The sequence below is a fragment of the Cupriavidus gilardii genome, assembly GCF_013347325.1.
In the GTDB taxonomy this organism is placed as follows: Bacteria; Pseudomonadota; Gammaproteobacteria; order Burkholderiales; family Burkholderiaceae; genus Cupriavidus; species Cupriavidus gilardii.
Genome location: NZ_CP054626.1, coordinates 3419264 through 3474970, shown reverse-complemented (window position 1 = coordinate 3474970; position 55707 = coordinate 3419264). Strand labels below are relative to the sequence as shown.

At 67.6% G+C, this 55707-nt stretch carries 55 protein-coding genes (2 of these 55 only partly in view); 33 read left to right on the top strand and 22 right to left on the bottom strand.

Features of this window, described 5'->3' with window-relative positions; all coding sequences use genetic code 11:
- Window positions 1-217, top strand: the 3' end of a protein-coding gene (locus FOB47_RS25960; protein ID WP_244959392.1) for a serine hydrolase domain-containing protein. Its footprint begins 1052 nt before the window's first position; only the last 217 of its 1269 coding nucleotides appear in the window; its start codon lies off the left edge, out of view; its stop codon occupies window positions 215-217.
- A 34-nt stretch (window positions 218-251) separates the two neighbouring features.
- On the opposite strand, the gene FOB47_RS25955 is transcribed toward FOB47_RS25960, so the two are convergent.
- Window positions 252-1142: an NAD(P)-dependent oxidoreductase gene (locus FOB47_RS25955; protein WP_174782375.1), complete on the bottom strand. Its 891-nt coding sequence runs from the start codon at window positions 1140-1142 to the stop codon at window positions 252-254.
- A 116-nt stretch (window positions 1143-1258) separates the two neighbouring features.
- Between FOB47_RS25955 and FOB47_RS25950 the strand changes: the two genes are divergently transcribed.
- Both FOB47_RS25950 and aac(3)-IVb read left to right on the top strand, forming a co-directional pair.
- Window positions 1259-1579 carry a winged helix-turn-helix transcriptional regulator gene (locus FOB47_RS25950; protein WP_174782374.1) on the top strand — a complete coding sequence of 107 codons (321 nt, stop codon included), beginning with the start codon at window positions 1259-1261 and terminating at the stop codon, window positions 1577-1579.
- A complete protein-coding gene (gene aac(3)-IVb / locus FOB47_RS25945; RefSeq protein ID WP_174782373.1) occupies window positions 1563-2360 on the top strand; it encodes an aminoglycoside N-acetyltransferase AAC(3)-IVb in 798 nt (265 codons plus the stop codon). The genes FOB47_RS25950 and aac(3)-IVb overlap by 17 nt, the downstream gene beginning before the upstream one ends.
- Before the next feature lie 13 nt (window positions 2361-2373).
- Here the strand turns inward: aac(3)-IVb and FOB47_RS25940 are convergent, their stop codons facing one another.
- The 4 genes from FOB47_RS25940 to FOB47_RS25925 form a co-directional block, all read right to left on the bottom strand.
- Window positions 2374-2793, bottom strand: a complete 420-nt coding sequence (locus FOB47_RS25940; protein WP_174782372.1) for an FKBP-type peptidyl-prolyl cis-trans isomerase — start codon at window positions 2791-2793, stop codon at window positions 2374-2376.
- 216 nt (window positions 2794-3009) lie between these two features.
- Window positions 3010-4518, bottom strand: coding sequence for a class I adenylate-forming enzyme family protein (locus FOB47_RS25935; RefSeq protein ID WP_174782371.1), 1509 nt, complete (start codon window positions 4516-4518; stop codon window positions 3010-3012).
- Window positions 4519-4623: 105 nt separating this feature from the next.
- Window positions 4624-6303 (bottom strand): acyl-CoA dehydrogenase family protein, encoded by a 1680-nt coding sequence (locus FOB47_RS25930; RefSeq protein WP_174782370.1) that lies wholly within the window; start codon window positions 6301-6303, stop codon window positions 4624-4626.
- Complete coding sequence (locus FOB47_RS25925) at window positions 6300-6941, bottom strand: TetR/AcrR family transcriptional regulator (protein WP_151023157.1); 642 nt, start codon at window positions 6939-6941, stop codon at window positions 6300-6302. Before FOB47_RS25925 ends, FOB47_RS25930 begins: the two co-directional genes overlap by 4 nt.
- Window positions 6942-7030: 89 nt before the next feature.
- Between FOB47_RS25925 and FOB47_RS25920 the strand changes: the two genes are divergently transcribed.
- The 6 genes from FOB47_RS25920 (at window position 7031) to FOB47_RS25895 (ending at window position 12704) form a co-directional block, all read left to right on the top strand.
- Entirely contained in the window at window positions 7031-8011 is a 981-nt protein-coding gene (locus FOB47_RS25920) for a Rieske 2Fe-2S domain-containing protein (RefSeq protein ID WP_174782369.1), read from the top strand.
- Window positions 7995-8798 (top strand): thioesterase family protein, encoded by an 804-nt coding sequence (locus FOB47_RS25915; RefSeq protein WP_174782368.1) that lies wholly within the window; start codon window positions 7995-7997, stop codon window positions 8796-8798. The genes FOB47_RS25920 and FOB47_RS25915 overlap by 17 nt, the downstream gene beginning before the upstream one ends.
- Window positions 8799-8858: 60 nt before the next feature.
- Window positions 8859-9278: a GNAT family acetyltransferase gene (locus FOB47_RS25910; RefSeq protein ID WP_053823265.1), complete on the top strand. Its 420-nt coding sequence runs from the start codon at window positions 8859-8861 to the stop codon at window positions 9276-9278.
- A gap of 140 nt (window positions 9279-9418) precedes the next feature.
- On the top strand, window positions 9419-10315 hold the full coding sequence (locus FOB47_RS25905; RefSeq protein WP_174782367.1) for a 2-hydroxy-3-oxopropionate reductase: 897 nt from the start codon (window positions 9419-9421) through the stop codon (window positions 10313-10315).
- Window positions 10316-10726: 411 nt separating this feature from the next.
- A complete protein-coding gene (locus tag FOB47_RS25900) occupies window positions 10727-11188 on the top strand; it encodes a tripartite tricarboxylate transporter TctB family protein (protein WP_053823264.1) in 462 nt (153 codons plus the stop codon).
- 13 nt (window positions 11189-11201) lie between these two features.
- Window positions 11202-12704, top strand: coding sequence for a tripartite tricarboxylate transporter permease (locus FOB47_RS25895; RefSeq protein ID WP_023264436.1), 1503 nt, complete (start codon window positions 11202-11204; stop codon window positions 12702-12704).
- Between the two features lie 99 nt (window positions 12705-12803).
- Here the strand turns inward: FOB47_RS25895 and FOB47_RS25890 are convergent, their stop codons facing one another.
- Both FOB47_RS25890 and FOB47_RS25885 read right to left on the bottom strand, forming a co-directional pair.
- Entirely contained in the window at window positions 12804-13742 is a 939-nt protein-coding gene (locus FOB47_RS25890) for an alpha/beta fold hydrolase (RefSeq protein ID WP_244959391.1), read from the bottom strand.
- Window positions 13743-14063: 321 nt separating this feature from the next.
- On the bottom strand, window positions 14064-15035 hold the full coding sequence (locus tag FOB47_RS25885) for a magnesium and cobalt transport protein CorA (RefSeq protein ID WP_053822911.1): 972 nt from the start codon (window positions 15033-15035) through the stop codon (window positions 14064-14066).
- A 198-nt stretch (window positions 15036-15233) separates the two neighbouring features.
- Between FOB47_RS25885 and minC the strand changes: the two genes are divergently transcribed.
- The 4 genes from minC to FOB47_RS25865 all read left to right on the top strand — a co-directional run bounded on the left by minC (window position 15234) and on the right by FOB47_RS25865 (window position 18570).
- Entirely contained in the window at window positions 15234-16007 is a 774-nt protein-coding gene (gene minC, locus FOB47_RS25880) for a septum site-determining protein MinC (protein ID WP_174782366.1), read from the top strand.
- 61 nt (window positions 16008-16068) lie between these two features.
- Window positions 16069-16881, top strand: a complete 813-nt coding sequence (minD, locus tag FOB47_RS25875; RefSeq protein WP_174782365.1) for a septum site-determining protein MinD — start codon at window positions 16069-16071, stop codon at window positions 16879-16881.
- A gap of 15 nt (window positions 16882-16896) precedes the next feature.
- On the top strand, window positions 16897-17151 hold the full coding sequence (gene minE, locus FOB47_RS25870) for a cell division topological specificity factor MinE (protein ID WP_006578294.1): 255 nt from the start codon (window positions 16897-16899) through the stop codon (window positions 17149-17151).
- Between the two features lie 333 nt (window positions 17152-17484).
- Window positions 17485-18570, top strand: a complete 1086-nt coding sequence (locus tag FOB47_RS25865; RefSeq protein WP_053822909.1) for a porin — start codon at window positions 17485-17487, stop codon at window positions 18568-18570.
- Between the two features lie 13 nt (window positions 18571-18583).
- On the opposite strand, the gene FOB47_RS25860 is transcribed toward FOB47_RS25865, so the two are convergent.
- Window positions 18584-19324, bottom strand: a complete 741-nt coding sequence (locus tag FOB47_RS25860) for a histidine kinase (protein ID WP_174782364.1) — start codon at window positions 19322-19324, stop codon at window positions 18584-18586.
- A complete protein-coding gene (locus tag FOB47_RS25855) occupies window positions 19321-20016 on the bottom strand; it encodes a response regulator transcription factor (protein ID WP_053822907.1) in 696 nt (231 codons plus the stop codon). Before FOB47_RS25855 ends, FOB47_RS25860 begins: the two co-directional genes overlap by 4 nt.
- Before the next feature lie 362 nt (window positions 20017-20378).
- Here FOB47_RS25855 and FOB47_RS25850 point away from each other — a divergent pair, with 362 nt between their 5' ends.
- Both FOB47_RS25850 and FOB47_RS25845 read left to right on the top strand, forming a co-directional pair.
- Window positions 20379-21071 carry a response regulator transcription factor gene (locus tag FOB47_RS25850; protein WP_053822906.1) on the top strand — a complete coding sequence of 231 codons (693 nt, stop codon included), beginning with the start codon at window positions 20379-20381 and terminating at the stop codon, window positions 21069-21071.
- Between the two features lie 10 nt (window positions 21072-21081).
- Complete coding sequence (locus FOB47_RS25845) at window positions 21082-21876, top strand: aquaporin (protein WP_174782363.1); 795 nt, start codon at window positions 21082-21084, stop codon at window positions 21874-21876.
- Window positions 21877-21941: 65 nt separating this feature from the next.
- On the opposite strand, the gene FOB47_RS25840 is transcribed toward FOB47_RS25845, so the two are convergent.
- Together FOB47_RS25840 and FOB47_RS25835 are read right to left on the bottom strand one after the other, a co-directional pair.
- Entirely contained in the window at window positions 21942-22943 is a 1002-nt protein-coding gene (locus FOB47_RS25840) for a Bug family tripartite tricarboxylate transporter substrate binding protein (RefSeq protein WP_174782362.1), read from the bottom strand.
- 118 nt (window positions 22944-23061) lie between these two features.
- Complete coding sequence (locus FOB47_RS25835) at window positions 23062-23355, bottom strand: hypothetical protein (protein ID WP_390884856.1); 294 nt, start codon at window positions 23353-23355, stop codon at window positions 23062-23064.
- 50 nt (window positions 23356-23405) lie between these two features.
- Here FOB47_RS25835 and FOB47_RS25830 point away from each other — a divergent pair, with 50 nt between their 5' ends.
- From FOB47_RS25830 to FOB47_RS25805, 6 genes are all read left to right on the top strand, one after another.
- Window positions 23406-24800: a hypothetical protein gene (locus FOB47_RS25830; protein WP_174782361.1), complete on the top strand. Its 1395-nt coding sequence runs from the start codon at window positions 23406-23408 to the stop codon at window positions 24798-24800.
- 144 nt (window positions 24801-24944) lie between these two features.
- Window positions 24945-25382, top strand: a complete 438-nt coding sequence (locus tag FOB47_RS25825) for a CBS domain-containing protein (protein WP_006576941.1) — start codon at window positions 24945-24947, stop codon at window positions 25380-25382.
- A gap of 284 nt (window positions 25383-25666) precedes the next feature.
- Complete coding sequence (locus FOB47_RS25820) at window positions 25667-27166, top strand: MDR family MFS transporter (protein ID WP_053822901.1); 1500 nt, start codon at window positions 25667-25669, stop codon at window positions 27164-27166.
- 56 nt (window positions 27167-27222) lie between these two features.
- Window positions 27223-27915 (top strand): glutathione peroxidase, encoded by a 693-nt coding sequence (locus FOB47_RS25815; protein WP_244959390.1) that lies wholly within the window; start codon window positions 27223-27225, stop codon window positions 27913-27915.
- Window positions 27916-27961: 46 nt separating this feature from the next.
- A complete protein-coding gene (locus FOB47_RS25810; protein ID WP_174782360.1) occupies window positions 27962-28813 on the top strand; it encodes a fumarylacetoacetate hydrolase family protein in 852 nt (283 codons plus the stop codon).
- A 215-nt stretch (window positions 28814-29028) separates the two neighbouring features.
- Window positions 29029-30258 carry a M20 aminoacylase family protein gene (locus tag FOB47_RS25805; protein WP_053822898.1) on the top strand — a complete coding sequence of 410 codons (1230 nt, stop codon included), beginning with the start codon at window positions 29029-29031 and terminating at the stop codon, window positions 30256-30258.
- Between the two features lie 36 nt (window positions 30259-30294).
- On the opposite strand, the gene FOB47_RS25800 is transcribed toward FOB47_RS25805, so the two are convergent.
- Complete coding sequence (locus FOB47_RS25800; RefSeq protein ID WP_151023136.1) at window positions 30295-31092, bottom strand: AraC family transcriptional regulator; 798 nt, start codon at window positions 31090-31092, stop codon at window positions 30295-30297.
- Between the two features lie 225 nt (window positions 31093-31317).
- Here FOB47_RS25800 and FOB47_RS25795 point away from each other — a divergent pair, with 225 nt between their 5' ends.
- Window positions 31318-32595: an MFS transporter gene (locus FOB47_RS25795; protein ID WP_174782359.1), complete on the top strand. Its 1278-nt coding sequence runs from the start codon at window positions 31318-31320 to the stop codon at window positions 32593-32595.
- On the opposite strand, the gene FOB47_RS25790 is transcribed toward FOB47_RS25795, so the two are convergent.
- The 7 genes from FOB47_RS25790 to FOB47_RS25760 form a co-directional block, all read right to left on the bottom strand.
- Window positions 32532-33413 (bottom strand): DUF72 domain-containing protein, encoded by an 882-nt coding sequence (locus tag FOB47_RS25790; protein WP_244959389.1) that lies wholly within the window; start codon window positions 33411-33413, stop codon window positions 32532-32534. The genes FOB47_RS25795 and FOB47_RS25790 overlap by 64 nt on opposite strands.
- Before the next feature lie 17 nt (window positions 33414-33430).
- Entirely contained in the window at window positions 33431-33772 is a 342-nt protein-coding gene (locus tag FOB47_RS25785; protein ID WP_053822896.1) for a nucleotide pyrophosphohydrolase, read from the bottom strand.
- A 36-nt stretch (window positions 33773-33808) separates the two neighbouring features.
- Window positions 33809-34234, bottom strand: coding sequence for a virulence RhuM family protein (locus tag FOB47_RS25780; RefSeq protein WP_053822895.1), 426 nt, complete (start codon window positions 34232-34234; stop codon window positions 33809-33811).
- A 465-nt stretch (window positions 34235-34699) separates the two neighbouring features.
- A complete protein-coding gene (locus FOB47_RS25775) occupies window positions 34700-35434 on the bottom strand; it encodes an NYN domain-containing protein (RefSeq protein WP_174782358.1) in 735 nt (244 codons plus the stop codon).
- A gap of 212 nt (window positions 35435-35646) precedes the next feature.
- The gene (locus tag FOB47_RS25770) at window positions 35647-37122 is read right to left on the bottom strand and encodes an efflux transporter outer membrane subunit (RefSeq protein ID WP_053822894.1); all 1476 of its coding nucleotides are present in this window, start codon (window positions 37120-37122) and stop codon (window positions 35647-35649) included.
- Between the two features lies 1 nt (window position 37123).
- The gene (locus FOB47_RS25765) at window positions 37124-40276 is read right to left on the bottom strand and encodes an efflux RND transporter permease subunit (protein WP_023263838.1); all 3153 of its coding nucleotides are present in this window, start codon (window positions 40274-40276) and stop codon (window positions 37124-37126) included.
- A 57-nt stretch (window positions 40277-40333) separates the two neighbouring features.
- Complete coding sequence (locus tag FOB47_RS25760; protein ID WP_053822893.1) at window positions 40334-41569, bottom strand: efflux RND transporter periplasmic adaptor subunit; 1236 nt, start codon at window positions 41567-41569, stop codon at window positions 40334-40336.
- A 590-nt stretch (window positions 41570-42159) separates the two neighbouring features.
- Here FOB47_RS25760 and FOB47_RS25755 point away from each other — a divergent pair.
- The gene (locus FOB47_RS25755) at window positions 42160-42879 is read left to right on the top strand and encodes a TetR family transcriptional regulator (protein WP_174782357.1); all 720 of its coding nucleotides are present in this window, start codon (window positions 42160-42162) and stop codon (window positions 42877-42879) included.
- 64 nt (window positions 42880-42943) lie between these two features.
- On the opposite strand, the gene FOB47_RS25750 is transcribed toward FOB47_RS25755, so the two are convergent.
- A complete protein-coding gene (locus FOB47_RS25750; protein WP_174782356.1) occupies window positions 42944-44113 on the bottom strand; it encodes an ABC transporter substrate-binding protein in 1170 nt (389 codons plus the stop codon).
- Window positions 44114-44354: 241 nt separating this feature from the next.
- Here FOB47_RS25750 and FOB47_RS25745 point away from each other — a divergent pair, with 241 nt between their 5' ends.
- The 9 genes from FOB47_RS25745 to FOB47_RS25705 all read left to right on the top strand — a co-directional run bounded on the left by FOB47_RS25745 (window position 44355) and on the right by FOB47_RS25705 (window position 54089).
- Window positions 44355-45029 (top strand): response regulator, encoded by a 675-nt coding sequence (locus FOB47_RS25745; RefSeq protein WP_174782355.1) that lies wholly within the window; start codon window positions 44355-44357, stop codon window positions 45027-45029.
- The gene (locus FOB47_RS25740; RefSeq protein WP_174782354.1) at window positions 45026-46504 is read left to right on the top strand and encodes a sensor histidine kinase; all 1479 of its coding nucleotides are present in this window, start codon (window positions 45026-45028) and stop codon (window positions 46502-46504) included. Before FOB47_RS25745 ends, FOB47_RS25740 begins: the two co-directional genes overlap by 4 nt.
- 227 nt (window positions 46505-46731) lie before the next feature.
- Window positions 46732-47697 (top strand): tripartite tricarboxylate transporter substrate binding protein, encoded by a 966-nt coding sequence (locus tag FOB47_RS25735; protein ID WP_174782353.1) that lies wholly within the window; start codon window positions 46732-46734, stop codon window positions 47695-47697.
- Window positions 47698-47856: 159 nt separating this feature from the next.
- Window positions 47857-48330 (top strand): tripartite tricarboxylate transporter TctB family protein, encoded by a 474-nt coding sequence (locus FOB47_RS25730; protein WP_174782352.1) that lies wholly within the window; start codon window positions 47857-47859, stop codon window positions 48328-48330.
- 30 nt (window positions 48331-48360) lie between these two features.
- Window positions 48361-49872: a tripartite tricarboxylate transporter permease gene (locus FOB47_RS25725; RefSeq protein WP_174782351.1), complete on the top strand. Its 1512-nt coding sequence runs from the start codon at window positions 48361-48363 to the stop codon at window positions 49870-49872.
- 158 nt (window positions 49873-50030) lie between these two features.
- Window positions 50031-51089 carry an AbrB family transcriptional regulator gene (locus FOB47_RS25720; RefSeq protein ID WP_174782350.1) on the top strand — a complete coding sequence of 353 codons (1059 nt, stop codon included), beginning with the start codon at window positions 50031-50033 and terminating at the stop codon, window positions 51087-51089.
- A gap of 40 nt (window positions 51090-51129) precedes the next feature.
- Window positions 51130-51546 (top strand): PaaI family thioesterase, encoded by a 417-nt coding sequence (locus FOB47_RS25715; RefSeq protein WP_006579522.1) that lies wholly within the window; start codon window positions 51130-51132, stop codon window positions 51544-51546.
- A gap of 23 nt (window positions 51547-51569) precedes the next feature.
- Complete coding sequence (locus tag FOB47_RS25710) at window positions 51570-52493, top strand: patatin-like phospholipase family protein (RefSeq protein WP_174782570.1); 924 nt, start codon at window positions 51570-51572, stop codon at window positions 52491-52493.
- 78 nt (window positions 52494-52571) lie between these two features.
- Entirely contained in the window at window positions 52572-54089 is a 1518-nt protein-coding gene (locus FOB47_RS25705; RefSeq protein WP_174782349.1) for a dihydrolipoyl dehydrogenase family protein, read from the top strand.
- Between the two features lie 57 nt (window positions 54090-54146).
- Here the strand turns inward: FOB47_RS25705 and FOB47_RS25700 are convergent, their stop codons facing one another.
- Window positions 54147-54575 (bottom strand): RidA family protein, encoded by a 429-nt coding sequence (locus FOB47_RS25700; protein WP_053822886.1) that lies wholly within the window; start codon window positions 54573-54575, stop codon window positions 54147-54149.
- A gap of 121 nt (window positions 54576-54696) precedes the next feature.
- Here FOB47_RS25700 and soxR point away from each other — a divergent pair, with 121 nt between their 5' ends.
- Window positions 54697-55248 carry a redox-sensitive transcriptional activator SoxR gene (gene soxR, locus FOB47_RS25695; protein WP_174782348.1) on the top strand — a complete coding sequence of 184 codons (552 nt, stop codon included), beginning with the start codon at window positions 54697-54699 and terminating at the stop codon, window positions 55246-55248.
- On the opposite strand, the gene FOB47_RS25690 is transcribed toward soxR, so the two are convergent.
- Window positions 55245-55707: the 3' portion of a ChaN family lipoprotein gene (locus FOB47_RS25690; protein ID WP_174782569.1), read on the bottom strand. Its footprint extends 398 nt past the window's final position; the window shows 463 of its 861 coding nt (coding positions 399-861); its start codon lies off the right edge, out of view — the gene reads right to left on this strand; the stop codon is at window positions 55245-55247. The genes soxR and FOB47_RS25690 overlap by 4 nt on opposite strands.

The following is a 55707-nucleotide window of genomic DNA, read 5'->3' as shown; positions in this document are numbered from 1 at the left end:
CGGCAGCGTCGAGGCCAGCGGGCGCTTCGGGCAGAAGATCTACATCAACCCGGCCAAGGACCTGACGGTGGTGAAGTTCTCCGCCAGCCCGGATGGCGCGGCGCGCGCGACCAGCGCCGCGGGCCTGCGCAAGCGCGACGATCCGGCACGCGTGCTGGAATCATCGGAAGCCATGGTGGCCGCGGCATTGGCCATCCATCGCGCGGTCGGCCGGTAAAGGCACACTGGCCTTCTTCCTGAGGTGGGGCGGTTCAACGGACGGGCGTCGCTGCCGCCGCGCCCTTCAGGATCTTGGTCACGGCGGCGAACTCCTCGTTCGCATATCCCGCTTGCTCCGCCTCGTGCAGCAGCTGCGCGATCAGCGCGGGCAGTTCGCTGCGTAGCCCGTGATGGCGCATCGCCTGTTCGATGCGCCGGGTGGCGTCCACCGAGATCGACAACGGGCTCTGCGAGACCGCGAAATCGCCTGTCTCGACGACATTGCCTTCGTGACGCAGGAATGCCCCGAACGAAGGAGACATCGCTTCGACAATGCCACCATAGACGCCGACGTCCAGCCCCTCGGCCTGCGCCAGCGCGGCGCCCTGGAAGAAGCCCATCGAGGCGCCATAGATGTACGACAGCGTCGCCAGGTCCATGGTGGCCGCCGCGGCAACGTCCTCGCCCAGATAGACGATATTGCCGCCCAGCGTGGCGAGCATGCCCCGCGCATCGGCATGCGCGGCACGGCTTCCCGAAACGAGGATGGTCGTATCCGGCTGGCCCATCTGCTCGGGCGCGACCTGGATGGCGCCATCCAGATAGCCGGCACCGGCCTCGCGCGCCATCGCCGCCAGCTGCCTCGCATCCTGCGGGCTTCCGGTGGTCAGCTGCAACACCAGCTTGCCTCTCAGCGCCGCCTTGACGCCACTCGCCGACAGGATGGCATGCGTGGCCGCGTAATCGTGCACGCAAATGACAATGGCCTCGGCTGCGGCCGCCGCCTCCGCCGCCGTATCGGCAACGACCGCGCCATGGCTCGCCAGCGATGCGGCCTTGTCCGGCGTGCGGTTCCAGACATGGACTTTCATTCCGGCCCGCAACAGCAGGCGGGCGAGCTTCGTACCCATCTGGCCAAGGCCTAACACGGCAATCGTTTTCATCTGCGCACTCCATTCGTGTCAATGTCGGCGCAGTATGCGAAGGTACGGTTTTTCCGGTCAAGTACGCACTAAAATGACAGGTACTATCCAAATGGTAAGTATTGGGAACAGACGGAATGAAACGCGGCCAACCCTATAACTGCGGCATCGGCCCCGCCTTCGAAGTGATCGGCGGCAAATGGAAGGCGTTGATCCTGTACGAGCTGCATGCCAAACCGTTGCGGACCGGAGAACTTCGCCGGCTGCTCGATGGCATCACCGAGAAGATGCTGATCCAGCAATTGCGCGAGATGGAAGCGGATGGGATCGTGCGCCGCGAGGTGTTTCACGAGGTGCCGCCGCGCGTGGAATACTCGCTGACGCCGGCCGGTCGGGAATTGAATCGGGCGCTGGGCCCGGTGGCCGCGTGGGGGCAGAAATATGCGGCATCCCGATGAACCGCGCGAATGGCAACACGCCGAACTGGTGGCGCAGTTGCGCGCGCTCGGCGTGCCGGCCGGCGCCGTGCTGCTGGTCCACACATCGTTCCGCTCGGTCAGGCCCGTGCAAGGCGGTCCGGCAGGTTTGATCGAGGCGCTGCGCGAAGCGGTCGGACCTGCGGGCACGCTGGTGATGCCGTCCTGGGGCGATGACGACGATGCCCCGTTCGAGCCGGCTGCCACGCCGGCAACCGCCGACCTCGGCGTGGTCGCCGATACCTTCTGGCGACTGCCCGACGTGGCACGCAGCCACCACCCGTTCGCGTTCGCGGCGGCCGGGCCGCAGGCCCGTGCCATCGTCGCGGACCCGCTGCCGCTGCCGCCTCATATTCCGGCCAGTCCGGTCGGCCGCGTGCACGAGCTCGATGGACAAGTGCTGCTGCTCGGCGTAGGCCACGACGCCAACACCACGATCCATCTGGCCGAACTGATGGCCGGCGTGCCTTACGGCGTGCCGCATCACTGCACGGTGCTGCGAGACGGCAAGCCGGTCCGGATCGACTATCTCGAGAACGATCACTGTTGCGAGCGCTTCGAGCTGGTGGACGGATGGCTCAAGGAAAAGGGCCTTCAGCGCGAAGGCCCCGTCGGCAATGCCAGCGCCCGGCTGATGCGGGCCCGGGACGTCGTCGATGTCGTGCTGCCGCAATTGGCTCGCGACCCGCTGGTCTTCCTGCATCCGCCCGAGACGGGCTGCGAGGAATGCGAGGCCGCGCGGCGGTCGATCAGGACAGCGTAGCGCGCCTGCGCGTTCAGCCTCCGATGCCGAGCAGTTCCACCTCGAAATTCAGCGTCGCATTCGGCGGAATCGTTCCCGGCACACCGCGCGAGCCATAGGCGGTGCTGCCCGGGCACACCAGCCTGGCCTTGCCGCCGACCTGCATCTTCTGCACGCCCTCGGTCCAGCACGGGATCACGCGATTGAGCGGAAACGAGATCGGCTGCCCACGCTTGTACGAGCTGTCGAACTCGGTGCCGTCGGTCAGCGTGCCGCGGTAGTGCACCTTGACGGTATCGGTGGCTTTCGGCGACGCGCCGTTGCCCTTGGTCAGGTGCTGGATCGAGACGCCCGAGGGCAGGGTCTGGGCCGGTTCGGCGGCATGGGCGGAAAAGGCCAGCGCGCCGATGGAAACCAGCGAAGCAAGGGAAGCGAGCAGCGGGAGTCGGGTCATTGCGGTCATCCGTCGAGTCAAGGAAAGGCACAAGGATAAACCGATTGAAGACCGGGACGGTCCGCCGTGCCATGCCGTGCCCCGCTGCACGTCCCCGTGCAAGTCCCGCTGCACGCCCCTACAGCAAGCAGCCACAGCGAGCATTGACCCAGGCACCGGCAGACCGCCCGACTTCGCCCGCTCCCCGTTCTCACCGTTTCCCCTGTCACCGCCGGATCAAGCCGTCCGCAACCGCTCGCGCAACTGGTACTTCATCACCTTGCCGGTGGGTGTGCGCGGCATCGCCTCGACGACGCGCACCTGGCGCGGCACCTTGTACTTCGCCAGCCGCTCGGCGCAGAAGGCCTGGATGTCCTCGACGTCGACGCTGGCATCGGCCTTTGCCACCACCACGGCCGCCACGCTCTCGCCCCACTCGGGATGCGGCATGCCGACCACGGCCACTTCGGAGATCGCCGGATGGCCGACCAGCACGTCCTCGACCTCCTTGGAATAGACGTTCTCGCCGCCGGTGACGATCATGTCCTTGACGCGATCCACGATGAACAGATAGCCGTCCTCGTCGATCCGCACCAGATCCCCGGTGCGATACCAGCCGTCGTGAAACGCCGCGGCGGTCGCGGCGGGATCGCGGTAGTAGCCCTGCATCATCGACTGGCAGCGCATCCAGATTTCGCCGACCTCGCCGGGGCCGGCTTCGTGCCGATCGTCGCGCATGACCTTGATGGTGCAGCCGCTGACCGCATGGCGTCCGATCGAACCGGCCTTGACGACCTGCTCCTCGGGCAGCAATGCGGTTCCGGTGGGACCGGTCTCGGTCATGCCGAACACCTGATAGAAGCGCTCGGAGCGGTAGCGTTCGGCCAGCATGCGCGCGGTGGCCGCATCGATCGGGCCGCCGCCGTACAGCCAGGCGCGTACGCTCGACAGATCGTAGCTGGCGAAGTCCGGCGCCATCTTCAGCGCCATCAGGTAGGCGATCGGCGCACCGAAGAACAGCGTGCAGCGTTCCTGCAGCACGGTCTCGAGAAACCGCACGGGGTGATATTCCGGCAGCAGCACCACGGTCGCGCCGACAAAGGCGCTGCCGACCAGCAGATTGTTCAGCGGGAAGCTGTGCCAGATCGGCATCGCCAGCAGCACGCGATCCGAGGGTCCGAGGCCATAGACCAGGCTCGATCCGGTGCCCGCGAGAATCACGTTCGCGTGCGAATGCATGCAGCCCTTCGGCTTGCCGGTGGTGCCCGAGGTGTACAGCAGCTCGGCGAGATCGTCGTCGTTGACGTCGACGGACCGATAGGCGAGCTGCTCACCGTCCGGGGCGATCAACGGCAGTCCCGCTTCGTTGCCCGCCGCGGACAGCGCAAAGGCCGGCGGCGCGCCGTCCAGCTGGCGATGCAGATCGGCATCGACCAGCCACAGCCGGCTCTCGCTGTGCTCGAGGATATAGGCGGTCTCGGGCGCGGCAAGCTTGTGATTGACCGGTACGGCGACCGCGCCGATATCGAGGATCGCGTAGTAGGCGATCACCCATGCGGCCGAATTGCGTCCCTGCAGCGCAACCTTGTCGCCCTTGCCGATGCCCTGCGCCTGCAGCCACGCGGCGGTGTGCTTGACGCGCCGTCGCAGCTCGTCGTAGCGGATGCGCTGCGCGCCATCGACGATGGCGATATCCGAGCTGCGCTGCCGGGCGACGCTGTCCAGCGCCTCATTGATCGTCCACATGGTGTCTCCTCCTTGGGGCCGTTGCTGGTTCGGCCGTTTTGTCTACCGTCGTCTGCTGTCCGGCTTGCCACTTCCTCCCCGGTGATTCCGTTCAGGCCGGCGCCATCAGGCGTGCGGGCGCGCCGCGCCCATCGCCAGCGCATCGGCCGCGGCAGCGATCTCGCTGCCGCCGCTCGCCGAAGCCGTACCTGAAATCGTTGCCGGCACCAGGCCATCGGCGCAGAACAGCTCGGCCGCGGCGAGACCCGCCGCATCGCGCTTGGCCCGCAGCCGCCATTCCGCGGCCTCGGCCAGCAGCACGGCCTGGTATGTACGCGCCATGCCCCATGCCAGGCGCCGGCCTTGCGCCTCTTCCGGGGCGTTGATCATCGGAATCAGCGTGTCCAGCGCGTTCTCGATCCGCTGGCGCAGGCCGCGCGTCGCATCGAGTGACAGCCCGCGCAGCCGCCGCACCACGTCCTCGATCCAGGCCTCACCATGTTCCGGGGCGCGCAGCGCGCGCAACACGTCGTGCGCCAGCACCGAGGTCGTGCCCTCCCAGATGCAGTGCACATGCAGATTGCGGAAGAGCCGCGGCAGTCCGGTGTCCTCGATGTAGCCGGCGCCGCCGAAGCTCTCGAGCAGCTCGCTGCCGGCCCAGACCGCCTGGCGTGCACAGGCCAGCTTGGTCAGGGGGGCCATCAGGCGCGACAGCGTGCCGTCGGCACCGTGTTCGGCCGCACCGATCAGCGCGGCGGCCTGGAAGTTGAGCGCGAGCATCGCCTCGTATTCGGCGGCAATACGCGCCAGCCACGCGCGATGCATCGGCTGCTGCGCCAGGGGCTTGCCGAAGACCTCGCGCTTGCTCGCGTAGTCCCGTGCGAGATCCAGCAGGTGGCCAACACCGGCCGGGCCACCCCAGGAGGCCCACAGCCGCGCGATATTGAGCAGGCCGGCCATCTTGCCGACGCCCTGGCCGATCTCGCCGACCGGCACCGCGATGGCGTCCTTCAGGTCCAGCTCTGCCGTGGGCAGCGCGCGCGTGCCCAGCTTGTCCTTGAGCCGCCGAACCTCGATGCCGTTCCAGCTGCCGTCCGGACGGCGCAGCTCGATCAGGAACAGCGACAGGCCGCGGCTGCCCTGCTGCGCGCCCTCGGGCCGCGCCAGCGCCAGCGCCATCTGCCCGGTGGTGGCCGACGTGAACCACTTGGTGCCGTTCAGCCGCCACGTGCCGTCGCTCGAGCGGCGCGCCGTGGTCGAGCTGCGGCCGACGTCGGAGCCGCCCTCCTTCTCGGTCATCCATTGCCCGGAGGTCCACGCGTCGTGCCGGGCGGTCAGCTTCGGCACATAGCGCTGCGCCAGCTGCGGATCGTGCTGCTGCAGCAGCCGCGCGGCGCCGTCGGTCATCACCAGCGGACAGTCGGCCACCGCGCAGACGGGGTCGTACAGATTGACCAGCCCGGCCTGCACCACGCGCGAATGCTCGCCATAGGGGGTTTCATAGGGCAAGGCCACCAGGCCTTCCTCCTGGCCGATCTGCACCAGCCTGAGCCAGGCCGGATCGACACGCAGTTCGTCGACGCGCCGGCCCCAGGGGTCGTAGGGCACGTGCTGCGGCGGATTGCGTTCGGCCTGATCGGCCAGCGGCAGCAGTTCGGCAACCGCGCGCTCGCCGAGCCGGTCGAGCGAGGGACTGGCCTCCGCGAATACTTCCGCGGGGAGCAGCCGCTCCAGCGTCAGCCGCAGCGTCGGATCGGTGCGAAAGCGATTGCCGGGTTTCGGTGCGGCCTGATGGAAGTCACTCATTGCCGTCTTCTCCTTGACGGGTTGGCAGCGCTCGGCTGCGGTCCCAGGGATTGCACGCAGAAGGCGACGAGGCTGGCCACCAGATCGGCGTCCTCCTCGTCCGGATGCGGCGCGCTGAGCGGCCCGACCAGCGTTTCCGCGATGGCACCGACGATGGCGGTGCCGACCAGATGCGGATGCTGCGGCGCGATCTCGCCCGCCTCGATGCCCTGCTGGACCAGCCTGGCGAAGATTGCCCGGTACGGCTCGCGAAACTGCATCCGCGCCACGTCGATCGGCGGATCGACCGGCTCGGCCAGCAGCGCCCAGGCCAGCTGGCGCCCGCGCAAAGCGCGGCGCGCAAAGGTCTCCACCACACGGGCCAGCCGCTCGCGCACGGTGCCTTCGGTGTCGAAGGCGGCGGCGCAGGCGTCGATCTCGGTCTGCGCAGCGCGCTTGAAGACCTCGTTGAACAGATCGGCCTTGGTGGCGAAGTAGCGGTAGATCAGGCCGGCCGAGATCTCGACCTCGGCGGCGATCGCAGGAATGTTGGCGGCGGCGTAGCCGCCACGTGCCACGAGCTTGAGCGCGGCCTTGATGATCCGCTCGCGGGTTTCCGCCAGGCGAGCTTCGACTTTGGGGGTTCGACGGTAGGGCATGAAAGAAGTATCTATGCTTTCATTTCTTCGTGCAAGGTTGAGTTTCTGGTTGTAGACTCGGAAAAAATTCGACGGAAAGGAGACGCGCCATGGACCGGCTGCCACTTCGCCCCTATGCGTTCGGTTGGTTCCAGGTCGAGTACGGCGATGCGCTCAAGCGCGGCGATGTGCGTCCGGTGCGGGCCTTCGGGCAGGAATTCGTGCTGTGGCGCGATCACGATGGCACGGCGCATCTGATGGACGCCTACTGCCGGCACCTCGGCGCGCATCTGGGCCATGGCGGCCGCGTCGTCGGCAACGAGATCCAGTGCCCTTTCCACGGCTGGCGCTATGACGGACGCGGCGAATGCACGCGCATTCCGTACAGCCCGGATGCCTCGCTGCAATCGCGCGGCATGCGCCGGTGGCCGACTGTCGAATCGAATGGCCTGATCCTCGCCTGGTGGCATCCGCAGGACCGGCCGCCGAGCTACGAATTCCCGCGGCTGCCGGAATACGGTCACGGCGAATGGTCGCGCTATCACCGCCACGCCTGGCAAGTGCAAACGGTCTGGCAGGAGATCCAGGAGAACATCGTCGACAGCACGCACTTCCACTACCTGCACGGGGTGGAAAGCCTGGCGGTCGTCGATCGCTTCGAGCCGTGCGGACCGGTGCTCGACGTCAATATCGTCCACCAGTTCAAGACGCCGCGCGGCGTGCAACGGGGCTACATCCAGACCACGCTGTACGGTCCCTATCTGGCCACGGTGCGCTTTCGTATCGGCGATCTGGCCGAGATCCTGTTCGTCGACGCGATCACGCCGCGGGAAACCAACGAGGTGGAATTGCGCTTCAGCCTGATGGCCCGGCTGTCGGGGATCGAAGCGCCCGACATGAGCCTGGAACTCGTCAACGAGGCGATCCGGCAGGTCAGCCAGGACGTGCCGATCTGGAACCACAAGGCGCATCGCCCTCGCCCGAGCCTGGCGCGCGGCGACGGGCCGGTGATGAAGTTCCGCGAGTGGGCGCGCCAGTTCGCGGTCGAGACCGTACCGATCCGGGAGGTGGCCTGTGGCCTCGCCGAATAATCGCGATCCGAAGGGCGTATTCGCCTACGTGGGCAACAACATCCTGCCATCGACGCTGGCGCGCGGGCCGTGGAGCCCGGATGCGCAGCACGGCGGCGCGCCGGCCGGCCTGCTGGCCGCGATCGCCGAACGCGCGATGGCCGACGAGCCGCAATGGTCGATGGTGCGGCTGACGCTGGAATTGCTGCGGCCTGTACCGATCGCGCCGCTGCAGGCCACGCACGAGATCCAGCCGGGCGGCTCGGTGCGGCGCGTGGTCTTGAGCCTGATGCATGACGACAAGCCCGTCGTGCGCGGCGTCGCGGTATTCATGCGCGAGCGCGCGGTAGATCTGCTGGCTGCGGCAACCGCGTGCCCGCTGCCGCTGCCGGACCAATGCAGCGAGCCGATCCGGATTCCCGGCATGGCCGAACAGACTTCCTTTCACTACACGGCGATGGAGAGCCGCGTGGCGGCCGGCAGCGTCGCCGACCCGGGCCCCGCGGCCGCATGGTTCCGCCTGGCGGTGCCGCTGATCGACGGCTGGTCCACGCCGTCCAGCGCCCGCGCGGTCGCGGCCGCCGACTTCGGCAACGGCATCAGCTGGGCGCTGCCGCTCGACCGCTTCGTGTTCGCGAACGCGGACCTGACGGTCTCGCTGCACCGCCAGCCGCGCGGCGAATGGGTCGGCGTGGACGCCGTCACGGTGGCCCAGCCCAGCGGGATCGGACTGACTACCTCGACGCTGTACGACGAGGCCGGTGCCATCGGCGTGGCGCAGCAGAGCCTGGTGATCAAGGCGCGATAGATGGTCGTCGGTGAAGCGCCAGCGCTACACTGAGCGCTTCTCCACGACCGATGCGCGCCCATGCAGATACGCACCTTCCGCCAGTCCGATGAAACCGACGTGGTATCCCTGTGGGAGCACTGCGGGCTGACGCGTCCCTGGAACGATCCGCACCGCGACATCGCGCGCAAGCTCGCCGAACAGCCGGAGCTGTTCCTCGTCGGCGAGGTGGACCGCAGGCTGATGGCCACCGCCATGGTCGGCTATGACGGCCATCGCGGCTGGCTCTATTACCTTGCGGTCCACCGCGATTTCCAGGGCCGCGGTCATGGCCGCCGGCTGACGGCCGAAGCGGAGAGACTGCTGCGCGAACGGGGCTGTCCGAAATTGAACTTGCTGGTCCGCAACGACAACGAAGGCGTGCTCGCCTTCTATCGCGAACTGGGCTATACCATCGATGCCACCGTCAGCCTCGGCAAGCGGCTGATTCCGGACAACTGAATCTGGCTCATTGAACGCCCGGCCCACGGCCATCCGCTTCGGCACGCCGGCACCGGTCTTCCGCGGCTGACGGTGGCGCCGGCACACGCGGGATCCGTAACGTGCCCGGCGGTTCCCGACTCGATCGATGAGGCAGACAGATGAGCAATATCGGATTCATCGGCCTGGGCGTGATGGGCGCCCCGATGGCCCAGCATCTACTCGAAGGTGGACACACGCTGTACGTCCATAGCCGCAGCGGCGCGCCGCAGCCCCTGCTCGACGCCGGCGCGCAAGCGTGCGCGAACGCGGCCGAGGTGGCGCGACGGGCGGAAGTCGTCATCCTGATGCTGCCCGACACGCCCGACGTCGAGCGCGTGCTGTTCGGCGACAACGGCGTCGCCGCGGGGCTGACCAGCGGCAAGGTCGTGGTCGACATGAGCTCGATCTCGCCGATCGACACGCGCGAGTTTGCCGGCCGCATCGAAGCGCTCGGCTGCGACTACGTCGATGCGCCGGTATCGGGCGGCGAGGTTGGCGCCAAGGCCGGCACGCTGTCGATCATGGCGGGCGGCAAGCAGGCCGCGTTCGATCGTGTGTTGCCGCTGCTGCAGCTGATGGGCAAGAACATCACGCTGGTCGGCGGTGTCGGGGACGGACAGATCGCCAAGGTCGCTAACCAGGTCATCGTCGCGCTGACGATCGAGGCAGTCGGCGAGGCGCTGGTACTGGCCGCGAAGGCCGGCGCCGACCCGGCCCGCGTGCGGCAGGCGCTGATGGGCGGCTTTGCCAGCTCGCGCATTCTCGAAGTGCACGGCGAACGGATGATCCGCCGCACCTTCGACCCAGGCTTTCGGATCGCGCTGCATCAGAAGGACCTGAACCTGGCGCTGTCGACGGCCCGCAAGCTCGGGCTGAGCCTGCCCGGCACCGCATCGTGCCAGCAGCTGTTCAATGTCTGCGAAGCGCTCGGCGGCGAGGCGTGGGACCACTCCGGGCTGGTCCGTGCGCTCGAGCACATGGCCGATTTCGCGATCGGCGATACGCCGGCTTCCTGAAGCGAGGCTTGCGAACGGCGCGGCGCCGCCAAGGCCCGATGCAATCGGGCCAAACCCCAATCTGCCCAAACCCCGATCGGCCCGAACCCGCATGCACGGCACCGCACCAGCACGGTGAATTCCTCGGGAATTACCCTTGTTTGCGTTCCAATACATCACGTCATGATGTATTGTTCGTAGCCATCGACGGTTCCGCACCGTCGTGAGGGCGCTGGTCCCGGTTCGTCACCGGTACGTCCGCCAGCCCTTGCCCTGCAGCGTCTCTCGCCACGACGAGGGTCGCCTGCCGTCGCCGCGCCGGCATACGCGCCCGCGCGCCGCGACATTCCCGAGTGCCATCGACACAGGCCTGCGCCGAGACAGGCGGAGATGGCTGTTCCGTTCACCGTTTCGAATCCTGCGGGCGCCATCATGCGAATACGCAAACAAACCGATTTCTTCTCCGGATTGATGTTCATCGTCGTCGGCCTGGGTTTTTCGCTGGTCGCGCGCGGCTACACCATGGGCACCGCTGCACGCATGGGCCCCGGCTACTTTCCGTTCTGGCTCGGCATCGTGCTGGCGCTGCTCGGAGCAGTCGTGGCGATCGGCGCGATGTCGCCGACGGGCGAATCCGACCGGCTCGCACGCTGGGACCTGCGCACCGTGCTGTGGGTGCTCGGCTCGGTGGTGCTGTTCGGCCTGGTGCTGAAGCCGCTCGGCATGGTGCTGTCGGTGATTCTGCTGGTGCTGATCGCGTCGATGGCGAGCCACGAATTCACCTGGCGCGGCGCGCTGCTCAATGCCGCGGTGCTGGTGGTCATCAGCCTGGTTGCCTTCGTCTACGGCATCAATCTGCAAATGCCGGTGTGGCCGGCTTTCCTGTCGGCTTGAGGAGGGCCACGCAATGGAATTGCTCAACCATCTGGCGCTGGGATTTTCGACCGCGCTGTCGCTGCAGAACCTGGCCTACGCGCTGCTGGGTTGCGTGCTGGGAACCCTGATCGGCGTGCTGCCCGGTCTGGGCCCGCTGGCAACCATCGCGATGCTGCTGCCGATCACCTATACGCTGCCTCCGGTCGCGGCGCTGATCATGCTGGCCGGCATCTACTACGGCGCGCAATACGGCGGCTCGACCACCGCGATCCTGGTCAATCTGCCGGGCGAATCGTCGTCGGTGGTGACCACGCTGGACGGCTACCAGATGGCTCGCAAGGGCCGTGCGGGCGTCGCGCTGGCAACGGCGGGCCTGGGCTCGTTCTTTGCCGGCAGCGTCGCCACGCTGATCCTGGCCGCGTTCGCGACGCCGTTGTCGGAGCTTGCCTTCAAGTTCGGGCCGGCCGAGTATTTCTCGCTGATGGTGCTGGGCCTGATCGGCGCCGTGGTGCTGGCATCGGGTTCGCTGGTCAAGGCCGTCGCGATGATCGTGCTGGGCCTGCTGATCGGCCTGATCGGCACCGACGTCAATTCCGGCGTGGCGCGCTTCTCGTTCGACGTGCCGGAGCTGACCGACGGCATCAATATCACGGGACTGGCGATGGGCCTGTTCGGCTTTGCCGAGATCATCGTCAATCTGGAGCAGAGGGAGTCGCGCGAGACCTTCACCGATCGCGTGACCAACCTGTTCCCGACGAAGGAGGACTTCAAGCGCATGATTCCGGCCGTGCTGCGCGGTACCGCGCTCGGCTCGGCGCTCGGCGTGCTGCCGGGCGGCGGCGCGTCGCTGTCGTCGTTCGCGGCCTACTCGCTGGAAAAGAAGACGTCGAAGCATCCGCACGAATTCGGCAAGGGCGCGATCGAAGGCGTGGCCGGACCCGAGTCCGCCAACAACGCCGCGGCGCAGACCTCGTTCATTCCGCTGCTGACGCTTGGCATCCCGTCCAACGCCGTAATGGCGCTGATGGTCGGCGCGATGACGATCCACAATATCCAGCCCGGTCCGCAGGTGATGACCAGCAACCCCTCGCTGTTCTGGGGGCTGATCGCTTCGATGTGGATCGGCAACCTGACGCTGGTGATCCTGAACCTGCCGCTGATCGGCATCTGGGTCAAGCTGCTGAAGGTGCCGTACCGCTTCCTGTACCCCGCGATCCTGACGTTCTGCTGCATCGGCGTCTATTCGGTAAACAACACCGTGTTCGACGTGTTCGTCGCGGCGGCCTGCGGGATGATCGGGTACATCTTCATGAAGCTGCGCTGCGAGCCCGCGCCGCTGCTGCTCGGTTTCGTGCTGGGGCCGATGATGGAGGAGAACTTCCGCCGTACGCTGCTGCTGTCGCGCGGTGACTTCCACGTATTCATCGAGCGGCCGCTGTCGCTGGGGCTGCTGGTCGCGGCCGCCGCGCTGGTCGCCGTGGTGGCGCTGCCGGCGGTCAAGGCCAAGCGCGAGGAGGCGTTCCAGGAGGAATAGCGAGGCCGCGGTGTTCCGTCTCCCCCTCCCTCGCCCGCGGGCGGGAGAGGGAGCCGCCAGTCGCAATGGAGGGGCCTACGCACGCGACTAAGCACGCGACTACGCGCCCGTCCACACGCGGCCGAGAAAGTCCCGGATCAGCGGGCATACCTGCGCGAAATGCGTCTCCAGCAGCCAGTGGCCGCCGTCGGTCATATGCAGCTCGGCCCGCGGCAGATCGCGCAGATAGGCACGGCCGGCGGCCTCCGGCATATAGCCGTCATGGGGGCCCCACAGGATCAGTGTGGGCGGCTGGTGTTCGCGCAGATAGGCCTGGTAGCGCGGGAACCAGTCGAGATTCGCCTTCAGCCCTTCCATCAGCCGCACGGCCAGTTCGCGCCGGACCGGCGTGTCCATCAGGCGCCAGTGCAGCGTCCATAGATCCGGCGACAGGCGTGGCACATGTTCCGGGCGGATTTCGCCGACGAACTCGTCGCGAAACCCGTGCTCGCTGGCAGCCGCCTCCAGCGGCGCGCGGTTGGCCGGCGACGGGTCGGCCCAATAGCGCTGGATGGTCTCGTACTTGGGGCCCAGCTGGTCCTCGTAGATGTCGCCGTTCTGGATGATCAGCGCGGCGATCCGCTCGGGCGCCCGGATGGCGAGGCGTAGACCGATCTGCGATCCGTAGTCATGCAGATACAGCGCATACCGCCGCAGCCCGAGGGCGTCGGCGAATCGCTCGAGACAGGCCGCATAGGCATCGAAGTCGTAGCCGAATGCGCCGAATTCCGGCGTATCGCTATAGCCGAAGCCCGGAAAATCCGGCGCCACGGCGTGCCAGCGATCGGCAAGCGCCGGCAGCAAGCGGCGGTACTGATAGGACGAGCAGGGGTAGCCGTGCGGCAGCAGCACTGCGGGCGCGTCGCGCGGACCGGCTTCCCGGTAGAAGATGCGGATGCCGTCGAGGTCCAGCGTCCGGTGCGTCACCGCATCCTGCCGCTCGGCGATTTCCGTCGCCGAAGCGGTCGAAACCGCGGGCATATCGTGCGGATCGTCCATCGTCGCGCCTCCGAAAAAACGGATTCGGGCCACGATGCAAATTGCGTTCCGACGCCTGGCTCCGCCCCGGCGCCTGCTGTTCGTTGCCCCGCCGCGGCATTACCGCCATCGCGATCGTGCAAAGCGCGCAGTTTTTGCGTGGCGCCTAAGCCGCCACGGGTCAAACGCAAAAACCGCGGACGATTCCCGAGAACGGGCGAGCGCCGCGCTCGTAACATGCCCTCCGTTGTTTACGAGACGGGCAGCTTGCGAGGACCCGGCCACCACCATCGCAATGTCGCGCCCCGGCACCGGAGGTGGTGGCCGGTTTTTTTGAGGCCCTCAAACCCACCCCGCCCGATGCAGCTTGCGCCAGAGCGCCGTGCAGGCCAGCGCGGTGCCCGCGATCACGGCCGGATAGGCGAAGGGCAGCTTCAGCTCCGGCATGAACTCGAAGTTCATGCCGTACAGGCTGAACACCACGGTGGGAATCGCCAGAATGGCGCCCCAACCCGCCAGCCGCTTGACCACCTCGTTCTGCCCCACCGTCACCAGCGCCAAGTTGACCTGCACCGCGGTGGTCAGCATTTCGCGCACGACGTCGAGCGTTCGCAGCAGCCGGCTGGCGTGGTCCTCGACGTCGCGGAAATAGGCCCGCAGATCCCTGGGCACCAGTTCCTCGTGCAATCGGATCAGCTGCCCGCACATCTCCTCGATCGGATAGACCGCATTGCGCAGCCGCAGCACCTGGCGTTTGATGTGGTACAGCCGCTCGATCGCGGTGCGGTCGAACTGGTCGCGGAACAGCCCCTGCTCCAGTTCCTCGAAGGCGTCCTCGAGCCGGTTGACGATCGGCATGTAGTGGTCGACCACGAAATCCATCAGCGCGTACAGCACGTAGCCAGGCCCGTTGGCCAAGGCGTGCGGCTCGTGCTCGCAGCGGTCCCGCACGGGTGCGTAGGTACTGCTGGCCCCATGGCGGACCGACACCACGTAATTGGGGCCGACGAACAGATGGGTCTCGCCGATCTCGACGCTGTCGCCCACCAGCTGCGCGGTATTGAGCACGATGAAGACGCTGTCGCCATAGGCCTCCAGCTTGGGACGCTGATGGGCGTTCAGCGCGTCCTCGACGGCCAGATCGTGCAGGCCGAATTCGAGCTGCGCCTGCCGCAGCAGCGCCAGGTCGGGTTCGTACAGGCCGAGCCAGACGAATGTGCCAGGCGTCTTCAATACCTCGCTGATGTCCTCCAACGGGACCTCGCCAAGCCGCTTGCCGCCGCGGTAGGCCACGCAATTGACGATCGCACCCATGAACGCTCCTCGGTCAGGATGCGCAATCGTAACAAGCGGCGGTGCGGTGGAGGACAAAGGTCGATATTGCGGCTACGCCCGCCGAGGCTGGCCACCGTCGCCGCCAAACGTCGCGCCGTGCAGGTCACCTGAACGACAATTGTTACAGTTCGCCGGGAAGAGGCAGTTAGAATGCGATATTTCCACGCTTACCCGGCTATGTCCCAGAAGAAATCGCCACACTTCGAGCTGCGTAGTGGCAACGTCGACGCCCTCCTTCTTGCGCTCCATACCGCGGATACCTCGGCGCTGCGAGACGATCTGCTGTCGCGCTTCGAAGCTACCCCCGATTTCTTCTCGAACGACGTCATCGCGCTGGACCTGCGCTCGCTGGAAGACGGCCAGCGGCCGGAACTGGGCGCGGTGATCGACACGCTGTCGACGCTGAAGGCCCGCGCGATCGGCGTGGTGGCGCGCCAGGAGCAGCACGACTGGGCCCAGGCCTGCGGGCTGCCGATGCTGGACAGCCAGAGCCGCCGCGGCAACGGGCGCGCCGGCGCACGCGACGCCGAACCGGCCGCTGCGGCCAGCGAAGCCCCTGCTCCCGCTGCGGCTCCTGCTCCCGCTGCGGCTCCGACACCCGAACCGGCGCGCGCCGCCACCACGATGCTGATCGACAGGCCGCTGCGCTCGGGCCAGCAGATCTACGCGCACGGCGACGTCGTGATCATGGACGTGGTCAGCTTCGGTGCCGAGGTCATCGCCGAAGGCAATATCCATATTTACGCCCCGCTGCGCGGCCGTGCGCTGGCGGGAGTCAAGGGCAATCCGGACGCGCGCATCTTCTGCACCTGCCTGGAACCCGAACTGATTTCGATCGCCGGCATCTACCGGACCGCCGAACAGACCCTGCCGCCCGACGTGCTGGGCAAGCCCGCGCAGGTCCGGCTCGCCGACGAAACCCTGATTCTCGAGCCGCTTCGCATGAAGTGAGTCCGGCCGAGTTCCGCAACATCGCAGCGCAAGCTTCAACCCTATTACTGGACCAAGAGCCATGGCAAAAATCATCGTTGTGACCTCCGGCAAGGGAGGCGTCGGCAAGACCACCACCAGCGCGAGCTTCGCCGCCGGGCTGGCCCTGCGCGGCCACAAGACCGCCGTGATCGACTTCGACGTCGGCCTGCGCAACCTCGACCTGATCATGGGTTGCGAGCGCCGGGTGGTCTACGACCTGATCAATGTGGTGCAGGGCGAGGCCAATCTGCACCAGGCGCTGATCAAGGACAAGAAGTGCGAGAACCTGTTCATCCTGCCGGCCTCGCAGACCCGCGACAAGGAAGCGCTGACGCACGAAGGCGTCGAGAAGGTGATCACGGACCTGATCGCCATGGACTTCGAATACATCGTCTGCGATTCGCCGGCCGGCATCGAAACCGGCGCGCTGATGGCGATGTATTTTGCCGACGAGGCGCTGATCGTCACCAATCCGGAAGTCTCGTCGGTGCGCGACTCGGATCGCATCCTCGGCATCCTGTCGTCCAAGACCAAGCGCGCCAGCGAAGGCGAGCCGATCAAGGAACATCTGCTGATCACGCGCTACAACCCGAAGCGCGTGCACGGCGGCGAGATGCTGTCGCTGACCGATATCCAGGAAATCCTGCGTATCAAGCTGATCGGCGTGATTCCCGAATCCGAGGCCGTGCTGCATGCCTCGAACCAGGGCACGCCGGCCATCCATCTGGAGGGCACGGACGTGGCCGACGCCTACGGCGACGTGGTGGACCGCTTCCTCGGCAAGGAAAAGCCGATGCGCTTCGTCGATTATCAGAAGCCGGGCCTGCTGTCGCGCCTGTTCGGCAACAAGTAAGGAGGGCTCATCCCCATGTCGATCCTGTCCTTCCTGCTCGGGGAGAAAAAGAAATCCGCGTCGGTCGCCAAGGAGCGGCTGCAGATCATCCTCGCCCATGAACGCACCGGCCATTCCGCGCCGGCCGACTATCTGCCGGCACTGCAGCGCGAGCTGGTTGCCGTGATCTCGAAATACGTGAAGATCGGCGATCAGGACCTGCGGGTCAGTCTCGAGCGCCAGGACAACCTCGAGGTGCTCGAGGTCAAGATCGAGATCCCGCAGAGCTGATCGTCAGCGGCCGGCCGGCCGGCCGGTCCGGCCGCCCCCCCCTTTGGCGGGGTGTCCCGACGCGGACGCCCTCGCCCTCCCCGCCTTTCCCCTTTTCTGTTTCCGCACGCCTTCGCGGGCCCGACTTTGCACGCCGCAATGCACCATTGCGGGCAACTGTCGCGGCCGGACAACGAATTTGCACCAGCGGCGTCCATTCAGCCCCGCTCCGGCATGGATTGGTGTCGGAACGGGTTACGTTTTGATAAATTTTCGCGGCGTCTACCGACAACGTAGAGCCAATAAATGCCGCCGCGATCCGGCGACAGAACCACAAGACAGAAAAGGAGCACCATGAAGAAATCGGCCTTGACTCTCGCACTCGGCACCCTGTTCGCCGGCAGCGCCTACGCGCAATCCTCCGTCACGCTGTACGGGATCGTCGACCAGAGCATTCGCTACACCACCAACGCCAACGCCAACAATGACGGCCTGGTCGAACTGACCAACGGCGCCATCACCAACAGCCGCTGGGGCATCAAGGGCAGCGAAGCCCTGGGCAACAACCTGAAGGCGATCTTCCAGCTGGAAAACGGCTTCGATCCGGATACCGGCCGCGGCAACCAGGCCACCGGCACGCTGTTCGGCCGTCAGGCTTACGTCGGTCTGTCGGGCGACTTCGGCACGATCAAGCTGGGCCGTCAGTACACCGAGGGCTTCAACCTGTTCGGTGATTACGATCCGCTGACGATCGGCAACTACAACAACAACGCCTGGCCGTTCTTCCTGACCCAACTGCGCCGCGACAACGTCATCAGCTATGACGGCAAGTTCGGTGGCCTGAACGTCGGCGCCAGCTATGGCTTCGGCGAGCAAGCCGGCAGCGTGCGCACCAACCAGTACTGGGGTGCCCGTGCCTCGTACGCCTTCGGCCCGTTCGGCATCGGCGGCGTGTACCAGGAAATCCGCGACATCAACGAGAACAAGCAGCAGATGTGGGGCGTGGCCGGTAAGTACACCATCGGCGCGGCCAAGCTGTTCGTCGGTTACATCGGCGGCAAGGACCACACCGGCGTCATCGACAACGGCTTCCTGAACCCGGATCAGACCACCACCGGCAACCCGATCCCGGCGGGCGGCAACCATGCGGCGAACCCGCGCAAGGACAAGATCGGCTACGTGGGCGCCAGCTATCAGCTGACCCCGGCCCTGGCCCTGACCGGCGCGTTCTACTACGACGACATCGACAACAAGGACGGCGTTGCCGGCAACGATGGCAAGCGCTACACCGGCGTGCTGCTGGCCGAGTACGCGCTGTCCAAGCGTACCCAGGTCTACGGTACGGTCGACTACAACAAGGTCAAGGACGGTGCTCGCACCGAACTGCCGGGCAAGAGCAACCAGACCGGCGTGGCAGTGGGTATCCGCCACATCTTCTGATCGGCGTCGTCTTTCACCGATCCAGAGGCAAGAAAGCACCTTCGGGTGCTTTCTTGCTTTGGGGCAGCACCAGGCGCCAGATCGCCGCGCCGCGTTCCTTGCCCAACGTCAGCTTGCCGCGGTGGCATCGCATCACGCGGCGCACGAACATTCCGGCCGGCGTACTGCGTGTCAGCGCCGCGACGACCTCATCGGGCGACGCCGCCGCGGTCGCCACCTCCACGGAGCAGGCACGGCCAGAGATGCCGATCCGCAGATGCACGGCCGCACCGGGCGAACTGTTCAGAATCGCACGGGCCAGCAGGCGGGTGACCGCCATCTCGAGCATGCGGGCATCGCCTTCCACCCAGGCGACGGTCGGCAGGGCCTGGCAGTGCAAGATCACGCCCGCCTCGTCGGCCGCGCTCCATGCCGCATCGACGCAACCGGCGACCAATGCCGCCAGATCGATCGGCTCGCGGCAATACGAATGAACGGCCTCTTCGATCAGGCAGCCCAGTTCATCGACCCGGTTCAGCGCCTCGCGCGCGTGCGCGACGACCTGCGCCGTAAACGCCGGCCCGGCCAGTGCACCGGCGCGATACAGCCCGGCAAGCGCCAGCATGTCGGTGGGCGGAACGCGCAGATCGTGCGCCAAGCCATGGACCACCGCTCGCCATACCGGATCCCCCCGCCGCGCAGCGCTTCGGGCCCAGCGGCGGCGCCATGCGGCCAGACGGGCAAACCGGTCCCACATGCGGATGAGCACACTCATGGCAGGCTCACCGCCTCGAGCCGATAGCCGTGGGTATAGACGGGAATCAGCCGGAAACCGCGATCCGCGCGCAAACCCAACTTGCTGCGTACGCGGGACATGTGCGTATCGATGGTGCGCGACAGCGGCGAGATCTCCCTGCCCCAGACCGCGGCGACAATATAGTTGCGCGCGACGATGCGTCCCTCGTTGCGAAACAGCAGCAGGGCCAGGTCGAATTCCTTCGGCGTCAACTCGACGGGGCGGCCGTTCAGCGTGACGGTGCGTGCGGCGCTGTCGAACACATAGCCGCCCAGGCTGACACGAGCGTCGGTACCGCCGCGGCGGCTGTCGGCACGGCGCAGCAGCGACTGGATGCGCGCAGTCAGCTCGCCCGGCCGGATCGGCTTGACCATGTAATCGTCCGCCCCGGCGCACAGGCCACTGACCACATCTTCCTCGGCGCCGCGGCAGGTCAGGAACATTACGGGCACGCGCCGATCCAGGTTGGCGCGGGTCCAGTGCAGAACTTCCTTGCCGCTCATGTCCGGCATCTGCCAGTCGAGCAGCAACAGATCGAAACTCTCATTGCGCAAGCGCAGCAGCAACTGCCGGCTCAATCCGAAGCTGACGCAGCAGTGGCCGGCCTCGGTCACGATTTGCTGGATCCACGCAGCCTGCGCGGGTTCGTCTTCGAGCGATGCGATCTTCATGCGCAACTCCGTTCACGGTGGTGAGCGATCGAACTCCGGTCTGCCTGCGACCGTTCCATTGCCATCGGGCATCGAACCATCCCGCATTTAAGATTGCGCGCGGCCGTTTACAAATAGGAATTGCCTCAATTTGAGGTTTCAACAAATTCTCACTTTCGGCATGCCGATGCCTGAACGTACGATGCCTGCGCGGATCGACGTTGCCGCACCAATGCCAGCGGCTAGACGGCAAAGGCCAATGCCCGAGCTCCGACTGTCCGCGGCCGGTGAAGCCCGCCAGTGGACTGCCTTGTCGCGCTTCGGGGCGCGCGCCGCCCCCGCGCCATCGAAATCGAGATCGACATGCGAGGAGAGCAGACGCCATGAGAATCGCTGCGCTGCAAGACGATCCCACCCAAGCCGTGGTGCTCGAGCAAACGCTCAGCCTGCAAGGCCATCGATGCATTCGCTTCCGGGAAGGACGGACCCTGATGATGGCGCTGCGCCAGGAAGCGTTCGATATGCTGCTGTTGGACTGGGAAGTGCCGGGCATCGCCGCCCAGGACGTGCTGCTGTGGGTACGGCGCACCATCGGCAGCCGCTTGCCGGTGATGCTGCTCGGCGATGCTGCCGAGGAGTGCCAACTGTGCCGCGGCCTCGCGCAGGGCGCGGATGCGTTCATCGCCAAACCGGTACGGCGAGCGGAGCTGGCGGCCCGCATCCATGCACTGGCGCGACGCATGCTCGATACGGGCGAGGGCTGCTTCGATCTGTCAGTCGGTGCCTATCGTTTTTCGACTACTGAACGGCGCGCCTATCTGACCGGCACGCCGGTCATGCTGTCGCCCAAGGAGTTCGATCTGGCCATTCTGCTGTTCCGGCATCTCGGCCAGCTGGTGTTGCGCCAGACCATGATCGACGAGGTCTGGCACCGCGCGCTGCCGGACGGTTCGCGCACGCTCGACAGCCATCTGTCACGCGTGCGGACCAAGCTGGCCCTGTGGCCGCACAACGGCGTGCGGCTGACCACGGTGTATTCGGCCGGCTGCCGCCTCGATGTGGTCGACCCCATCTAAGGAGCGAACCATGGCTTCCCTCGCCAGAAGACTGCTCGCGGAAGCGGTCGGCACCTTCGGATTGATCTTTGCCGGATGCGGCGTGGTGGTGCTGGCCGGCTGCAAACCGGATACCGCCGCGGATCTGCTGTGCATCGCGCTCGCGTTCGGGCTGGCGGCCTATGCGATGGCGCGGGCGGTCGGACCGATCTCCGGCGCCCATCTGAATCCAGCCATCAGCCTGGGCCTGGCAGCGGCACGGCGCTTTCCGTGGCGAGAGGTGATTCCCTACTGCATCGCACAGCTCGTGGGTGCCGTGGCCGCCGCGACGTTGCTGATGCTGGCGGCGCAGGGCAGGCCCGATTTCGCGTTTTCGTCCGAGCGCTTCGCCGCGAACGGCTACGGTCTGCATTCCCCTGCCGGCTACGACTTGCCCAGCGCATTGGCGATCGAATTCGCGGCGACCGCGATGCTGGCGCTGGTGACGGCCAGCGTCACCCACCGGTGCCGCCTGATCGCTGCGGGTCCCGTGGTGCTTGGGCTCGCGCTGGCGATGGCCCACCTGCTTGCCTTGCCGGTAACCCACGCCGCGCTCAATCCTGCCCGCGCCACCGGCCAGGCGTTGTTCGTGCAGGGCTGGGCGATCGCGCAGCTATGGCTGTTCTGGCTGGCGCCCGTGGCCGGTGGACTGATGGGCGGGCTGGTCGCGTTCTGCCTGCTCGACGAGGATGGCTTGCTGACCGAGCCGGACGAACTGACGGCGCTGGCACAGTGGGCGGCAGCCGAGGCGGCCGAGCCCGGTTGCGATCCCCCGCCGCCCGCGTGAGGGGACGCGCGTCAAGTGAACGGCGGCAGCGCGGACACTGCGCAGCACCGGGCTTGCGCGCCGGCTCAGTCCGCCTTGATGCCGGCTTCCTTGACGATGCGGCCGTTGTCGTCGTATTCGGCCCGGATCGCCGCGGCGAACTGCGCCGCGCTGCCGCCGGTGGGTACCTCGCCGCCCTTGAGCAGGCGCTCACGAACTTCCGGCGCGGCCAGCGCCTTGTTCAGTTCGGCGTTCAGACGCGCCACGATCGCGGCCGGCGTCTTGCCCGGCGCGAACACGCCGAAGGTCGAGGTCAGATTGGCCTTCGGATAACCGAGTTCGGCAAAGGTTGGCACCTCGGCCAGCGCGTCGATGCGCTTCGGCGCGCCGACCGCCAGCGCGCGCAGGCGTCCGGCCTGCATCTGCTGCGTCAGCGCGGGGCTGGCATTGGTGCTCATCACTTCGAACTGGCCGCCGAGCGCGTCGTTCATCTGCTGGCCGGCGCCCTTGTACGGGATCAGCGTCAGGTCCGCTCGCGATTTGGCCTTGACCTGTTCGAGCACGACATGGCCGACCGTGCCGAGGCCCGAGGTCGCCCACCGGACCGAACCGGGCTTGGCCTTGGCCTGCGCGACCAGATCCTGGAAGGACTTGCCGGCAAAGCTCGAGGTGGCGACCACGATCACCGGCGAGTACATCACGCTCATCACCGGCGCGATATCGCGCTGCGGGTCGTAATGGACCTTGCCGACGTGCGGGTTCAACGTCAGCGGACTGGTCGACGAAAAGCCGATCGTGTATCCGTCGGGCGCTGACTTGGCCACCGCATCCATGCCGATGCTGCCACCGGCACCCGCCTTGTTCTCGACCACCACCGACGTCCCCATCTGATCGGAGAGGCGCTCGGCGAGCGCGCGCGCCACCGTATCGCTGATGCCGCCGGTCGGATAGGCGACGATCAGACGGATCGGGCGCGACGGATAGTTGTCGGCGGCGACCGCCGGCGCGCTGGCGACGACGGCAAACGACGAGGCGGCGGCAACGGTGGCAAGGGCGGAGAGTCCGGGCAGGCGGAAGGCAAGAGACATGGCGGCAGAGATTGGCAGAAAGTGATGGCCGTGGGTTGACGGTCAAAGCCGGCATAACGCATGCGCAAGGCAGGCAGAAGGCGGGCGGATGCCTGCCAGGCCGGCGACGGGCGCTATCTTAGCCCAACGCTCGGAGCCGCCAATGGGGCACCCAGGAGACGAACAACTCGTTGGCCCGATCGTACAGGCGCCAGACGGTGCCGCATTCGCGGCACTCGAAGGTCAGCATGCTGAACGGCACGCCGGCGGCGCTCTGGCTGACCAGCGGCGCGGTGTGTTTCAGCGCCAGCCGTTCGTGCGGCTCGCGCCGGCGCATGTCGGCGGCCAGCGCGAGACAGTGGTCGCAGGCATCGGGTACGCCGGGTGCGGGCGATGCATCGCGGGAGCGGGACGGAACTTCGTGGGCGGACACGGCGGCTGGCGGGGCGGCAAACACCCCGCGATGGAATCGGCAACGCCGCCATGATGCCGCAAATCCCACCCCCGCTGACGGACGCCATGATGCGGGACGGTATGCGACGGGTGCGCGATGACCGCGCCGATGCAGGTTCGGCGGCAACTCGACAAGTGGCGACGTGCCGCTTCAAGTGGAATCTGCAGATTGCCGAAAGTCCTTTCTTGACGAGTTCGTCACACTTGCGCGATCCGTTCGTTGCATGGCAACGGCACGACGGCCTGTGCGGCGGTGCCCTGCCACGCCTCCCTGCCCAATCATCACCCCTGCCATCCATCATGCGCGCTCCCCTGACCATTCACCGGTTCGCCGGCATCCAGGACATCCGGCTGGCCGTCCAGCGCTGTCCCGGCGAGCTCTTGCAGCAACTACATGGCGACGGCGCCCATCACATCGTTCAGCTTGGCGGCAATCGCTATCGGTTCCAGCTGAGCGAATGCCCATCGGGACGATGGGAAGGCATGCTGGTGGAAGTGCCGTTCCGCCACATGACGCTGCGGCAGCAATTGCTTGCGATCGTACGGACCTTGTGCCGGCTGCTGCCGTGCGGGTCCGTACGCCTTGCACGCATCCGGCATACCGTCGGGCATTTCAAGCCCGCGGAAGGGCGGGTCGGGCTCATTCCCGAACGGGGCTTTCTGCCCGGTGACGATCGGCTGGTCTGGCTGCATGACCTGTGCCGGCGGTTCCACGCTGGTCCGGACGCGAACATCGACCTGCCGGCCAGCCTCGATTTCCGCGACGCGGTCGTGTCCGACGACGATCTGGAACTGGTCGATCAGCAGCTGCGCGCCTTGCCGGAGATGCTACGGCTCGATCAGCTGGAACTGATCCTCGAGCCGCTTTGCTCGCTTGCGCTGCCCCCCGGCACGCCGGCGCGAGGCCGGCGCGACGACATGGCGGCGTCGCTGTGCGACCGGTTTGCCAACGCACATGGCTTCGAGATGGCGGCGGCCAGGCGAATCGTGCAACTGATGGGCGGGTCGCCCCTCGGACCGGCATTCCGGCAGTGGCTGGAAAACGGCGCCTTACAGCTGGCCGACGGCCTCGCCGCCGCGGTCAACCCCTGTGCGATGGCGCGGACGACGGAGCCGCTTCCGGGAGCGGATGCAGGCACCGTCAAGGGTTTCCAGCTGATCAGCCGGCACCTGAAGGATCTCGCCGCCGTCCTGCCCCTGCTGTCTCCAACGGCGGCCGCCTCGATGCTGCAAGCGATGAGCGACATTGCCGCCGTTCCCGGCGGCGACCGCGCGGCTCGGATCGAGCTTCGGACCATCGTCGCGCGCGCGTATGCGTTGACCACGGAACGCGATCCGGCCGCGACCGAAGCGCCGAAGGCGCCGCGCAAACCCGCGCGCGTCTGGGGCAAGCCACTCGGTATGCCTAAAGAGGCACACCAGTAAGATTCTTCCTCGTCACGCTGTGACGTGTGCCGATCCTTTGCTAATCTGGAATGGCGTACCGCCGACCCGACCGGCGGACCTCTCCCCGCCGCGGATGCCGGCGAGTGGGGCCGCAGTCCTTCCCGACCCGACCAGGAGTGGATGATGAAAACTGCACGACAGGTCCTCGCGTCCAAGCCGACGCAAGCCATCTACAGCATCCAGCCGGGTGCGACGGTCTATGCCGCGCTCCAGTTGATGGCGGAAAAGAGCATCGGCGCGCTGCTGGTGATGGAGCACGGCAAGATCGTCGGCATCCTGAGCGAACGCGACTATGCGCGCAAGGTCATCCTGATGCAGCGAACGTCCCGCGAAACCTTCGTGCGGGACATCATGACCACCGCGGTGGTCTATGTGCGGGCCGACCAGACCACCGACGAGTGCATGGCGCTGATGACGCAACACCGCTTGCGCCACCTGCCTGTGATGGAAGGCGACGAGTTGATCGGCATGCTGTCGATCGGCGATCTGGTCAAGGACATCATCTCCGAACAGCGCTTCATCATCGAACAGCTGGAGCAGTACATCGCAGGCAGCCGCTGACACGCGGACAGCAGCGTCCCAGACGGCATATTCGGTAAACGCATATAATTTTGCGTTTACTGAATAACAGATGAAGCCGGTCCTGCAGGGCCGGCTCCGGCCGCCCTCCCCGCCGCTATCACGGCGGCTATCCCTGGCCGCCCGCCGCCGCCGCTCCGATGTCCCGCCCCGCCGTATCCGACCGCCCTGACCCCGCTTCCGCCCCCTCTTCGATTGCTCCATCCGACACCGCGGTCCCCGCGCCGGCGCAGCCCGTTGCCGCCGCCGCGGACCACCGCGCGATCATGCGCGTGATCGGCGGCATCGTGCTGTGCATCCTGCTCGCCGCGCTCGATCAGACCGTGGTGATTCCGGCCGTACCTGCGATCGCGCAGGATCTGGACGGCTTCGGCCATCTGTCCTGGATCGTCACGGCCTATCTGATTACCTCGACCGTCACCACGCCGCTCTACGGCAAGCTGTCGGACTCGTTCGGCCGACGCCGGCTGCTGATGGTCGCGATCGGACTGTTCGTGCTGGCCTCGCTGGCCTGCGCGATGGCCGGTTCGCTGCAGCAGCTGATTCTGTTTCGCGCGCTGCAAGGCATCGGCGGCGGTGGCCTGATGTCGCTGGCGCAAGCGGCCATCGCCGACGTGGTGTCGCCGCGCCAGCGCGGGCGCTATCAGGGCTACCTGGCGGCGGTATGGGCGGTGGCGTCGGTGGCCGGACCGCTGGTCGGCGGCTGGGTGTCCGACCATCTGTCGTGGCGCTGGCTGTTCTGGATCAATCTGCCGCTTGGGCTGCTGGCGATGTGGTTGTGCCATCGCGGCTTGCGCGCCCTGCCCGCTCCGGCCGGCAAGGCTCGCGTCGATTGGGGCGGTGCGCTGCTGCTGACGGTGGCGATCGTGTCCTTCCTGCTGGCGATGAGCTGGGGCGGCGAGCGATTCGACTGGCTGTCCGCGCCGATGGCCGGACTGGCGGCGCTGACCGGACTCAGCGTGCTGGCGCTGGTCTGGCAGGAACGGCGCGCCAGCGATCCGATGCTGCCGCCGCGCCTGTTCGCCAACCGCAATTATGTATTGGGCGTCGGTGCCTCTGCGTTGGCCGCTTCCGCGCTGTTCCTCTGCGTCTTCGCGCTGCCGCTGCACTTCCAGCTGGTGCGCGGCGCCGACGCGGCGACGTCCGGCATGCTGGTGGTGCCCTTCCTGCTGTCCACCGTTGCAGGCAACTTCGTGGTCGCGATGCTGGCGCCACGGCTCGGCCGGCTGCGCGGGCTGCTGACCATCGGCTTTGCCGCCGCGGCTCTCGGCCTGGCGGCGCTGTCGACCGCGACGCCGGCCACCTCACTGGTGTGGCTGCTGGCCGCGATGATCGTGACCGGCGTGGGCCTGGGCATCTGCATGGTCGGCACGTTGATGAACGTGCAGAACGCCCTCGAGCGCCGCGACACCGGCGCCGGCACCGGCGCGCTGCTGGTGCTGCGCTCGCTGGGCAGCGCGCTCGGTGGCGCGATGGCCGGCACGCTGCTGACGCTCGCCTTCCGCGGGGCCCTGCACGCGGCCGGACACGACAGCGTGGGCGCATCGCTGGATCTTGGCGCCCTGCGGCATGGCAGCGAAGCATTCGCGCAACTGGCGCCGCAGGTGCAGCATCTGCTGACCGGCGGCGTCGAGGCCGGCTTCCACTGGATCTTCGCGACCGGTGCCGCGGCCGCGCTGCTGGCGCTGGGCCTGGTCCGGCGTACGCCGGACGTCGAGCTGCGTGGCGCCGTCCCGGATCACGTCAAGCCGCTGGCGATGGAATAACGCAGGCGTCGGGGCCGGCGTAGACTACGGGTCACCGTTTGCCGGAGATCGACGCCATGACCCGCTTCCCTGCCTCCCCGAGCCAGCCGCCACGGCGCCGCCGCGCCGCCCTGCCCTGGGCCGTCGCACTGGCGCTGTCCGCGCCGAGCCTGCATGCCGCCGGTGAACAAGCTGCGAACCGCCCTGCCGGCGCGGCCGCGCCCACGTCCGAGGCCTCGTCGGGGGCGCGCCCCGCAGCCAGTTGTCCCGCCACGCTGAACTTCCGCTTCCCAAGGTTGCAGGACGAGGCCGAACAGAACCTTTGCCAGTACGCCGGCAAGGTCGTACTGGTCGTCAATACCGCCAGCTATTGCGGCTTCACGCCGCAGTACGAGGGCCTGGAGGCGCTCTACGCCAAATACCGCGAACGCGGCCTGGTGGTGCTGGGCTTTCCCTCCAACGACTTCTCGCAGGAACCGGGTTCCGAAAAGGAGATCGCCGATTTCTGCTTCAACACCTACGGCGTCAAGTTTCCGATGCTGGCCAAGACCCATGTGCGCGGCGACCAGGCCAATCCGATGTATGCGCGGCTGGCCAGGGAAAGCGGCACCGCGCCCAAATGGAATTTCCACAAGTACCTGATCGACCGCGACGGACGCGTCGTCGCCAGCTATCAAAGCTCGGTGAAGCCGTCGGACCGGCAGCTGGTCTCGCGCATCGAGCAATTGCTGGCCGCACCGCGCCAGGCGAATCAGGCGGCGGCGAATTGATCGCTGAATATCCGCAGGAATACCCACAGCCAAAACGAGGAGAACGATGAAGCTGGTACGAATTGGCAGCGCCGGCGCCGAGCGGCCCGGATTGATCGACGCGCAGGGTCGCGTGCGCGACCTGTCCGCAGTGGTCCGCGATATCGACGCCCGCACGCTGTCGCCGGGCGCGCTGGCCGAACTGGCGGCGTTGGACCCTGCCACCCTGCCGCTCGCAGAAGCGCAGCGATTCGGCACGCCATGGACCGGAATCGGCAAGATCGTCGCCATCGGGCTGAACTACGCCGACCACGCGGCCGAGGCCAACATGCCGATTCCGTCGGAGCCGATCGTCTTCCTGAAGGCGACCAGCTCGCTGAACGGCCCGAACGATCCCGTGATGCTGCCGCGCGATTCGGTCAAGACCGACTGGGAGGTCGAACTCGGCGTGGTGATCGGCACGCGCGCGCAGGATGTGCCGGCGGCCGATGCGCTCGCTCACGTGGCGGGCTACTGCGTGGTCAACGACGTCTCCGAGCGCGAATTCCAGATCGAGCGCGGCGGCACCTGGGACAAGGGCAAGGGTTGCGACACCTTCTGCCCGGTCGGTCCGTGGCTGGTCACGCGCGACGAGGTGCCCGATCCGCAGGCGTTGACCCTGTGGCTGGACGTCAATGGCGAACGGATGCAAAGCGGCACCACCGCGACGATGGTGTTCGATGTCGCGACGCTGGTCAGCTACGTCAGCCGCTTCATGACGCTGCATCCTGGCGATCTGATCTGCACGGGCACCCCGCCGGGCGTCGGCATGGGCTTCAAGCCGCCGCGCTTTCTGCGGGCCGGCGACACCATGCGGCTCGGCATCGAAGGACTGGGCGAGCAGACGCAGCGGGTGCTGCCCTATACGCGCTCAGCGTGATGGCCTCGTTCGCGTCGTAACACAATGAAACATGAGGGGGGCTCTGATCCCTTGAAGCCGATCGAGTTCCCCCGACCCTGCGCGCATCAGGGTGGACCGTACCCCGTTAGCAACAGTTCTGAAAACAAATGCGGCGCAAACAGCGAATCGCATAGGCACTCGCGATCCTAAGTGGAATACTGTGCTTCATGGACTAAGCCAGTACGAGCGCCGTCATGTCAGAAGTTGATCCCCCCATTCTCGTGTCCCGCCTCGGAGCCGATCTCACTCCGGCCTATTGCGAGTTGTCCGATACCCTGGATAGCCGCACCGAACTCGAGGCGATCCGCCGTACCATCCACCAACACCCCGAACTCGGATTTGAAGAGCACCGCACCGCCGAACTGGTGGCGCAGCGTCTCGAGCGTTGGGGCTATGCGGTGACGCGCGGGGTCGGCGGCACGGGCGTGGTCGGCACGCTGCGCAACGGCGACAGTGGGCGCAGCGTCGGCATCCGCGCCGACATGGACGCGCTGCCGATCCTGGAATCGACCGGCCTGCCGTACGCCAGCGTCCATTGCGGCAAGATGCACGCATGCGGCCACGACGGCCATACCGCGATCCTGCTCGGCGCCGCGCGCCAGTTGGCGCGTACCCGCAATTTCGACGGCACCGTCCATCTGATCTTCCAGCCGGCCGAGGAAATCGGCGCCGGCGCCAGCGGCGCGCAGCGGATGCTGGCCGATGGACTGTTCGAACGCTTCCCCTGCGATGCGATCTTCGGCCTGCACAACCATCCCGGCGTGCCGGTGGGCACGTTCATGTTCCGCGCCGGCCCGATGATGGCGGCCTGCGACACCGTAACGATTACGATTCGCGGCAAGGGCGGCCATGCCGCGCGGCCCCACCAGTCGATCGATCCGATCCTGGTTGCCGGCAGCCTCGTGATGGCGCTGCAGACGATCGTGTCCCGCAATGTGGATCCGAACGAGACCGCGGTGGTGACGATCGGCTCGCTGCATGCTGGCCACGCTCCCAACGTGATTCCGGAAAGCGCCAAGCTGGAACTGAGCGTGCGTTCGTTCAGTCCCGAGGTGCGCACCACGCTGGAAACACGGATCCGCCAGTTGGTGAGCTCGCACGTCGAGGGCTATGGCGCGGCAGTCGACATCGATTACCGCCCGGGCTATCCGGTGGTGGTCAACAGCGAAGCGGAAACTGAATTCGCGCGCCAGGTCGCCGAAGAGCTGGTCGGCCCGGACAAGGTCGTCGGCCAGATCCCGCTGATCGCCGGCAGCGAGGACTTCGCGTATTTCCTGCAACAGCGTCCCGGTTGCTTCGTGCGCCTGGGCAACGGCGCGGGTCGTCCGCTGCTGCACAACCCCGCCTACGACTTCAACGACGACAACCTGACGATAGGCGCGGCGTACTGGACGCGGCTGGTCGAGCGCTATCTGGGCGCCTGACCGGCGGCTGACCGCCTTCCCTGACGGCAGACCCGCTCAGCGAAAGAACGCGCTGGGCGGCACGCCGAACTGCCGCCGGAACATCGCCGCGAACGCGCTCGGGCTCTGGTAGCCCAGTTCCAGCGCGACCTCGACGACCTTGACACCGGCCGCCAGCCGCTCCAGCGCGGCGAGCAGCCGCGCCTGCTGGCGCCATTGCCCGAAAGTCATGCCGGTCTCGCGCGCAAAGCGCCGCTGCACGGTCCTGCCGTCGATCCCCAATCGCCGCGCCCAGTCGGCCAGCGTCATCGGCGTATCGGGCATTTCCAGAATCGCGGCACAGATACGCCGCAGCGCCGGATCAGCGGGATGCGGAAGGTGCAGCGGCAATGCAGGCAGCAGCAGCACCTCGTCGAGCAGCAGCTGCATCACGCGGCCGTCGCGCGAATCGGCAACATAGGGCGGGACGATATCGATCGCCGCCAGGATCAATTCGCGCAGCAGGGGCGAGACCCCGAGCACGGTGCAGCGCGTCGGCAATCCGTCGGCCGCATCCGGGCGGATATAGGCGGTGCGCATGCGCACGTGGCCCACCATGCGTATCCAGTGATCGGTGCCGCCCGGTACCCAGATCGCACGCGTGGGCGGCACGATCCATTGGCCCTCGTCGGTGCCCACGACCATCACGCCATGCACCGCATGCAGCAGTTGCGCGTGCGGATGGCGGTGGCGCGTCGTCAGGTGGCCGGGCTGATAGTCGGCGGCCATCGCGGCAACCGGCATCGGGCCACGGTCGTACGCCATATAGCGCGGGCGCGGGGGCAGGGCGCCGGGTAGGGAAACAGCGTCGGCCATCTTGGTGATATCGGAATGTGGCGAAAGCGTGGCGTCTTGAGCGCCCGATAAGGCCATTATCTGTCCGTTTCGAGATGGTTGTAGTCTCAATCTCGCAGGACAGGCGCCAACACAAGGAATAGCATCACCGTGTTCGCGCGCGTGCAGCCTTGCTGCCGTGTTGCTCCCGCGCCTTTCCGACTACGCCCGAACGCTCCCGGAAAAAGTCCAAACAGAGACCTTGCCATGGCTTCGCGAATCGATTCCCTGTCTGCCGAACTGGGCAATGTGCCCGATGCCGCCGTGACACCGGCCGCGCCCGCCGCACCCGCGGCGCACAGCGCGGCCGCCGCAGGCGAGCGCACCGGCTTCCGCGTGCTGTCCGCCATCAGCTTCGCCCACATGCTCAACGACATGATCCAGTCGTTGATCCTGGCGATCTACCCGATGCTCAAGGGCGGCTTCAACCTGAGCTTCGTGCAGATCGGGCTGCTGACGCTGACCTACCAGATCACCGCCTCGCTGCTGCAGCCGCTGGTCGGCCTGTACACCGACAAGCACCCGAAGCCGCATTCGCTGGCGGTCGGCATGGGGTTCACGCTGGCGGGTCTGCTGCTGTTGTCGGTCGCGCCCAGCTATGGCGTGTTGCTGGTCGCCGCGGCGCTGGTCGGCACCGGCTCGTCGATCTTCCATCCGGAATCGTCGCGCGTGGCGCGCATGGCTTCGGGCGGGCGCCACGGGCTGGCGCAGTCGATCTTCCAGGTCGGCGGCAATGTTGGCAGCGCGGCCGGCCCGCTGCTGGCAGCGGTGGTGGTGCACACCCAGGGCAGCATCGCCTGGCTGTCGCTGGCGGCCCTGCTGGCGATCGCGGTGCTGTGGCGCGTGGGCGGCTGGTATGGCCAGCGGCTGGCCGAGCATGCCCGCGCGGCGCGCAAGGCGATGGCCAGCGCGCCGCGGCTGCCGGCCCGCACCGTCGCGCGCGCGATGGCGGTGCTGATGGTGCTGCTGTTCTCGAAGTACTTCTATATGGCTTCGCTGGGCACCTATTACACCTTCTATCTGATGGAGCGCTTTGGCGTGCCGCAGCGCTCGGCCCAGCTCTATCTGTTCGCCTTCCTGTTCGCGGTGGCGGTCGGCACCATCCTCGGCGGCCCGATCGGCGACCGCATCGGCCGCAAGCGGGTGATCTGGTTCTCGATCCTCGGCGTTGCGCCGTTCACGCTGATGCTGCCCCATGCCGACCTGTTCTGGACCGCCGCGCTGTCGCTGGTGATCGGCTTCATCCTGGCCTCGGCGTTCTCCGCGATCCTGGTGTTCGCGCAGGAACTGATTCCGGGCAAGGTCGGCATGGTGTCGGGCCTGTTCTTCGGCCTGGCCTTCGGCATGGGCGGCATCGGCGCCGCGGTGCTCGGCGGCATCGCCGACGCGCACGGCATCGAGACGGTCTACCGCTGGTGCGCCTACTTGCCGCTGCTCGGCGTGCTGGCCGTGTTCCTGCCGGAAACCCGCAAGCGCGCCTCGTAGTCCGGATCCAGGCGCGACAGCAGGGCGGTCGCGGCGGCCGGCGCGCGCTCCTTGTCGCCGTTGATGAAGAACACGAAGACGTCCCGGCGGTCCGCCAGGACGTCATTGTTTTCGACGCGCGGAAGGTCTTCCGGCGCCTCGCCACGCGCCCACGCCTGCGCATGCTGGGCCCACGCGTCTAGCGCCTTTGGCGCGTAGCCGTACTTGAGCTTGGCGTTGCTGCGCATCAGCCGTGCGTAGACGAAGTCCCCGGTCACATCGGCGAACGATGGGAATTTCTCGGCGTCGGTGAACACCGTCGCCGCCTTGTATTGGCGAGCCAACGCCAGGAATTGCGCGCAGGCAAAGCTGGCGTGGCGTACTTCCAGCACATGGCGCAGCGGGATGCCATCGGCTTGCGGCGGCAGCAGCGCCAGAAACGCCTCGAAGTCGCCGGGCTCGAACGCCTTGCTGGGCGCGAACTGCCAGACGATCGGCCCGAGCTTTGGGCCCAGTTCGGTAATGCCGCTGTCGAGAAAACGCTCGACCGACTCCCCGGCTTCGGCCAGTACGCGGCGGTTCGTCGCAAAACGCGACGCCTTGACCGAGAAAACGAAATCGTCGGGCGTCTGCTCCTTCCACTTGATGAACGACGCGCGTTTCTGCGTACCGTGATAGGTGCTGTTGATCTCGATCGCCGTCAGCCGGCTGCTGGCGAACTCGAGCTCGCGCGCCTGCGTCAGCTTTGGCGGGTAGAACGTGCCGCGCCAGGGGGCATAGGTCCAGCCACCGATGCCGACGCGGATCACGCCGGCCTCAGTCGATGCATTCGCTGCCATGACGATCCTCCTCCGATTCAGCGATTCACTTCCGATGGCGTGATCGCGGGGTACTTGGCGGCATTGAGCGCGATCTTGTCGCGCACCGCGGCGTCGAGATCGACTTCCAGCACACTGGCCAGCTCGACCAGATAGATCAGGATGTCGGCCAGCTCCTGCCGCACATGCTCGCGCTCGTCCGTCGCCATCACGGTGAGAGACTGCTGCTCCGTCTTCCACTGAAAGATTTCCACCAGCTCGGCCACCTCGACGCTCAGAGCCATCGACAGGTTCTTCGGCGAGTGGTACCGCGCCCAATCGCGGGCGCGAATGAAGTCGTTCAGCACCTGTTGCAAACGCTCGGTTTCAATCAGCTTCATCTGCACGTCCTTGCCTGCCGTCGGTTGTCCGGTGGGCTACTTTACCGTGCCTGGCTCCGGCCCGGTTCGATGCCCCGCCGCTTGCTCCGTCGGTCCGGCCGGTTCGTTGGCGAGCACCTCGGCCGCCCAATGCGCAAAGGCTTCGCCGCGCGTCGAGCCCAGTCGCACGCCAACCAGCAGCACCGCGTCCAGGGCGTAGCAGGTCGGACCTGGCACGACACCATCGTCGCGCTGGGCCTCCTTGCGGATCGACGCCGAACCGAGCCTGCGCCCGCAGAAGGCGGCCTTCAATTGCCTGGCGACATCCTGCTCCGAGGTCCGGTACAGCTTCGCGATATTGTCGAGCGTCATCCACAGCTTGCCGTCGAGCACGCGGCAGGTGATGCGCGTCAGCGAGTCATCGGTCTGGTAGTAGCGCCGGTCGGCGCTGTCGGCATTGGCGTTCTCTGTCAGGGTCGACATCCCATGGTCTCCAGCGTTGAAGAACGAGGTGAAGACGCAAGGTATCGCCTTCCGAAGGTGCGCATGTACAGCCGGCGCCGATCGGGCGACGCTTTCTAGTGAATTTGGCGCGAAAACTAATGCTGGCGGCGGCAACGGGGCGGATACGCGCGAGCAGTCCGGAATCGCAACGGCGCGGCAGGAAACGGGCGAGGGGAGGGCGCAGGCAGGAAAACGGCGGAGCGAGAAAAAAAAGCCAACTACCAAAGGAAGGATGACGTGCGACCCAACGAGGAGCTGGGGTTGGTAGCTGGCTCCCGCAAAACGCTGACGGGCGAACCGACAAACGCGATCGTAGGTGGGTCGGTTGGCCGGTTCTTTTGAAAAACTCGGAACGCTGTAACGGCTGGCAAGCCACTGAGATCAAATCCAGCCTTCATCGACGTATCGCCGCCGAGACGGCTGGTACACCGATTGCAAACCAGCCTACGGTCGCGAAGCGTCTTCGTAAGGCTCCAAGCCCGCGTGCCGAGGACAAGTCGACCGCAGGCCGTCTATGTGCTCGTTGAGATTTGGTGGGATGCGCTGCCACATCGGGTCAAGGATGAAGTCGATTCCCTCACGCCGGGCCTGCTTTGCCGCCGGTACGAAGTCAGCGTCGCCCGCTATCAGCACGATCTGGTCAACCTGCTTTTTGAACGCCGGCGAGGACACATCGACGCCGATTCGCATGTCGACACCTTTTTGCCGGATATCGACCATCACGTCGTCCGGCGTCAGCTCCGGCATCTGAAGCCTTCCGGCTAACAGCTCGGCCACCTTGGAAGCCTTGATGGTCCACTGGCTGTAGCTGGAAAGATGCCCGAGCCGGAGTGCCACCTTGCGCATCCCGCGTAGATGCTCATGTAGCTCAAGTCGGAAAGCCGCCTCTGCCGATTTGGCGAAGTCGACAATTCTCTTGTTGATCGGGTTGTGCATCTTCTTGGTCAACGGAGGGCAGTCGTAAAAGAAGATCCGATACAACTCGCGACGATCCTGTGGCCGTCGCTGGCGCTCCGGAGATGCATCGCTCCCAGTGCCGTTTGGACGTGGCGAAAGATGGGCGCATGCCCACCTATGAGCGCACTCCGCCGCCCGGCGTGCGTCATGGGCATTCTGCGGCTCGATTGCCCGAAAGCGCTTGATGAAGAAGGCCCCGTCGATGAGGATAGCCGTCGGCATGCTGACTCCTGTGGCCCCCATTTCTACGTCAAGACGCAAAAAGCCCAGGGGGTCGGCGCGCTGCTGGATGATTGCAACGGCTTACTGCCAAGGGCTGGATGCAGCGCAATCTAGCATTGGTCAGGGTCCGGGACAACAGCAATCCAGATACCTGTCAGTAAAAGAAAGAAAGCGCCCGAAGGCGCTTTCCTTGTGCTGCCGGACCGCTGCGATCAGCGGGCGGTGCCGTTCTGCGGCGTCGGCGCGGATGCCACCGGGCCGGTTTCCGACAGCCCGCCGCCCAACGCCCGATACAGGTCGATCGCGTTGTTCAGCCGCAGCTGGCGCGCCTGGATCAGTGCCTGTTCGGCGGTGAACAGTTGCCGCTGCGCGTCCAGCGTTTCGAGCTGCCCGGTGATGCCGCTGCGGAAGCGCAGGTTGGCCAGTTCGAAGCGCGCCGCTTCGGCGTTGCGCACCTGCTCCTGGCTGGCGACCTGTTCTTCCAGCGTGCCGCGCGCAACCAGCGCGTCGGCGACCTCGCGGAAGGCCACCTGGATGGTCTTCTCGTAGTTCGCCACCTGGATGTTCTTGCGCACGTTGGCCAGGTCCAGGTTCGACATGTTGCGGCCGAAGTCGAAGATCGGCAGCACCAGCTGCGGCGCGAACGACCACGCCTTGGTGCCGGCCTCGAACAGCCCGGAGAAGTCGCGGCTCATGCTGCCCAGCTGGGTGGTCAGCGAGATGCGCGGGAAGAACGCGGCGCGGGCGGCGCCGATATTCGCGTTGGCCGACAGCAGTTGCTGTTCCGCCTGGCGGATATCGGGACGCTGCTCGAGCAGGTCCGACGGCAGCCCCGGCGGGATGTCGGTGACGAAGCGTTCGTCCGACAGCGTGCGCGGCGGCGGCAGGTTCGGGATCGCGCCGAGCGGGGTGCCGACCAGCACCTCCAGCGCGTTGCGCGCCTGCGCACGCTGGCGCGCCAGCTCGGCGGCCGACACGCGGGCCTGGGCCACCAGCGACTCGTTGTCGCGCAGGTCCAGCGCCGAGGTGGCGCCCGCCTCGAAGCGCTGCTGCGCCAGGCGAAAGGTTTCCTCGCGGGTCTTCAGCGTGTTCTGCGCGATCTGGTACTGCTCGTCATAGGCGCGCTCGGCCAGATAGGCCTTGGCGACTTCCGACACCAGCGAGATCTGCGCGGCGCGGCGCGCTTCCTCGGTGGCGAAGTACTGCGCCAGCGCGGCGTTGGACAGGCTGCGCACGCGCCCGAAGAAATCGAGCTCGTAAGAGGTGATCGCGCCGCCGGCCTGCCAGTACCCGGCGGTATAGCCCTGGCCCGAGGGCGAGGCCGCGCCCGAGACCTGCTGGCGCGTATAGCCGCCTGTCGCGTTGACGGTCGGCAGCAGGTCGGCGCGCTGCACCTGGTACAGCGCGCGCGCTTCCTCGATGCGCAGCGCGGCGGTGCGCAGATCGCGGTTGTTGTTCAGCGCGGTCTCGATCATCGCCTGCAGGCGCGCATCGCGGAAGAACTCGCGCCAGCCGATGTCGGCGGCGCGGCGGCTTTCGCCGGTCTTCACCTCGGACTGGCCGTAGCCTTCGGTAGCGGTCGGGAATTCGGCCGCCACCGGCGCGGCCGGCCGCTCATAGCGCGGCGCCAGCGTGCAGCCGGACAGCACGCCGGCCACCAGCAGCAGCGCGGTCAGTGTCTTGGTCATGTCAGATTTCCTCCTTCGGGTCCAGCCACTTCTGGTCCAGCATGCGCTGACGCTCGCTGCCCTTGAAGCGTTTGCGGATCACCACGAAGAACACGGGCACCAGGAAGATCGCCAGCACGGTGGCGGTGATCATGCCCCCCATCACGCCGGTACCGATCGCGCGCTGGCTGCCCGAACCGGCGCCGGTCGAGATCGCCAGCGGCAGCACGCCGAGGATGAACGCGAACGACGTCATCAGGATCGGCCGGAAGCGCAGGTGCACCGCCTCCAGCGTCGCGTCGATCAGGCTGCGCCCCTGCGCCTGCAGGTCCTTGGCGAATTCCACGATCAGGATCGCGTTCTTCGCCGACAGGCCGATGGTGGCGATCAGGCCCACCTTGAAGTAGACATCGTTGGGCATGCCGCGCAGCGTCACGCCGAGCAGCGCGCCGAGCACGCCCAGCGGCACCACCAGCAGCACCGCGGCCGGGATCGACCAGCTTTCGTACAGCGCGGCCAGGCACAGGAACACGATGATCAGCGACAGCGTGTACAGCATCGGTTCCTGCGCGCCGGCCAGCCGCTCTTCGAACGACTGACCCGACCACTCGAAGCCGAAGCCCGGCGGCAGCTTGGCGAACATCTCTTCCATCGCGGCCATCGCCTCGCCGGTACTGCGGCCCGGCGCGGCCTGGCCGGCCAGCTTGACCGCCGGCAGGCCGTTGTAGCGCTCCAGACGCGGCGAGCCCATGATCCACTTCGACGTCGCGAACGCCGCGAAGGCCACCATGTCGCCGTTGCTGTTGCGTACGCGCAGCTTGGTCAGGTCGTCCGGCAGGCGGCGGTCCGCGCCCTCGGCCTGGGCGATCACGCGGCGCACGCGGCCCTCGTAGATGAAGTCATTGACGTACGAGGAGCCGAACGCGATCGACAGCGTCGAGTTGATGTCGGCGATCGACACGCCCAGCGCGCGCGCCTTCTCGCGGTCGATGTCGATCTGCAGCTGCGGCGCGTCTTCCTGGCCTTCCGGACGCACGCCGGCCAGCACCGGATTCTGCGCGGCCATGCCGAGCATCATGTTGCGCGCTTCCATCAGCTTGGCGTGACCCTGGCCCGAGCGGTCCTGCAGGCGGAAGTCGAAGCCGGACGAGTTGCCCAGTTCCGGAATCGCCGGCGGGTTCAGCGGGAAGATGATCGCGTCCTTGATGAACGACAGCGCGCCGAAGGCACGGCCCACCAGGGCCTGCGCGGTCTCGTCCGAACCGGTGCGCTCCTTCCAGTCCTTCAGCCGCACGAATGCGATACCGCCGTTCTGGCCGCGGCCGAAGAACGAGAAGCCCGCCACCGTGATCATCTGGTCGACGATCTTGCTTTCCTTCTGCAGGTAGTAGTCCTCGATCTGCTTGAGCACGCCGAGGGTGCGCTCCTGCGTCGCGCCATTGGGCAGCTGCACCACGGTGATCGTGTAGCCCTGGTCCTCGTCAGGCAGGAACGACGACGGCAGGCGCTGGAACAGCAGCACGACGGCGGCGACGATCAGGCCGTACAGGATCAGGTAGCGGCCGGTACGGCCCAGGATCTTCGCCACCATGCTCTGGTAGCCGGTGGCCGCCCGCGCGAAGGTGCGGTTGAACCAGCCGAAGAAGCCCTTCTTCTCGTGGTGATGGCCCGCCTCGACCGGCTTGAGCAGCGTGGCGCACAGTGCCGGGGTCAGCGTCAGCGCCATCAGCGCCGAGAAGGCCATCGACGCGATCAGCGACAGCGAGAACTGGCGATAGATGTTGCCGACCGAACCGGCGAAGAACGCCATCGGGATGAACACGGCGGTCAGCACCAGCGTGATGCCGACGATCGCGCCGGTGATCTGGCCCATCGCCTTGCGGGTCGCCTCGCGCGGGGACAGCCCTTCCTCGCTCATGATCCGCTCGACGTTCTCGACCACCACGATCGCGTCGTCCACCAGGATACCGATGGCCAGCACCATGCCGAACATCGTCAGCACGTTGATCGAGAAGCCGAACGCCAGCAGCATGCCGAACGTACCGAGCAGCGCGACCGGCACCACCAGCGTCGGGATGATCGTGGCGCGGAAGTTCTGCAGGAACAGGTACATCACCAGGAACACCAGCACGATCGCTTCGAGCAGCGTCTTGACCACTTCCTCGATCGAGATCTTGACGAAGGCCGAGGTGTCGTACGGCACGGTGTACTCGTAGTCCGCCGGGAAGAACTTCGACAGCTCCTCCATCTTCGCGCGCACCGCGGTGGCGGTGGCCAGCGCGTTGGCGGTCGGCGCGAGCTTGATCGCGATCGCGGCCGACTGCTTGCCGTTGGTACGGGCGACGGTCGAATAGTCGGCGCCGCCCAGTTCCACGCGGCCGACGTCGCGGATGCGCACCTGCGAGCCGTCCGGATTCACGCGCAACAGGATGTTGGCGAATTCCTCGGGCGTCGACAGCCGGCTCTGCGTGGTCACCGTGGCGTTCAGCTCGGTACCGCGCGGCGACGGCGTGCCGCCCAGTTCGCCGACGGCGACCTGGATGTTCTGCTCGGAGATCGCCGCGGTGACGTCCAGCGGGGTCAGGTTGTAGCCGGTCAGCTTGGCCGGATCCAGCCACACCCGCATCGCATACTCGGTGCCGAACAGGTCGGCCTGGCCGACGCCGGGCACGCGGCGGATCGAGTCCAGCACGCTGGCCGACACGTAATTGCCCAGCTCGATCGCGCTGGCGCTACCGGACTTGGACGTCACGGTCAGGAACATCATGTAGTTGTTCCCGGCCTTCTCGACACGCACGCCCTGCTGGCGCACTTCCGCCGGCAGGCGCGCCTCGACGCGCTTCAGGCGGTTCTGCACCTCGACCGAGTTCAGGTCGACGTTGGTACCCGGCTGGAAGGCGATGGTGATCGTCGCCAGGCCGGTCGACTCGCTGGTCGACTGGTAGTACATCAGCCCGGGCGCGCCATTGAGCTCCTGCTCGATCACCGAGGTGACCGAGTCTTCGAGCGTCTTGGCGGAGGCGCCGGGGTAGGTCGCCGTGACCGAAATGGTCGGCGGCGCGATGTTGGGATATTGGGCGATCGGCAGCTGCGTGATCGACAATATCCCGCCCAGCACGATGATCAGCGCGATCACCCACGCGAACACCGGCCGGTCGATGAAAAACTTGGCCATGAGGCTGGCTCCCTTTGTATTCCGCTATCTGCTTGCGCTTACCGCTAGGCGCGGTGCTCAGCCCTGCTTGGCCGCAGCCGCCGAAGCGGCCGCCGGTGCCGAGGCGCCGCCCTGGCCACCAGCCGCGGCCGCGCCGCTCGCGCCACCGGCCGGGGCCTGTGCCTGGAACGGCACTGCCTTGGCCGGCGCACCCGGCTTGACCTTCTGCAGGCCCTCGACGATCACCTTCTCGCCGCCCTTCAGGCCTTCGGTGACGACCCAGCGATCGCCGATCGCCGGTCCGACCTTGACCGGTACCGCGGCGACGTTGCCGTCCGCGCCGACCACCAGCACCGAGGCGCCCTGGCCGCTGCGGATCAGGCCGCGTTGCGGCACGGTCAGCGCGTTCTCGTCGACACCCTGCTCGACCCGCACGCGCACATAGGTGCCCGACAGCAGATCACGGCGGGGATTCGGGAACTGCGCACGCAGCGTGATCGCGCCAGTGCTCGGGTCGACCGTCATGTCGGAGAACAGCAGCTTGCCGGTCTCGCTGTATTCGGTGCCGTCCTCGAGGAACAGGCGCACCTTGGCACCGCCGTCGACGCCCTTGATGGCGCCCGACTCGATGGCACGGCGCAGCCGCATCACCTCGGTGGCGGGCTGGGTGAACGTCACCCAGATCGGATCGACCTGCTCGACCAGCGCCAGCTGGGTCGCCTGGCCGTTGCCGACCAGCGCGCCCTCGGTCACCAGCGCACGGCCGGCACGGCCCGAAATCGGCGCCGTGACCGTGGTATAGCCCAGGTTGATCTGGGCCGTGGTGACGGCCGCCTTGGCCGAGGCGATCTCGGCGGCGGCCTGGCCGGCAGCCGCGACAGCCTCGTCATATTCCTGCTTGCTGACCGCGTTGACGGCGACCAGCGGCTTGTAGCGCTCGGCCTTCTGCCGCGCGGCGACCGCATTGGCCTCGGCCCGGGCCAGACTGGCCTTGGCCGACGCCAATTGGGCCTGGTACGGCGCCGGGTCGATCTTGAACATCACCTGGCCGGCCTTGACCTCGCCGCCCTCACGGTAGTTGCGCGACAGCACGATACCTTCGACGCGCGCCCGCACTTCGGCGGTGCGCACGCCCTCGAGACGGCCCGGCAGCTCGTTGACGACCGGCACCGCCGTCGGCGTCACCGTCACCACGCCCACCTCGGGCGGCGGCATCGCGCCGCCCTGCGGGGCGTCGTTGCCGCAGGCGGACAGCGTGAGTACCGTCAGCGCAGCGGTAACGGCAAGCAAACTCGAACGTTGGGACTTCCTCATCGATAACCCCGTGATGGCAATTTGAGATCGGCCGGATACGCCAAACGCCGGCCCAGAGCTAAGGGGCCGGCGTGGACGTCCTGTGCGGCAGAACTCCACGACGGACCGTCGTGGAGAAAAAGAACAATACTAGCCACAAACCGCAATGGTGCCGTATGGATTGCGACAGATGGTCGCGTATGCGTCACTACATGCAGCCCGCAGGACCCGAATGGTCAGGATCTCTTGGTAGAAAGATGCGCAGGGCTGGTCCAAATTGTGGCTAGCGCGTAGTATATATACATTCAAGCATGTATGTAAGAGAAATATTGCACCGCAAGGATGCCCCGTCTCTTTGCCGGCCGCCGGCCGCTTTGCCGGTCGGTTTCATGCCTTTTGCAATTGGGCACCGACCGCATATGCGAGGGCAACCGGGATCGGTTAGCATGCCGCCCGTCGCACCGCAGCAAAACAGAGGCAGGAAGTCCAGTGGTATCGCAGTTTCGTGACGGATTCGTTTCTTTCGTGGCTGGCCGGCGACCGCAGGTACCCGCCGCGATCCTCGGCGAAGCCGTCCCATTCGTCCCCACCGCCCACTGAAGACACCGCTTATGGCCAGACGTACCAAGGAAGAAGCCCTCGAGACGCGACATCGCATCCTCGACGCGGCCGAGGCCGTATTCCATGCGCGCGGCGTGGCGCGGCCCTCGCTGGCCGATATCGCCGAGGCCGCCGGGGTGACCCGGGGGGCGATCTACTGGCATTTCAAGAACAAGAGCGATCTGTTTTCCGCCATGTGCGACCGCGTGCATCTGCCAGTCGAGGCGCTGTGCGAACCCGAGCGGATCGCCAGCCAGGAGGACCCGCTCGGCGGCATCCGCGACATCGTCGCGCTGGTGTTCCGCGAGACGGTGGTCAATCCGCAATGGCGGCGCGTGTTCGAGATCGTATTCCACAAGTGCGAGATGGTGGACGACAACGGCGCCATCCTCGAGCGCCAGCGGCAGTCGCACGAGCAGGGCTTGCTGAAGATGCGCGAGCACCTGCGTCTGGCGGTCGATCGCGGCCAGCTGTCGGCGGACCTCGATCTGGACCTGGCGGTCAACGCCTTCCACGCCGCCATCGGCGGCGTGCTGGCCCACTGGCTGTTCGCGCCGGGCGACTTCGACCTGAATGCCGACGCGGAACGGCTCGCCGACGTCTTCGTCGACACGCTGCGCTTCGCCCCGTCGCTGCGCAAGGGCTATGTGCCGCGGCCGATGGCCAGGCTGGACGAGGAAATGGCGGCCCTGCGGCTCAAGGTCCAACAGCAGCAGTGCGCGGGCGGCTGACGCGCCGCGCGGCCACCCGCCGCAACGCGCTCGTGCCGTCCCGTCGCTTCCCCTTGTCCGGACTTCACCCTTTCATCGCCTCGCGCCAGCGCGCGAGGAAGGCCTGCTTGCGCAGCGTGTCCTGCGCCGCCAGCAAGCCCGGACCGACGCTGATCGGCTTGAAGGCGTAGCCCAGCCGCTCGGCCAGCGCCGCCGCGGTATGGCCGCTCCTGGTGTCGGTGCGGATCGTATAGAGCCGCGACGCCGAACGCGCCAGCAGTGCCTGTCCCTCGCGGGACAGCAGGAAATCGAGCCATAGCCGCGCGGCCCACGGATGCGGCGCGCGGCGCGCGATGAAGGCGACGCGCGACATCACCAGCGTGTAGTCGCTCGGCGCCACCACGCCGATCGCCGCGCCGCGCTCCATCAGCGACAGCGCATACGAGCCCAGCAGGTTGTAGGCCAGCACCAGTTCGCCGCTGGCGACCGACTCGACCATGTCGGCGGTCGACGCCGACAGCCGCACGCCGGCCCGCCCGAGCGCCTGCGCCAGATACCAGAACTCGCCGCCCATGCGCGCATCCTGCTGCGCGAGCAGATAGCCGACGCCGGAGCGCTCGATATCGTAGGTGACCACGCGCCCGCGCCAGCGCGCTGCGTTGTCCTGCAGCAGCCTGGCCAGCGCGCTGCGGCTGCGCGGCACCGGCATGCCGTCGAAATGGCGGCGGTTGTAGACGATCACCGCCGGCTCGAAGGTGGTGCCCCAGGCCTCCTCGCGCCAGCTTGCCCAGCCCGGCAGGCCCGCGCGCTCGGGCGACGCGTAGTGCAGCGCGTGGCCGTCGTTGACCAGCTTGATCTGCAGGTCCATCGCGGTACTCCACAGCACGTCGGCGTGATCGGCGCGGACCGGCTGCGCGGACTCGGCGAGAAAACGCTGGTTCAGCTCGATGGTGTTCAGGTCCCGATAGCCGACCTTGACGCCGGGAAAACGCGCCTCGAAGGCATCGAGCAGCGGCCGGGCGACATCCTCGTCGGTCGACGCATAGACCGTGACCATGCCTTCGCGCTGGGCACGCGCGATGATCTGCGGGTAGTCGGCCGGATAGCCGGGCGGCGGGTTCACCGGACTCGGCGCGGCGCCCGGCGCCGCGAATGCGCGTTGCCACGCCAGCGCACCGGCGCCCGCCAGCAGGCGGCGGCGCAGCGAGGAGGGCGGGTCGCCGCGCTCGGCTGATGCAGGCGGATCGGCAGGCATGGAAGGCGGCTGGACAGGCAAGCGGAAGGGGCGCGCGGGGTCGCGGCCGCGCGCGGAAGCGGCGAACCGGCGCGACGGTGGAGCGGTATTATAGGCGCCCGGATCGGGCCGCGAGTCCACGCCCGCATGGCGACATCGGACGCGAACGCAAGCGCGTTCGCCCCCCGCCGCGGACGATTCCCGCATTCGCGTTCCTTCTGGATGTTCCTGTTTCGCGTTCCAACTCCGGCAGGAGGCCGGCATGCGCATTCTGCTGGTCGAAGATGAAACCGAACTCGCGCACTGGGTCGCGCGTGCGCTGGAGCAGGGCGGCTTCGTGGTCGAACACGTGGCCGACGGCCTGCTCGCCGACGCGCGCCTGCAGGCCGAGGAATACGACGCCGTGGTGCTGGACCTGCGCCTGCCCGGCAAGGACGGCCTGTCGGTGCTCAAGGCGATGCGCGGCCGCGACGACCGCACGCCGGTGATGATCCTGACCGCGCAGGACACGCTCGACGAACGCGTGCGCGGCCTGAACCTCGGTGCCGACGATTACCTGCCCAAGCCCTTCGCGCTGGCCGAACTGGAAGCGCGCATCCTGGCGCTGATCCGCCGCAGCCGCGGCCGCGCCCATCCGCGGTTGCAATGCGGCGCGCTGGTGTTCGACGGCGAGACGCGCAGCTTCACGCTCGGCGGCGCGCCGCTGGCGCTGACGCCGCGCGAATCGACGCTGCTCGGCGCGCTGCTGGCGCGCAGCGGCCAGCCGCTGACCAAGGCGCAACTGCTCGACAAGGTGTTCTCGCTGGATGCCGACGTCAATCCCGATGCCATCGAGGTGCTGATCTACCGGCTGCGCAAGAAGCTGTCCGGCCACGGCGTGGCCATCGTCACGCTGCGCGGCTTCGGCTATCTGCTCGAAGCGGAGGCCGCCGCTTGAGCACGCCGGGCGGTCCCCGCGGCGGTCCGCCGCGGCGCTGGCTGCGCGGCAGCCTGCGCCGGCAGTTGCTGGTGCTGCTGCTGCCGGCGCTGGCGGCGATGATGGCGCTCGACAGCTGGCTGACCTACGGCACGCTGCGCGATGCCGCCAATACCGCCTACGACCGCTCGCTGTACGGCTCGGTGCGCGCGATCGACAACGCGATCGGCATGGCCGGCGAAACCGTGCAGCTGACGCTGCCCGACGCCGCCATGGAGATGTTCGAGACCGCGGCGCAGACGCGCGTGTTCTATCGCGTCGCGCTCGAACGCGAGGGCGACGTCGAGACCGTGACCGGCTACGACGACCTGCCGCTGCCGCGCGGCACGCTGTCCAACAACGTGCCGCGCTATTACGACGCGGTCTATCGCGACGCCCCGGTGCGCATCGCCGCGATGGCACGGCCGGTCTACCGGCCCGATGCCCATATGCGCGTGATCATCCAGGTGGCCGAATCGGCCGAGCCGCGCGCGGCCCTGGTCGGCGCGGTGTGGCGCAGCACGCTGGCGCGCGATGCGCTGCTGATCGTGGCCAGCGCGCTGATCCTGGTCGGCGGCGTGACCTTCGTGCTGCGCCCGCTCAAGCGCGTGCGCGACGATGTCGAGGCGCGCCCGCCCGACGACCTGACGCCGCTCGCGGTCGATCCGGTGCCGGCCGAGGTCCGGCCGCTGGTCGATGCGGTCAACCGGCACGTGTCGCGCTCGGCGGCGATGGCGCAGGCCCAGGCGCAGTTCATTGCCGACGCCGCGCATCAGCTGCGTACGCCGCTGGCGATCCTGAAGACGCAGGCGGAATTCGCGCGCCGGCAGCTCGACGGCAGCGGCGATCCGGGCGCCGCGCGCGAGGCGGTCGACGGCATCGTTTCGCAGCTGGAGCAAGCCTCGCGCCTGGCCAACCAGCTGCTGGCGCTGGCGCGGGTACGCCAGCACGAGGCGCAGGCCGGCGACGCTGGCGGGCAAGCGCCGGCACCCGATCCCGTGATCGACGCCGCCGCGGTGGCAGGCCAGGTCGCGCTCGACTATCTGCCGCTGGCGCGCGCCAAGCAGCAGGACTTCGGCTGGGAGGACGGCGGCGGCCGGCCGCTGCCGGTGCGCGCCGACGCGGCGCTGCTGCGCGAGGCGCTGGCCAACCTGGTCCACAACGCGATCCAGTACTCGCCGCGCGGCAGCCGTATCACGCTGTCGGCCGCGCGCGTGCAGGACAGCGCCTGCCTGGCGGTCGAGGACGACGGGCCCGGCATCCCGGCCGAGGAGCGCGAGCAGGTGTTTGCCCGGTTCTATCGCCGCGTCGGCCACGACGAGCCCGGCTCGGGCCTGGGCCTGGCGATCTCGCGCGAGATGGCGGCGCGCTTCGGCGGCAGCGTGACGCTGCACGAGGCCCGCCAGGGGCAGGGGCTGCGGGCCGAGTTGCGGCTGCCGCTGGCCGCCGGCGCGTGAATCGGCCATACCGCGGGCCGCCCCTTTCGATCGCAGCCGATCGCAGCCGACTACCACCGACCACCGCCGCCAGCCCCTTCCAAAGTCCACCCGATCAGCGTAAACCCCAGTCAACAAGCTGAAGTTTTGACAGCTTATTGACAGTTTCCGGCTCCTAGAATCGCCGCCATGGCCGTCCGAGCGGCCACTGGAACCATAAAACCACGATATCGCAAGCAGGAGACGCCATGCGCCGCAACCTCGTTCGACTTCCCCGCCTGTTCCAATTTGCCCTGATCGGCGCCGCCGTGGCGGCCGGTCCGGCGTTCGCCGTCGACACCGCCAAGTTCATGATCGGCGCCAACCCCGGCGGCGGCTGGGACCAGGCCGGCCGCACGCTGGGCGCCGCGATGGTGTCGGCGGGCGTGGCCAAGTCCGCCTCCTACGACAATCGCGGCGGCGCGGGCGGCACCATCGGCCTGACCCAGTTCGTCAACACCGACAAGGGCAATCCCAACGCGCTGCTGGTCACCGGCGCGGTGATGGTCGGCGCGATCGAGACCAACAAGCCCCCGGTCACGCTGAAGAACGCCACGCCGATCGCACGGCTGTTTACCGACACGATGGTGATCACGGTGCCGGCCAGCTCGCCGATCAAGTCGATCAAGGACCTGACCGCGCAGCTCAAGGCCAACCCGGGCAGCGTCAGTTGGGGCGGCGGCTCCAAGGGTTCGATCGACCATATCCTGGCCGGGCTGATCGCCAAGGACATCGGCGTCGATCCGAAGCGCATCAACTACGTGCCGTTCCAGGGCGGCGGCGAGGCCTCGGCCTCGGTGCTGGGCGGCCACGTGACCGCCGGCGTCGCCGGCGTGTCCGAATTCCTGCCCTTCATCAAGAGCGGCAAGATGCGCGCGCTGGCGGTGACCTCGAAGGACCGCGTCGCCGATATTCCGACGCTGAAGGAGCAGGGCATCAACGTCGAGATCTACAACTGGCGCGGCGTCTACGGCGCGCCGGGTATCACGCCCGAGCAACGCAAGGCGCTGACCGACGCGGTGGTCAAGGCGACCGAATCGCCGGCGTGGAAGCAGGCGCTGGCCAAGAACGACTGGACGCCGTTCCTGCTGACCGGCGACGAGTTCGGCAAGTTCGTCGACGCGGAATCGGCCCGCCTGGGCGCGATGCTGCGCGAATTGGGCGTCGCCAAGTAAGGCCTTCCCACCCTCGGCCTGGGCACGCCAGGCCCTTGCCGTCATGGTCCATCGGGCCTGACAGCGGCACCGGCGCCGCGGCCTCCCGGACCGCGGCCCTTCCGTTTCCGCCCCCCGCCGGATGCGCTCCCCGCATCCGGCCTCGATCCGGAGCCCATCGTGAAACCTTCCCACACCGCCATCGGCATCGTCGTGCTGTTGCTGTCGGCCTGCTTCTTCGCCGGCATCCAGGGCATCTCGGGCGAGTCCGGCTATGCCGGCCTGTCGCCGCGTTTCGTTCCGACGCTGGTCGGCGTCGGCCTCGCCATCTGCGGCGCGCTGCTGACCTGGCAGGGCGTGCGCGGCGGCTTTCGCGCGATGCCCGAGGAGGACGCCGAGCTGCCCTCGCAGCCGCACAGCCCCCGCGGCCTGCTGTGGGTCGCCGCCGGCCTGCTGCTGAACATGGCGCTGATCGGCACGCTGGGCTTCGTGCTGGCCTCCACGCTGCTGATGGTCTGCGTCGCGCGCGGCTACGGCAGCCGCCGCTTCGTGCGCGACGCGCTGATCGGGCTGGCGATCACGGTGCCGATGTGGTTGCTGTTCGATTTCCTGCTCGGCATCAACCTGCCGCTGCTGCCGATCGCTGGCCTGTAATCCGCAGGTCAAGGCCAGGAGACAAACAACATGGATACGCTCAATCAATTGATCAACGGCTTTGCCGTCGCGATCACGCCGCTGAACCTGATGTGGGCGCTGGTCGGCTGCTTCCTGGGCACCGCGATCGGCGTGCTGCCCGGCATCGGCCCGGCGCTGACGGTGGCGATGCTGCTGCCGCTGACGGCCAAGGTCGAGCCCACCGCGGCGCTGATCATGTTCGCCGGCATCTACTACGGGGCGATGTACGGCGGCTCGACCACCTCGATCCTGATGAACACGCCGGGCGAGTCGTCGACGATGATCACCGCGATGGAAGGCAACCTGATGGCCAAGCGCGGCCGCGCCGGTCCGGCGCTGGCCACCGCGGCGATCGGCTCCTTCGTCGCTGGCACCATCGCCACCGTGCTGCTGTCGCTGTTCGCACCGGTCGCGGCCGACGTCGCGCTGCAGTTCGGTCCCGGCGAATACTTCATGATCATGCTGCTGGCCTTCACCACGGTATCGGCCGTGCTGGGCTCGTCGCTGCTGCGCGGCATGACCAGCCTGTTCCTGGGCCTGGGCATCGGCCTGGTCGGCATGGATTCGCTGTCGGGCCAGACCCGCTACACGCTCGGCATCCAGGAGCTGTACGACGGCATCGACATCGTGGTCGTCGCGGTCGGCCTGTTCGCGGTCGGCGAGGCGCTGTTCAACGCGTTCTTCCCGCAGCCGGAGGGCACCTTCAACAAGCTCGGGCCGGTGATGATGACGCGCTCGGACTGGAAGCGCTCGATTCCGGCATGGCTGCGCGGCACCTTCATCGGCTTTCCGTTCGGGCTGATCCCGGCGGGTGGCGCCGAGATTCCGACCTTCCTGTCGTACGCCAGCGAGAAGAAGCTGAGCAAGCATCCGGAAGAGTTCGGCAAGGGCGCGATCGAGGGCGTGGCCGGGCCGGAAGCCGCCAACAACGCCGCGGTGACCGCCACGCTGGCGCCGCTGCTGACGCTGGGCATCCCGACCTCGAACACCACGGCGATCATGCTGGCGGCGTTCCAGAACTACAATCTGCAGCCCGGTCCGATGCTGTTCCAGACCTCCGGCGACCTGGTGTGGGGCCTGCTGGCCTCGCTGTATATCGGCAACGTGATGCTGCTGGTGCTGAACCTGCCGGCGATCGGCCTGTGGGTCCGCATGCTGCGCATCCCGACCCCGCTGCTCTATGGCGGCATCCTGATCTTCGCGGGCCTGGGCGCCTACGGCATCCGCCAGTCGGCCTTCGATCTGCTGCTGCTGTTCCTGATCGGCCTGCTCGGCATGGCGATGCGCCGCTTCGACTTCCCGACCGCGCCGGTGATCGTCGGCATGATCCTCGGGCCGATGGCCGAGAAGCAGCTGCGCAACGCGCTGTCGATCAGCCAGGGCGACTGGACGATGTTCCTGCGCCATCCGATCTCGGCGTCGATCCTCGCGCTGACCGTCGCCGTCGTGGTGGTCCCGCGGCTGCTGCGCTGGCTGTCGCGGCGCTCGGCGATGCGGGGCGTGGCCGACGCGGCGAACTGAAGAATTGAAGAACGACATCCGGCGCAACATCGTGCGCCACAATGCGCGACAATGCGCGTGACGCCACAAGGCCCGGAGCTCCCGGGCCTTGTCGTTTGCCTGCTCTCCTCCGACCACAAGAAAAAAGCGGCGGCGTCCTGCGCCAGCCCGCCACCGTCATGCGATCCGTACTCTCCCGTTGGCGTCCGACGCTGCTGACGCTGCTGCTTGGACTGGGCGCCGCCCTGCTGTGCGAATGGCTGCGCACACCGCTGCCGTGGATGATCGGCCCGCTGCTGGCCGTGGCCGCGGCCCGCATGATGGGCGCCGACCTGCGCGCGCCATCGCAGGCCCGCAACGCCGGCCAATGGGCCATCGGCACCTCGCTGGGGCTCTATTTCACGCCGGAGGTGGTGGCCAAGCTGATCGAGTTCTCGCCCTACGTGATCGCCGGCTCGCTGTTCGCGCTGGTGCTCGGCACCGCCGGCGCGCTGCTGCTGCGCCGGACCACCGGGGTCGCGTTCAAGACCGCGTTCTTTTCCACCGCGATCGGCGGCGCCTCCGAGATGGCCAACCTGGCCGAGCGCAACGGCGCACGGATCGACCAGGTCGCGGCCGCGCATTCGCTGCGCGTGTTATTGGTGGTAGTAATCGTGCCTGCGCTTTTTCAATATGGCGGTATTCATGGCCTCGATACCTATATCCCGGGCCCGCGCACCGTCGACGGGTTCGGGCTGGCCGCGCTGATCGCGATCACGGTGGCCGCCGCGCTGCTGATGCAACGGCTGAACCTGCCCAATCCCTTTGTCATCGGCACGCTGATCGCCGCCGCCGTGCTGACCGCCTCGGGCATCGAGCTGTCGGCGATCCCGACCTCGATGAGCCATGCCGGCCAACTGCTGATCGGCGTCTCGCTCGGCGTGCGGTTCTCGCGCGAGTTCCTGCATACGGCCCCGCGCTTCCTGGCCGGCGTGGCGCTGTACACGCTGGTGGCGCTGGTGATATCGGCGCTGTTCGGCTGGGCATTGGCGGCGCTGTCGGGGGCGCATCCGGCCACCGTGATCCTGGGCACCACGCCGGGCGGCATCGCCGAGATGTGCATCACCGCCAAGGTGCTCGAGCTCGGCGTGCCGCTGGTCACGGCCTTCCACGTGATCCGGATGGCCTTCGTGGTGCTGTGTACCGGCCCCCTGTATCATTGGCTGAAACATCGCGCCGCCCCGGAGGAGACCGAGTAGCCGGGCGGCCAGGACAACCGAGGACCACCGACGGGCCGCCATGCCAGAGACGACGCTTGCCATCGCCGACATCGACGCCATCCTGGAGCGCGTGCTTGCGCCCTGGGTCCGCCAGCTGAACCTGCGTGCCGAGCGCGTCGACGCCGACAGCGTCACGCTGCGCCTGCCCTTCGATCCTTCGCTTCGCCACGCCGGCGGCGTGGTCTGCGGCCAGGTGCTGATGTCCGCGGCCGACACCGCGATGATCGTCGCGATCTCCAGCGCGCTAGGCGGCTTCCGCCCGATGACCACCGTCAGCCTGACCACCAACTTCATGCGCCCCGTGATCGAGGGCGACATGCTGGTGCAGGCGACCGTGCTGCGGCTGGGCAAGACCGTCGTGTTCGGCGAGATCGCGCTGCGCGGCCCCGACGGCAAGCTGGCGGTGCAGGCCACCACCACCTACGCGCTGCTGTGACGATGTCTGCCACCCGCCCGCAGATGGCGGCCGACACGCGCACGGCGCCGCGCACACCGCAGTACGGCGGACCGTTCGAGCAGGTGGTATTCGCCGGCGGCGGCAATCGCTGCTGGTGGCAGGCGGGCTGGTGGGACACCGTCGCCCCCGAACTCGGGCTGCGCCCGCGCGTGATCGCCGGCATCTCGGCCGGTGCTGCCACCGCCTGCATGATTTACACGCACGAGTCGCGGCAGGTGATGGACTACTACCGCGGCGTGCTGGCCGGCAACAAGCGCAACGCCTACTGGCGCAATCTGCTGGGCAACCAGCGCGTGTTTCCGCATTACGGCATCTACCGGGCGGCCCTGCTGTCGATCCTCGGCGACGGCCGCCTGGCGCGGCTGCAGGCCGCGCCGGAGATCCGCGTCGGCGTCGCCCATATCCCGCGCTGGTGCGGACCGCGGCTGGCCGTGATGGCCGGGCTGCTGGCCTACAACATCGACAAGCATCTGCTCAAGACGCTGCATCCGCGGCTGGGCCGCACGCTGGGCTTTCATCCGGAGTTCATGCGCGCCCAGGACTGCGCGACGCCCGAGCAGCTGGCAGACCTTTTGCTGCAGTCGTCCTGCACGCCGCCGTTCACGCCCGTGCTGCGGCGCGATGGCCGCGCGGTACTCGATGGAGGGCTGGTCGACAACGTACCGGTCGACGCGCTCGACCCGACGCCGGGCGACGTGCTGGTGCTGATGACGCGGCTGTATCCGCGCCCGCGCCGTTTCGTGGTCGAGTGGAACGGCCAGCGGCGCCTGTATCTGCAGCCGTCGCGGCGGGTGCCGATCTCCAGTTGGGACTACACGCGCCCGGAAGGCATGACGCTGGCCTACGACCTGGGCCGGCGCGATGGCGAAACCTTCCTGCGCGAATGGACGGCCGAGGCGCCAGCCGACCTGGCGCCGGCGTCGTAGCGCGGGAGCGGCGCAGCGGCTGCTCCCTTCGGGGTTCTTGCAATTCTCGCGGCCGGCGCGCCGCGGCAGGAGGCATAGATGACGAAGCGGCAGGCTGGCAACGACAACGAACGCAAGCGCGCAAGCAAGGTATCGGCCGAACCCCGGATGGAGCGCGTGCCGCGCGGCAAGGGCGCCGGCGCCGGCCGCGCGCGCCAGGCCGACTTCGTCGTGATCGGCGGCGGCTCGGCCGGTGTCGCCGCGGCGATGCGGGCCGCCTCGCACGGCGCCAGCGTGGTGCTGGTCGAGCGCGAGCAGATCGGCGGCACCTGCGTCAACCGCGGCTGCGTCCCCAAGAAGATGCTGAGCTACGGCGCGACCTGGGCCGCGATCCTGTCGGGCTGCCTGTCGCATACCGGCGGACGCGAGGACTGGAACGACGCCATCGTGCGCGTCAAGGCCGAGATGGCGCGGCTGCATGCCAGCTATACGCAGCGGCTGCAGGAGGCCGGCGTGCAGCTGCTGCGCGGCGAGGCGACCATCAGCGCGCCGGGCGAGGTGCGTGTGGGCGGCGAAACGCTGCAGGGGCGCCGCATCCTGATCGCCACCGGTTCACGGCCGACGCCGCTGCCGGTGCCTGGCGGCGAGCTGGCCAGCAGCTCGGACGACGTGTTCCAGTGGGACGGCGTGCCGGCCTCGCTGGTAGTGATCGGCGGCGGCTATATCGCGGTCGAGATGGCATCGATCCTGTCGCGCTACGGCGTCAAGGTCGACATGCTGGTGCGCGAGTCGCGGCTGCTGGAAAACTTCGACGAGGACATTGCGCTGGCGCTGGCCGAGGCGCTGACCGCGAAAGGCGTGCGGCTGCATCTGAATACGGAGGTGACGCTGCTCGACCAGGCCAACGGCGCGATCGAGGTCTGCTACAGGCAGGCCGAAGCGAGCGGGAACGGCAGCGGGAAGGGTGACGGGAAGGGTGACGGGAAGGGCGGTGGGAAGAGCAGCGGCAAGGCACGGATCCACAGCGTGCGTGCGCAGGCGGCGCTGGCCGCGATCGGACGCGAACCCAATGTCGAAGGCCTCGGCCTCGAGGCGCTGGGCGTGGCGCGCGGACAGCGTGGCGTGCGTGTCGACCGGCAGTTGCGCACCAGCGTGCGTGGCATCCATGCGATCGGCGACGTTACCGAGGGGCCGCAGCTGACGCCGGTCGCCATCGCCCAGGGCCGCTGGCTGGCGGACCGCCTGTTCGGCCGGCGCGGCGAGCGCGCCGACTTCGACGTGATTCCGACCGCGGTGTTCTGCGAGCCGGCGATCGGCAGCGTCGGCCTGACCGAGGCGGCGGCGATCGAAGCCGCCGGCAAGCCCGAGCGCATCGGCACGCGCATCAAGCGTTTCGTCTCGCTGGAAAACCGCTTCGCCGGCAACCCGATGCCCTCGATGATCAAGGTGGTCTACAACGCGCGCAGCGGTCGCGTGCTCGGCGTGCATCTGCTGGACAACGCCGCGCCCGAGATTGCGCAGTCGATCGCGGTGGCGCTGCGCCTGGGCGTGCGGCTGTCGCATCTGGAAACCACGATGCCGCTGCACCCGACCGTCGCCGAGGAACTGTTCGGCTGAGCGGTTCGGCCGAGCCGTTCGGCTGAACTGTTCCGCTGAACTGCGGCACGGCCGCGCCTAGCGCGACACCACCGCGGTCGCCTCGATCTCGAACAACATGCCGTCGAGCGCCAGCCGCGATACCGGAATCAGCGTGCAGGCGGGCGGCGGGCGCGTGCCCCAGATGCGCCGCAATTCGGCGCCGAACTCCTGCAGCCGTTCGAGCGAATGGTCGACGATCAGCACGGTCAGCTTGGCAACGTCGCGCAGGTCCGCGCCGCCGGCATGCAGCGCGATCTCCAGGTTCTCCAGCGCACGCCGCACCTGTCCGGCAAAATCCGGCGCCAGCCTACCGTGCTGGTCCTCGCCGCCCTGGCCGCTGGCGAACACGATGCGGCCCGGCGCGGTTGCCACCGCGACATGCGAGTAGGCATTCGGACTGGGGTCGTAGAGGCCGTGCGGATTGACGAAGTGCAGGCTGCAGGCGGGACGGCGCGATTCGATCATGGCGGAGATCTCGAAGAGGAGAAACGAAGTCCCGCCAGTATCAAACCTCAAGTCAGGTTAAGGTCAATCGTGACCCTGCTAGCATTGGGTCTTTCGCTGCGAACCGCGACGGAATCCCGCCATGCCACGCAAGCCACCCCATGACGAATCGATCGAGCGGCCGCCGCGCCAACGCGGCCTGCGGGCCGCCGACATGCTGTCGGTCGGCGAAGTCGCCGCGCGCACCGGACTGGCCGTCTCGGCGCTGCATTTCTACGAGTCCAAGGGCCTGATCCGCAGTACGCGCAGCGCCGGCAACCAGCGGCGCTATGCACGCGCGGTATTGCGCCAGCTGGCGGTGATTCGCGTGGCGCAGCGCATGGGCCTGCCGCTGGCATTGATCGCCGAGGCGATGGCGCGGCTGCCCGAAGGGCGCGCGCCGACGGTGGCCGACTGGCGCCGGCTGTCGGCGGCGTGGCGCGAGGACCTGGACGAGCGCATCCGCACGCTGACGCAGTTGCGCGACCAGCTCGACGGCTGCATCGGCTGCGGCTGCCTGTCGCTGAAAAGCTGCCCGTTGCGCAATCCGGGCGACACGCTGGCGGGGCAGGGGCCATGGCCGCATCTGATGTGCGGCGGCGCGCGCGGCCGTCAAGATCCGGGCGGAAACGAGGGCGGCGGCACCCGCGCCTAGCGCGGCGTCTGGTGCATCGCGCCGCAGGGATCGGGGCGCTGCACCGGCGGCACCAGTACCACGTGGTCGTAGGCGCCGGCCTCGTGCGGTCCCGCCGCTTCCAGATACGCCACGGTCAGCACCTCGGCCGGCTTCGCACCGAGCCAGCGCGGCACGCCGATGTCCTCCCGCACATGACCGTTGCCAGCCAGCAGCACCACACCGTGCGCGGCGTGCTCGCGCAGCGCGGCCGCCATCACCGCATCGCGTGCCGCCTGGGCGTTCAGCATGCCGGGCAACATCGCGCGGGGGAAATGGCCGCAATGGCTGTCGTCGAGCACGGCCGTCTGCGCAGCCGCGAGATCGGGCGGCAGCGGCCGCTCCAGGCCCAGCCGTTCACGCTCGGCCGCGCTGAACACCGCACCGCCGCGCATCACGCCGCGCGCATCATCGCGCGACAGATTGGCCGCAATCAGCGGC

What these genes read in the sequence shown, in the direction of transcription:
- FOB47_RS25885 (WP_053822911.1), bottom strand. Translation starts at nt 15,035, where the DNA reads ATGGGTGCGATCGTCAATTGCGTGGCCTACCGCGGCGGCAAGCGGCTT.
- FOB47_RS25800 (WP_151023136.1), bottom strand. Translation starts at nt 31,092, where the DNA reads ATGGCCGACGCTGTTTCCCTACCCGGCGCCCTGCCCCCGCGCCCGCGC.
- FOB47_RS25850 (WP_053822906.1), top strand. Translation starts at nt 20,379, where the DNA reads ATGAGAATCGCTGCGCTGCAAGACGATCCCACCCAAGCCGTGGTGCTC.
- FOB47_RS25725 (WP_174782351.1), top strand. Translation starts at nt 48,361, where the DNA reads ATGGATACGCTCAATCAATTGATCAACGGCTTTGCCGTCGCGATCACG.
- FOB47_RS25930 (WP_174782370.1), bottom strand. Translation starts at nt 6,303, where the DNA reads ATGAGTGACTTCCATCAGGCCGCACCGAAACCCGGCAATCGCTTTCGC.
- FOB47_RS25950 (WP_174782374.1), top strand. Translation starts at nt 1,259, where the DNA reads ATGAAACGCGGCCAACCCTATAACTGCGGCATCGGCCCCGCCTTCGAA.
- FOB47_RS25905 (WP_174782367.1), top strand. Translation starts at nt 9,419, where the DNA reads ATGAGCAATATCGGATTCATCGGCCTGGGCGTGATGGGCGCCCCGATG.
- FOB47_RS25860 (WP_174782364.1), bottom strand. Translation starts at nt 19,324, where the DNA reads ATGAGTGTGCTCATCCGCATGTGGGACCGGTTTGCCCGTCTGGCCGCA.
- FOB47_RS25825 (WP_006576941.1), top strand. Translation starts at nt 24,945, where the DNA reads ATGAAAACTGCACGACAGGTCCTCGCGTCCAAGCCGACGCAAGCCATC.
- FOB47_RS25815 (WP_244959390.1), top strand. Translation starts at nt 27,223, where the DNA reads ATGACCCGCTTCCCTGCCTCCCCGAGCCAGCCGCCACGGCGCCGCCGC.
- FOB47_RS25925 (WP_151023157.1), bottom strand. Translation starts at nt 6,941, where the DNA reads ATGCCCTACCGTCGAACCCCCAAAGTCGAAGCTCGCCTGGCGGAAACC.
- FOB47_RS25955 (WP_174782375.1), bottom strand. Translation starts at nt 1,142, where the DNA reads ATGAAAACGATTGCCGTGTTAGGCCTTGGCCAGATGGGTACGAAGCTC.
- FOB47_RS25770 (WP_053822894.1), bottom strand. Translation starts at nt 37,122, where the DNA reads ATGACCAAGACACTGACCGCGCTGCTGCTGGTGGCCGGCGTGCTGTCC.
- FOB47_RS25855 (WP_053822907.1), bottom strand. Translation starts at nt 20,016, where the DNA reads ATGAAGATCGCATCGCTCGAAGACGAACCCGCGCAGGCTGCGTGGATC.
- FOB47_RS25700 (WP_053822886.1), bottom strand. Translation starts at nt 54,575, where the DNA reads ATGATCGAATCGCGCCGTCCCGCCTGCAGCCTGCACTTCGTCAATCCG.
- FOB47_RS25935 (WP_174782371.1), bottom strand. Translation starts at nt 4,518, where the DNA reads ATGTGGACGATCAATGAGGCGCTGGACAGCGTCGCCCGGCAGCGCAGC.
- FOB47_RS25830 (WP_174782361.1), top strand. Translation starts at nt 23,406, where the DNA reads ATGATGCCGCAAATCCCACCCCCGCTGACGGACGCCATGATGCGGGAC.
- FOB47_RS25795 (WP_174782359.1), top strand. Translation starts at nt 31,318, where the DNA reads ATGGCTTCGCGAATCGATTCCCTGTCTGCCGAACTGGGCAATGTGCCC.
- minC (WP_174782366.1), top strand. Translation starts at nt 15,234, where the DNA reads ATGTCCCAGAAGAAATCGCCACACTTCGAGCTGCGTAGTGGCAACGTC.
- FOB47_RS25715 (WP_006579522.1), top strand. Translation starts at nt 51,130, where the DNA reads ATGCCAGAGACGACGCTTGCCATCGCCGACATCGACGCCATCCTGGAG.
- FOB47_RS25765 (WP_023263838.1), bottom strand. Translation starts at nt 40,276, where the DNA reads ATGGCCAAGTTTTTCATCGACCGGCCGGTGTTCGCGTGGGTGATCGCG.
- FOB47_RS25895 (WP_023264436.1), top strand. Translation starts at nt 11,202, where the DNA reads ATGGAATTGCTCAACCATCTGGCGCTGGGATTTTCGACCGCGCTGTCG.
- FOB47_RS25840 (WP_174782362.1), bottom strand. Translation starts at nt 22,943, where the DNA reads ATGTCTCTTGCCTTCCGCCTGCCCGGACTCTCCGCCCTTGCCACCGTT.
- FOB47_RS25820 (WP_053822901.1), top strand. Translation starts at nt 25,667, where the DNA reads ATGCGCGTGATCGGCGGCATCGTGCTGTGCATCCTGCTCGCCGCGCTC.
- FOB47_RS25735 (WP_174782353.1), top strand. Translation starts at nt 46,732, where the DNA reads ATGCGCCGCAACCTCGTTCGACTTCCCCGCCTGTTCCAATTTGCCCTG.
- FOB47_RS25760 (WP_053822893.1), bottom strand. Translation starts at nt 41,569, where the DNA reads ATGAGGAAGTCCCAACGTTCGAGTTTGCTTGCCGTTACCGCTGCGCTG.
- FOB47_RS25940 (WP_174782372.1), bottom strand. Translation starts at nt 2,793, where the DNA reads ATGACCCGACTCCCGCTGCTCGCTTCCCTTGCTTCGCTGGTTTCCATC.
- FOB47_RS25805 (WP_053822898.1), top strand. Translation starts at nt 29,029, where the DNA reads ATGTCAGAAGTTGATCCCCCCATTCTCGTGTCCCGCCTCGGAGCCGAT.
- FOB47_RS25910 (WP_053823265.1), top strand. Translation starts at nt 8,859, where the DNA reads ATGCAGATACGCACCTTCCGCCAGTCCGATGAAACCGACGTGGTATCC.
- minD (WP_174782365.1), top strand. Translation starts at nt 16,069, where the DNA reads ATGGCAAAAATCATCGTTGTGACCTCCGGCAAGGGAGGCGTCGGCAAG.
- FOB47_RS25890 (WP_244959391.1), bottom strand. Translation starts at nt 13,742, where the DNA reads ATGGACGATCCGCACGATATGCCCGCGGTTTCGACCGCTTCGGCGACG.
- minE (WP_006578294.1), top strand. Translation starts at nt 16,897, where the DNA reads ATGTCGATCCTGTCCTTCCTGCTCGGGGAGAAAAAGAAATCCGCGTCG.
- FOB47_RS25785 (WP_053822896.1), bottom strand. Translation starts at nt 33,772, where the DNA reads ATGAAGCTGATTGAAACCGAGCGTTTGCAACAGGTGCTGAACGACTTC.
- FOB47_RS25745 (WP_174782355.1), top strand. Translation starts at nt 44,355, where the DNA reads ATGCGCATTCTGCTGGTCGAAGATGAAACCGAACTCGCGCACTGGGTC.
- FOB47_RS25810 (WP_174782360.1), top strand. Translation starts at nt 27,962, where the DNA reads ATGAAGCTGGTACGAATTGGCAGCGCCGGCGCCGAGCGGCCCGGATTG.
- FOB47_RS25775 (WP_174782358.1), bottom strand. Translation starts at nt 35,434, where the DNA reads ATGCCGACGGCTATCCTCATCGACGGGGCCTTCTTCATCAAGCGCTTT.
- FOB47_RS25710 (WP_174782570.1), top strand. Translation starts at nt 51,570, where the DNA reads ATGGCGGCCGACACGCGCACGGCGCCGCGCACACCGCAGTACGGCGGA.
- FOB47_RS25755 (WP_174782357.1), top strand. Translation starts at nt 42,160, where the DNA reads ATGGCCAGACGTACCAAGGAAGAAGCCCTCGAGACGCGACATCGCATC.
- FOB47_RS25720 (WP_174782350.1), top strand. Translation starts at nt 50,031, where the DNA reads ATGCGATCCGTACTCTCCCGTTGGCGTCCGACGCTGCTGACGCTGCTG.
- FOB47_RS25865 (WP_053822909.1), top strand. Translation starts at nt 17,485, where the DNA reads ATGAAGAAATCGGCCTTGACTCTCGCACTCGGCACCCTGTTCGCCGGC.
- FOB47_RS25750 (WP_174782356.1), bottom strand. Translation starts at nt 44,113, where the DNA reads ATGCCTGCCGATCCGCCTGCATCAGCCGAGCGCGGCGACCCGCCCTCC.
- FOB47_RS25790 (WP_244959389.1), bottom strand. Translation starts at nt 33,413, where the DNA reads ATGGCAGCGAATGCATCGACTGAGGCCGGCGTGATCCGCGTCGGCATC.
- FOB47_RS25845 (WP_174782363.1), top strand. Translation starts at nt 21,082, where the DNA reads ATGGCTTCCCTCGCCAGAAGACTGCTCGCGGAAGCGGTCGGCACCTTC.
- FOB47_RS25780 (WP_053822895.1), bottom strand. Translation starts at nt 34,234, where the DNA reads ATGTCGACCCTGACAGAGAACGCCAATGCCGACAGCGCCGACCGGCGC.
- soxR (WP_174782348.1), top strand. Translation starts at nt 54,697, where the DNA reads ATGCCACGCAAGCCACCCCATGACGAATCGATCGAGCGGCCGCCGCGC.
- FOB47_RS25920 (WP_174782369.1), top strand. Translation starts at nt 7,031, where the DNA reads ATGGACCGGCTGCCACTTCGCCCCTATGCGTTCGGTTGGTTCCAGGTC.
- FOB47_RS25900 (WP_053823264.1), top strand. Translation starts at nt 10,727, where the DNA reads ATGCGAATACGCAAACAAACCGATTTCTTCTCCGGATTGATGTTCATC.
- FOB47_RS25705 (WP_174782349.1), top strand. Translation starts at nt 52,572, where the DNA reads ATGACGAAGCGGCAGGCTGGCAACGACAACGAACGCAAGCGCGCAAGC.